Origin of the sequence: Pseudodesulfovibrio pelocollis, from assembly GCF_030282845.1 — a bacterium.
Taxonomy (GTDB): Bacteria; Desulfobacterota; Desulfovibrionia; order Desulfovibrionales; family Desulfovibrionaceae; genus Pseudodesulfovibrio; species Pseudodesulfovibrio pelocollis.
The window spans coordinates 1-54,040 of sequence record NZ_JASTWE010000016.1 but is presented as its reverse complement, the minus strand read 5'-3'; the positions used below and the strand labels follow the sequence as shown (position 1 = coordinate 54,040).

Sequence of the window (54,040 nt, the reverse complement as noted above, 5' to 3'; positions counted from 1 at the left end):
CGAGATCGGCGTAGGTGAGTGAACCTTCGGTCAGCGAACTGTCGATGTAGACCCTGTATGTTGCAGCGGGGTCGAGGGCCTGGACCTTGGAGTATTCCAAGCAAAATCCCCAGCGCTCCGCATAATAGGAGGTGACGTAGGGGATGGCGTCGGGCATCTCCTCCAGGGTGTGGAGATGCTCCATCAGCGTGTCGTAAGAAACCACTTCGTCAATCGGGCACGAGTATCCCATGACATGAAGATTGTTGTCCTTGAAGCTTAAGATGCGTTTCCCTGTTTCCGTTTCGACATAGGCGTCGCGGATGTTCCATTCCCTGGGCACTGTCCAGTCGAAGGCCGGGGTGCCGGTGGGCACCTCGTGTACGTCAAGGGGGACGAGTTCACCAAGAATGCCGAGCGTTTTTCGCACGCCGTCGCCAGTGAGGCTCCGGCATATCGGAAAAAGCCGCGTGGCGAGTTCGTCCATGCGTCGCGGGATGTCGTGGCTGTCCTGCATGAAAATCCTAGCTATCTGTTGCGTGAGTGGAAACCCATCGATCTCGGGTCAGTCCGAGGAGAATGACGTCGGTGCGTTCGCCTTCGGAGACGCGGTGGCTCTTCAGGGTTCCTTCCACGAGGAATCCGCATTTTTCGAAGGCCCGCCGTGACCCTTGATTGTGTTCATAGCAGCCCGCTTCCAGTTTGTGGAGTCCCTTGTCCATGAACCCGAAGCGCGTGACAAGGGCGATGGCCTCCTGGGCATACCCCTTCCCCCAGGCGGTCTTGTTGCCGATGAAGAGGCTTATGGGGGCTGTGGCGTGGTGAACATTGACCGGGCCGAGCTTGATGTTGCCGATGTGCCTTTGGCCGTGATCAAGGAACATGCCGAAGAGATGGTCTGTCGGGCTGTCCATCTTGTCCCGCACGAACCTGGCGACAGTTGCCGCATCGTGCCTTTCGAAGCGGGTTTCGAGAAAGCGGTTCACTTCCGGATCGTTGAGCCACGCGATGTACTGGTCCGTGACATCGGCCTCGGTCAGGGGCCTGAGTATGAGACGTTTGCCTTGGAGCATCTGCACTTTCCCGGAATCAGGCATCCCGCACGGGGATTTTTCGGCCGGTCAGGTAGGCCTTGATTCTGACGATGTCGTAGTCGCGCAGCACGAGCATCTTGCCCAGGGCGCAGGCCGAGCAGTCGGACTGGCGGAACAGATCCACCATGTCGTCGTAGGAGCCGATGCCGCCCGAGGCGATGAGCGGCACCGGGAGCTTGGCGGTCAGGGATGCGTACACCTCGAGATCCGGGCCGGAAAGGGTGCCTTCGCGGTCTATGGAGGTCAGGATGATCTCGCCCGCCCCGGCCTCGACGAGTTCCTGGAGCAGGGGGGCGAGGTCGCGGTCGAGCCGCGTCGTGCCCGAGTTGGTGTAGGGGACCAGGGCCTCGCCGTGGCGCCTGAAATCGACCGAGGCCACGATGGATTGCGCGCCGAATTCGCGGGCGAGTTGGCGGACAAATTCCGGGTTGGCGACTGCGCCGGTGTTGACGATTATCTTGTCGGCACCCGCTGCGAAGCAGGCGTTGGCCTGGGCCAGGGTGGAGATGCCGCCGCCCGCGCTGATGGGCAGCCTGCACTTGCGGATCATGGCGTTGATGACGCCAGCGTCGATGCAGCGCCCCTGGCTGGTGGCCTCGATGTCCACCATGGCGATTTCCTCGGCACCCTGGGCGTCGTAGATCATGGCCTGGGACAGGGGGTCGCCCACATCCACGAAGGGGCCGGAGAACTGGGTGCCCTTGACCAGCCGCCCGCCCTTGAGCAGGAAGAGGGGAATGATCCTTTTGGCGATCATGCGATGCTCTCCAGGAGGTTTTTGAGGAAGCGCAGACCGTCCCCCTGACTCTTTTCCGGGTGGAACTGGACGCCGTAGACATTGTCCCTTTTGACTGCGGCCACGAGCTTTGTGTCGTCGTAGGTCACGGTGGCGATGACATCTTCCGGGTTGGCGGCCAGGAAGTGATAGCTGTGCATGAAGTAGAAGGTGCTGTTCTCAATGCCCTCGAAAAGCTCGGGCCGCACGGGGTTGACCGTGTTCCAGCCCATGTGCGGAATCTTGGCCCGGGTCGAGCTGATCTTTTCCACCGTGCCCGGCAGCCAGCCGAATCCCTTGGTGACGCCGTCCTCGAAGCCCTGGTCGGCAAAGAGCTGCATGCCAAGGCAGATGCCGAGCAGGGGGGTGCCCGCCTTCACCAGCCTGTCAAGCTCGGCGGCAAAGCCGAGGGTCGTCAGCTTGCCCATGGCCGTGCTGTAGTTGCCGACCCCGGCCAGGGCCAGCAGGTCGCAACCCTCAAGCATGGTCGGGTCGCTCACGGCTACCGCATCGTGGCGGAGAAATCGGAACGCCTCCAGCACGGACCCCACGTTGCCTATGGATATGTTCACAACGCCGATTTTCATTTCTTCTCCCTGAACCACTGGTCCTGGTCCCAGAGCTTTTCGCCGTAGGGAATGTCGGCGGGATCGATGACCGGGGCGGGCTTTATCAGGTGTCTGGCCACGATCTCGTGAAATTCCGGCTCGCTGAGGTCGAGGTATTCCAGGAAAACTTCCAGGCTTCTCGGCTTGCGCCATTCGTGTTCACGGATGTGCTTCATGGCCTCGTCCCTGCCCACGCGACCGTGGCGGATGTCCAGCGTCATCAGGTGCGTCATGCGCGAGAAACCGCGCTTGAGGAACTTGACGTAATCGCGCATTCCCTCGAACTGGCATTCGATCTTCTCATAGGTCGGCTCGTGGAAGGCGGACTCCATGAAGTCCTTTTTCCAGCCCAGTTCCTTTTCGATGATGGCCACGTTCTCCTGGACGTTCCAAGGGGTGAAATTTCCCAGGGGGAGGCTTTTCACGCCCACCCGCTCCAGCTCGGATTTTTCCGGGTAGATGAAGGGGCCGAGTTCTTCCAGGTCAACGCCGATGAACCCAGCCATGTCTTCCGCCCGCATGCCCATGATGATGCGGCGGTTGTATTTCCATTCGTCCGTCTCCTCAAGCTGCTGGAAGCGGAAATACGCCTCGTATTCCCCGCCGCCTTCGCCCCAGATGACCAGGGGCACGTTCTGACGCACCGCCTCCTGCATGGGGTAGACGAACACCCCGGCGTGGCAGTGCCAGCAGAAATCCCCCTTGCGGATCAGGGATTCGAGCATCAGTTTCTTGGTCACATGCCAGTTGGGCGTGAAGCTTAGGACATCGACGCCGAGGGTCCGAAAGGTGCGCTGCCTGTTCTCCAGGGTCCGGGGGCGGTAGAAACCGTGGTCAAAGGAGACCACCAGCGGCCGCAGCCCAAGTTCCTTGACGACGTAATACAGGGTGTAGGTCGAGTCCTTGCCGCCGGAGAAGGGGAGGATGCAGTCATACTTGTTGCCCCTGGCCTTGGCCTCGTCCCGGGCCTCCCGGCAGACGAGGTCAAGATCCCTGCGCCGCTGCGTCCAGTCCACGTCGTGGTATTTCTCTTCCCAGTTGCGGCAGATGTTGCACACGCCCTGGTCGTCGAAATGGACGGTCTCCCAGGTGATGGGCAGGACGCATCGGCAGCATCGCTCCACTTCGGGGAATTTCTTGTTGTCGCTCATGGTCTTGATTCCGGTGTGCTGGTCAGTTGATGAGTTCCCAGGACAGGGGCGTGCCCTTCCTGATGGCCGCTTTGGCCGTTTGGCCGATGATGTCGTCGAAATGTTTGGGGTGCAGGCCGTGGCCGGGGCGGACGGACCGGACGTTGTCCGGGGTCAGCGTCTCGCCTGCCTTGATGTCCTGCGCCGCAAAGAGGGAGCGGCGGAACACGGCACTCGCCTTCTGCTTTTCGGTCAGTTCGAAGCAGACGGTGCCAAGTCCTTTTTCCACGTTGCGCACGCTGCGGACCATGGCCGCGAACTCTTCGGGCTCAAGGGAAAAAGCGGCGTCCGGCCCGCCGAGATCGCGGGAGAGGCACAGGTGCTTTTCGATTACCCGGGCGCCCAGGGCCACGGCGGCGATGGGCATGTCGATGCCCAGGGTGTGATCGGACAGCCCGGCCACCACGCCAAAGCGCTCGGCCAGATAGGGGATGGTCCTCAGGTTCATTTCCTCGGGCGGGGCGGGGTAGGCCGAGGTGCATTTGAGCAGAACCAGTTCGGAACCGCCCGCGCCCCTGAAGGCGGTCACCGCCTCCTCGATCTCCGCCTCGCTGGCCATGCCCGTGGACATGATCACCGGTTTGCCCGTGGCCGCCACCTTTCTTATGAGGGGCAGGTCCACGATCTCGAAGGAAGCGATCTTGTGGCAGGGCACATCCATGGTTTCCAGAAAGTCCACGGCCGTGAAGTCAAAGGGGGTGGAGAAGAGCATGATCCCCAGCGAGTCGGCCACGGCCTTGAGCTTCGGTTGCCACTCCCACGGGGTGTGGGCCTCGCCGTAGAGGTCATGCAGGGTACGCCCATCCCAGATTGTGCCCTTGATGCGGAAATATTCGTTGTCGCAGTCCAGAGTGATGGTGTCCGGCGTGTAGGTCTGGAGCTTGACCGCGTCTGCCCCGGCGGCGTGGGCCGCGTGGATTAACCGTATGGCACTATTTAAATCTTGGTTGTGGTTGCCAGACAACTCCGCAACAATAAAACATAGATTGGGATTAATCCCAAGTGAATGGAAAAACATCGTATTGCCTTCTATTGTTGTTTTTCCCAGACCCATATTTTGTTCTGAGCACAAGTTCCCATGGGAGGGAGTTGTGCAGCCAGTTGGTTTATGGGGGCGTTGTAATCAGGTGGTATCCCATCATTTTTTGCAAGCCAAGCGTTTACAACTCTGCTTAGGAAGTAATAGGTTGCAGAAAAATGATCGACTTGTTTTAATATGACTCCTGGGATTACCAGTTGTTCGACCTTGGCGTCGTCAATATAGAGATTGTGCCACGGGGGATTGATCTCAGAGAGACCCAAACCTATTCGCATTGCGTTAATTTCTTGTAATCCCTTTGTGCTCGCCTCGCACATCAAATAACGTCCACCGGGTTTAAGCTTTGCCGTTATGACCCGGATTATCTTTTCCTGGTCTTCCCAACTGGATAAGTTGATCAACATTCGTTCCGTTATAGCAATGTCATAAAGCGTATCGTCAAAAAGCTCGGTCGTGATGTCTTTTTTTTGGAAAATAATCTTGCCCAATAATCTGTCAGAGCATTCATTTTGTCGTTTGACTGCATCTGTGATCATGCTTGATGCATAGTCAAATGCATGAATAGTTACTTTAAACTTCGTGGCCAATTCGATTGCCGTAAGGCCGTTGCCACAGCCAGTCTCAAGAATAGTCATGCCATCATTAATATATTGAGATATGGCTTTCATCTCAATTTTTTTTGCCAATACATCTTGACTGCCTGCACTGTCGCCAAGACTGCCTCTCTGCTCCCAAAATTGTTGAATATTATCCGGTTTCATTCGAAATCCTCATTATTTAAAAGAAAATTAACTACTCTTTCCGGACCATTGCTGTCAACTAAGGTTTGCGCCACATTTGACGAGTAATTGCGGACGGTTTTGTCGTGTATCAATCTATGGAGAGTTATTTCAAGGTTGTTTTGATGGATTTTGTTGATGGCGTCTAATGAGATTGCCACGCCGGATTCATTTAATCTAGCTCCCACATCCATTTGGTTGGCGGCCGTCTGCAGGGCGAGCATGGGCACCCCCATGCGGCAGAGTTCCCAGCAGGTGGAGCCTGCGGCGGTCACGGCCAGGTCGGCCCAGGCCATCAGGCCTGGCATGTCCCGGACATCGGTCAGCAGTTCCGCCGGGCAGGGGAGGTCGGTCATGTCATCTCGGAGCCGGTCCAGGTGCGGGTTTGCGGCACCGGCCACGACCTTCACCCGGAGCGAATCGTCTTTGAGGGAGGCGATGGCGGCAAGCACGGCGCTGGTGACGTTGTCCGGGTCGGCCCCGCCCAGGGTGACGAGGATGTTTCCGGCCTTTGCCGGGGTGGAGTCCTTGCGGGGTTCGGCGGTGCGGAACTCCCGCCGCAGGAGCGTGAAGCGCGTGCCCAGGAGCAGGGCGGCGTCCTCGTTGATTTGATATTGGTATGCGTCCGCCCCGTGGTTCTGGTTGAGCAAGACGGTTGCAAAGTATTGATTTCGCTCGCAGATGTCGTCCATGACCAGGGTGCGGAACCCGGCGTCAAGGAGCGCCTTCTGGTAGGCGGAGTCGAAGTGGTAGCCGTCGATGGCCAGCCAGTCGCCTTTTCGCATGTGGGCAGTGACCAGGGCGAGGTCTTCGGAGTCGGGATGGGGGGCGTTCAGGGCGATGAAGTCGAATCCCTCGGCGCGGATGCGGTCCTCAAGTGCGCCGACAGAGCCCATGAGGCGGACCCGGCCGCCGCGATCCTGCCACGCCTGCCCCAGGGCGATCATGCGCATGACGTGGCCGGTGCCCATGGTCGGCGAGCTGTCGGCGCGGATGGTCAGCAGCCCGATGCTCATGAGGTGGCGTCCTCCTGGCGCAGGGACTTGATCAGCCCCTCGTTGCGGACGATGTCGCTGTTGAGGGCGCGGATCTCCGGGTGCGCGTCGAGAAAGTCCCGGACGTGGGAAAAGGTGAACGCCAGCCCGTGCAGCGGGACAAGGGCTTCGAGGATCGCCGTGACCACGGTCAGGTCTTCGGGCTCGTCCACGGTGACGCGGTAGCCGCTGTCATCGGAATCATGCGGCGTTTCAAGGCATCTGAAGCGATCCGGGCGGTTGCGGATGAAGAGGGTCACATGCTCGCGCTCCGAGGGGCGTCGGGCTTCGGTCCACGCGGTTTCCAGGGCGGCGCGGGTGAAGACTTCGCAGTCCAGCCCCTCGGCCACCCGGGGCGGGGTGGTGATGTAATCCGCTTCCGCGTCGAAGAAGCTGGCGACGGTGCGGTCGCAGATGGCCGGTTCGATGAGGGGGCAGTCGCCGGTGACGCGCATGACGTTCCGGGCATCAAAGGCCCTGGCCGCCTGCGTGTAGCGGTCCAGCACGTCCGACTCGCTGCCCCGGAATATATGGACGCCGAGTTCGGCCCCGAGGGCGGCCACGGAATCGTCCCCGGGCTGGTCGGAAGTGGCGAGCACGATTTCCCTCAGGCTCGTGCACCGTTTGAGCCGCTCGATCTCGTGGGCGAGCAGCGGGCGGCCCAGCACGGGCTTGAGGATCTTGCCCGGCAGCCGCGACGAGCCCATGCGCGCCTGCACGATGGCCGTGACCTGCTCGCTCATGCCAGCCGACCAAACCCCGTGGCGCTGGGCGCGCCCTTGAGCTTCGAGGGAACGTCCCGCTCTGCGGCGATGACGGAGAACGCCTTGTCGCAGGCGGCGAGGTAGGTGGCCACGTGCTCGTCCGTGTGGGCCAGCATGGCGTACATGAGGTTGCTGGCCAGGATGCCCTGCCCAAGCATCAATTGGATGAAATAGGCTTTCTTTTCCTGCGGATGCTCGCCGTCAAAGGCGAAATGGCTCATGGGCTTGATGCCGCCCACATGGATGTCCAGCCCGTGCCGTGCGGCAAGTTCGGCCCAGCCTTGCTGCACCAGGGTGCCGATTCTGACCAGATGCTTGCCCGCTTCGGTCCGCTGGTGTTTTTCCAGGGTGGCCAGGGCGGCCACTGGGCCGATGCGGTCGGTCCAGTTGGTGGAACTGATGAAGGTGGAGCGGGCCGCCTCCATGACGGATCGACGGCCGATGACAGCGGAGACGGGGTAGCCGTTGCCAAGCGCCTTGGCAAAGACGGCCATGTCTGGGCGCTGATCGAAAAGGACCATGTGCGCCCCTCCGGTGTTGAAGCGCAGGCCAGCAGAGATTTCGTCCACGATGAGCACGGCCCCTGTCGAATCGGCCAGAGCCCTGACCGAGGTGAAGAAGCCCGGCGCCGGTTCCTCGTTGCGGATCGGTTCCATGACAATGGCGGCCAGCTCCGAGCCGTGGGCCGCGATGATCGCCTCAAGCTCGTCGATGCGGTTGTAGCGGAAGGGGAAGGCCGTCCCGGCCAGCCCCTTGGGCACGCCTGTGGGCTTGAGGCCCGCGATGAGGTGTTCGCCCAGGGCGTTTTCCGTGCCGATGTTGGCGGCGAGATACCAGTCGTGCCAGCCGTGATAGCCGCAGAATGCCACCTTGTCGCGGCCCGTGGCGGCCCGGGCGATGCGCACGGCCATGGCCATGGTCTCGCCCCCGCCCCGGCCGAAGCGGACCTGATCCGCCCAGGGATGCAGCTCGCAGAGCTGGTCGGCCAGTTCCACTTCCTCGGCGCAGTTGAGGGAGGAGGCCACGCCCGCGTCGATGGCCCGCCTGACGGCCTGATCCACGTCGGGGTCGGCGTAACCCAGCACGGTGGCGCCGATGCCGCCGATGGACATGTCGAGAAACTTGTTGCCATCCAGGTCCCATACATGCGCGCCGCTGGCCTTGCTGAAATACCCCGGCCACACGCCAAGGGTGAAGCGGTCAGGATGCTTGGACAGCAGCTGGGTCATTCCTGGAATGCGTTTTTCTGCGCGCTGTTGCATCGTCAGCGAACGGTTCATCATCTTCCCCACAGTGACGGGTTGAGAATTTTTTCTGGAAGATCGGCGAACACCTTCCGGGCCTCGTCGATCAGCATATCCGGAACGTCTCTGCGCCATGCCTTGAGATTGTCGTGGACCTGCGCAGCCTTTTCGGCCCCGAAAAGGACGGTGCTGTCGGGCCACGCCTTGCGGACATAGCCCAAGGCCGCCTCAAGGGGGGCGAGCCCCATCCGGGATGAAAGTGCCTGGACATCGCGGACCACCGATTGCGCGAAGTCCATGTCCGCAGGCAGTGTCTGCGGTGTCATGAAAATCAGCCCTTGCAGATAGATGCTGCGAATCTGGAGGTGCTTACCCTGCTCATCGGCCAGTTCGCGGATGCCCGCGATCTCGAAGCGCCTGTCCAGGAGGTTCGAGGGAATCTGAACGACGTCAAGCCCGTCCAGAAGCAGGGCGTCCCGGGCGGCCCCGGGGGTGTAGACGGACACGCCGATGCGTTGGACCCGGCCGCTGTCCACAAGGCGGGCGAGGCCAGGGGCCATGCGCGGCCATGCGCCAAGCAGCGACTCCCTGTGCAGGATGAGCGTGTGCAGCCGGTCAACGCCCAGGCGCGACAGGCTCGTGTCCAGATCGCGGTCCAGGGCGCCCATGTCCGTGCCGTCCCAGTGCGCGTCCGGCTTGCTGTTGACCAGTGCGCGGTCGGCTATGCCGAGATCGTGCAGGATGCGGCCGAGAACGGCCTCGCTCTCGCCGTAGCTGCTGGCGGTGTCGAATTCGCGGACGCCGCCTTCCCAGGCGGTGCGGACGATGTCCATGGCCGCGGCATGGTCGGGCTGCCCGCCATCGTTGGCAACGCCGTATCGCATGCCCAGCTGGGCCGTGCCGAGGATCAGGCGCGCGTCAGCCATGGACTGTCTCCAGCAGGGTCGAGACCACGTATCGCATGTCGTCCCGCTCCAGGGAGGGGAACATGGGAATCGAGAGAATGTGCCGGTACGCCTCTTCCGCCACCGGGCACAGCCCTTCGCCCGTGCCCAGGGTGTTCCGGTAGTAGGGGTGCAGATGGACCGGGATGTAGTGCACCTGCGCGCCGATGCCCGCCGCGCGAAGCTCGTTGAAGACCCGGTCGCGATCAGGCACGCGGACGACATAGAGATGGTAGGCGTGTTCCACGTCCTCGCGCACGGCCAGGGGGCGGACCGGGGTTCCGGCGAAGCGCTCGTCGTAGAAGGCCGCGATCTCGCGCCTGCGCTTGAGGAAGTCTGGCAGCCTTCGCATCTGGCTGGTGCCTAGCGCCGCCTGGATGTCGGTCAGGCGGTAGTTGTAGCCAAGCTCGGTCATTTCATAGAACCACTGGCCCGTCTCCTCGCGGGAGCGGGCGTCGGTGGTGATGCCGTGGTTTCGGAAGAGCCGCAGGCGCTGGTCGAGGTCGTCACGGTCGGTCATGATCATGCCGCCCTCGCCGGTGGCCACATGCTTGACCGGGTGAAAGGAGAAAACGGTCATGTCGGCCAGGGTTCCGACTCCGGCACCCCGGTAGGTGCCGCCAAGGGCGTGGCAGCCGTCCGCCACCAGGGAGAGCCCGTGTTTGTCCGCCAATGCGCGCAGGGTGTTCCAGTCGCAGGGCTGCCCCGCATAGTCCACGGCGATGATCGCCCTGGTCCTGTCCGTGACCCGTTTCCGGACCTTGTCGGGATCAATGAGCAGGGTGTCCGGGCAGACGTCGGCAAAGACCGGCGTGGCTCCCATGTAGAGGACACAGTTGGCCGTGGCCGCGAAGGTCATGGGCGGGACGATGACTTCGTCGCCGGGGCCGATGTTCAGGGCGAACATGGCGGCGTGCAGGGCGGCCGTGCCGTTGGCCACGGCAACACCGTGCCCCGCGCCGCAGCATGCGGCCACGCTCGACTCGAATTCGGCCACCTGGGGGCCTGTCGTCAGGTAGTCGGACTTGAGGGCCTCGGCCACGGCGCGGATGTCGTCCTCGCTGATGTGCTGCCTGCCGTATGGAATCTTGCGCATGGCGGCCTAAAGCGTGAAGCCTTGTTGAGCGAGTATGGTCCGCAGTTCCTCGACGCTTATCCACTTGTCGTTGGTATCGGAACTGTATGCGAAACCTTCGGGCACACGCCGCAGGACGGATGCGTCTCCCTTGTAGTTGAACACCCCGGTCTCCGGCAGGATGATGTAGCCGGTCTCGGTGATGACCACGTTGCGGGAGTCCTCGGCCGGGATCATGCACTCGTGCAGTTTTTCGCCCGGGCGGATGCCCACGATCTCGGTCCTGCAGCCCGGGGCAATGGCCTCGGCCAGGTCGGTGATCTTCATGCTCGGGATGCGCGGGACGAAGATTTCGCCGCCCGCCGCATGCTCAATGGCGTTGAGCACCATCTGGATGCCCTCGTCCAGGGTGATCCAGAACCGGGTCATGCGCGGATCGGTGATGGGCAGGACGCCTTCCTCGCGCTTTTTCAGAAAGAAGGGAACGACGCTGCCCCGGCTGCCCAGGACGTTGCCGTAGCGGACCACCGAGTATGTCGGCCCCACGGCAAAGCCGTTGGCGGCCACGAAGAGCTTGTCCGAGGCGAGCTTGGTGGCGCCGTAGAGATTGCACGGGGCCACGGCCTTGTCCGTGGAAAGGGCCACGACCTTTTCCACGCCGAGGTCGGCGGCCACGTTGATGAGGTTCTGCGCCCCGTTGATGTTGGTCTTGATGGCCTCGGTGGGGTTGTACTCCGAGGCCGGAACATGCTTCATGGCTGCGGCGTGGACAATGACGTCAACCCCGCGGCAGGCGCGGTAGAGGCGCTCCTTGTCCCGCACATCGCCGATGAAGAAGCGCAGCGCGTCGAACTTGTCGGGCGGGTAGTCCTGGGCCATTTCGAACTGCTTCAACTCATCACGGCTGAAGACGATGAGTTTCTTTGGCTTGTACCGTTCCAGGACGATTTGCACGAAGCGCTTTCCGAAGGAGCCGGTGCCTCCGGTGATCAGAATGGTTTTCCCGTCGAGCATTGAATTTCCTGTGATGTAAAAATGTTATGGGATAAATCGGCGGCCGGTCAAAGCCGCGTGGATGGGATGTTCAGACGAATGGGGTGATTGTATTCGATGTCAGGGCAGTGTCAAGCCGCACGGGCTGACAGGGCGTTTGATATGTGCCGCATGGTGCTTTCATTGGCAATTGCTGGTGACGGATGCCCTGGTTGTCATCCTATTGCGGCAGGGCCTCGGCCCGGTGCAGCTTGCGGCCGTACACGATTTCCGCTGCCGGGGGCTGATCCGGATTCGCTCCGGGCGGGATGAAAAGATAGGTGGTGTAGTCCACGATCCTGAGGTTGCCGGGGTCGCGGTAGGCATCGGCTTGCGAGACGTTCGGCAGGAACAGGGCGATCATGCGCGCGTGGTTGCGGTGGATGGCGGCCAGAACATGGTCTTCGCGCGGGGGGCGGGTGTCGCGCTTGCCGGTGACGGCCGCGATGACCCGCTCCTCGATGAAGTCCGGCTGCCAGTGCTCGTAGCGCATGAGCACCGGCTTGCGTTCGGCCAGGATGGGAGCCAGCAGGGCGTAGTCGCGGTTGATCTGGATAAGGGAGTTGGTGGGCGGAATCTTCTTGGCCGTGAAGCCCAGGAAGGCCGCGAAGACGACGGCAATGAGCGTCGTGGCCGTCTTTGGACGAATGCTCTTGAGGTCGAAGAGGGCGCGAAACAGGAGCAGCAGCCCAAAGGGGGCGACGGTGCCCCAGAACCGGGTACCCACGGGCATGGCCAGCTTCAGCGGCGAGACCCCGGAGATCATGTAGAGCAGCAGGAAGCAGTGGATGACATAGAGCAGGGCCAGGGCGCGCCAGCGGCTGTCGCCCCGGACGATGACCCAGGCCGCGCCGCCCAGGCAGGCGATCCAGACGCCGAGCAGCCCCTTGAGCTTGGACAGGTTCAGGATGTTCAGCAGGTATTCCCTGAGGCTGATATCGAGCCCGGCCGTCTGGAGATGGGTGCCGGTGATGATGCCGATGCGGCCCAAGGGGTTGCCCGTCATGAGCCAGAAAACCACCCATTCGAGGGCCAGGAGCGCGCCCGCCACGGCCGCGAAGCCGAACAGGGCCTTGGAGTTCCTGCCGGGCAGCCAGATGAGCAGGGCCAGCCCCGGGGCGGCGTAGATCATGGTCACCCGGCTTCCCCAGCCGAGGACGAAGACCAGTGCGGCCAGGGCCAGCACCGTCCTGGAGCGCGTGTCGAGCCAGACGAGGATGAGCCAGACGCACGCCGAAAGGAACCCCAGTTCGAAGACGCCCGGCCAGAGCTGGCTGCCGGTCTGGGCCATCTGCGGGAAGACGATGGTGGCCAGGGCTGCGGTCAGGCCGAGGGCGCTGCTGTGCAGCCGTTGCCCGATGAGGAAGATGAACACCGCTGCCGCCGATGCGAAAACGATGGGCTGGATGTAGGCCAGGATCGGATTCAGTCCGAAGACCTTCATGATCCCCGCCAGGGGAAGCATGATCGCCCAGCGCACGGTCTGCTGATACCAGACGGAATAGCCCAGCCCCTCGATGAGCCGGTGCGCTTGTCGCCATTTCTCGGAGTTGTCGCCGCCGATGTCGATGTATTCGGCGGTGAGTATGCGCACGACCACGCTGAGCAGGAAGATACCCAGGATGATCAGCAGCGTCTTGCGGCGGTCGTCGGCGTGCCGGGTGAGCATGGGGGATTCCGTTCGGTTCGCCTAGAGGTTGAGCCTGGATTTCTCCGGAAAGACAAGGGTCCTGCGCGCCAGGAAGTTCAGGACGAACCCGATGAGGGTGGCTGTGAGCTTGGCCGCAAGGGGCGAAAGCCCGAGGCCCACCAGGGCCAGGGTGATGCCCACGTCCAGGGCGCAGAGCGCGGCCACGGAGGCACCGTACACGGCCAACTCCCCGGGGGCGCTCCAGCGGCTTTTGTGGCGGAAGAGAATCTTGATGCACAGCCAGTAGTTGGCCCCGGCCGCCACGATATAGGCCAGGGCGGCCGAGAGGCCGGTGGACATGATCGGCAGCAGGGCGAGGAAAAAGACGGTGTTGACCAGGGCGGCCGCCACGCCGATGAAGAAATAGATGAGCAGTTGCAGGGGCAGCGGGGCGCGGTGGGCATTGTAGTGAAAGAGGCAGTACAGGGCGCGCACGCCGTCGCGCCAGCCGATCTTCTTGCCTTCCTCGTAGGTGCGGCCCGAGTAGGAGATGCCGCGTTCATAGACGCGGGCGCCCGAGTGGGCCAGGTGCGAGACCATCTCGGGCTCGATGCCGAACCGCTTCTCCTTGAGGTCGAAGGACTGGATCAATTCGCGCCGGTAGAGCTTGTAGCAGGTCTCCATGTCCGTCAGGTCGAGATCGGTGAAGAGGTTGGAGAGCAGGGTCAGCCCCTTGTTGATCATGGTATGGTAGAAATACAGGACGCGGCGGGTTCCGGTGGCGTTGAGATAACGCGAGCCGAGCACGGCGTCGGCCCGGCCGTCCACCAGGGGCACCAGGAGGTGGCGCAGGTCCATGGGGTCGTACTCCAGGTCCGCGTCGTGGACGCCGACAAACTCGCCCGTGGCCCTGGCGAAACCGGTCTGGAGAGCACCGCCCTTGCCCTGGTTCACCTCATGGGCCAGGACCACGATCTCGGGGTGTTCCTTCGCCATTTCCCTGGCGATCTCAAGGCTGTTGTCGCGCGAGCAGTCGTCCACCACGATCACTTCGAGGGTGAGCATGTCGTCCTGGATGGCGAGCAGCCGCCCGACGCTTTCGCGCAGGGTCTCCTTCTCGTTGTAGCAGGGGACGACAACGCTGAACCGGACCGGGCGGGGGAAGGTGACGTCGTTCATGGCGGGAATGTGGCTGCCTGTGGTGACGGGTTTGGTGGCGGGATTGCCGTTTCGCTCCACGCGGTGGTCGCTGCTTCCGGAGGCCGGGCAGATTCTCGCGCGCCGTGGTGCGCACCTCCTAACATACACGCCCTGGCGCGGCAACACCCGCAATCCGGGCGCGGCACATTGGTCCGAAGAAAAGACGATCAGCAGCCCGGGGCCGTTGATCGTCCACTGTCTCAACCGGTCGGGCAGGCCTACAATATCTGACTCAAGAACAGCTTGGTCCGGTCGTGGGTCGGGTTGGTGAAGAAATGCTCGGGGGGGCCGACCTCGACGATCTTGCCTTCGTCCATGAAGACGACGTGGTCAGCCACCTCGCGGGCGAATCCCATCTCGTGGGTGACGACGACCATGGTCATGCCTTCGCGGGCCAGGGTCTTCATGACTTCGAGCACCTCGCCGACCATCTCGGGGTCCAGGGCGCTGGTGGGCTCGTCAAAGAGCATGACCTTGGGGTCCATGGCCAGGGCGCGGGCGATGGCCACGCGCTGCTGCTGGCCGCCCGAGAGCTGGGACGGATAATTGCCCGCCTTCTCGTGGATGCCCACCTTGTTGAGCAGGGTCATGGCGTTCTCGATGGACTCGTGCTTGCCGCGCTTGCGCACCGAGGTCTGGCCCACGGTGACGTTCTCGAGCACGGTCAGGTGCGGGAAGAGGTTGAAGGACTGGAAGACCATGCCCACTTCCATGCGCACCTTGTTGATGTCGGTCCTGGGGTCGAGCACATCGGTGCCGTCGATCATGATCTGCCCCCGTTCGGCCCGCTCCAGCCTGTTCAGACAGCGCAGGAAGGTGGATTTGCCCGATCCGGAGGGACCGATGACCACGACCACTTCGCCCGAGTTGACATGATACGAGACGTTGTGCAGGGCCTGCACCTCGTGGGGGACGAAAAAGGTCTTGAATACGTTTTTGACGTCTATCATCTTACTCCACCGACCTTTTTTCAAGATACTGAACGAACATGGACAGGGCGAAGGTGACCACAAGATACATCAGGCCGCACACGAAGTAGAGTTCATAAGGCATGAGGCTTGTGGTGACGGCCTCGCGGGTGGCCTTGGTCAGTTCGCGGATGGCGATGACGCCCAGCAGCGAGGAGTCCTTGATCAGGCTGATGAATTGGCCGGCCAGCGGCGGCAGGATGCGCCGGAAGGCCTGGGGCAGGATGATCTTGCGCATGGCCATGGACTTGGTCATGCCCAGGGACCTGGCGGCCTCGGACTGTCCCTTGTGGATGGACTGGATGCCCGCTCGCACGATCTCGGCCACATAGGCCCCGGCAAAGATGGAAAGCGAGGCGATGCCGAACCACATCTCAGGTATTTGCGGCAGGCCGGAGGTGACGAGCAGGTTGTTCACCAGCGTGCCGATGACATAGTACCAGATGAGAATCTGGACAAGCAGGGGCGACCCCCTGATGATTTCTATGTATGTAATGGCCGTCCACTTGAAGCATGGGTTGGTCGATATTCGCGCAAGGCCCGTGAACAGACCGAGTACAATGCCGAAAATAATGGCGATGATGCTGATCTCGATGGTGATGAGCATGCCCTGGGCCATGAGTCCGAGGCTGCCCTTGTCATACGTGCCGATGACGTCGCCCATGTACAGGGTTTCGTTCTCTCCCACTCTCAGGTTGGCTCCCGGAACGGTGTAGAACTCGGAAGCGCCGTCGCCTTCGACGATGACCACCGCGTCGCCGCTTTTGTGGGTTATGCTGGCGACCTTGCCAGCTATCTCGGTACGGACCTTGATGGTGTCGGTGTAGTAGAAATATCGGGGAATCCGGTTCCAGTGCCAGATGTAGTTGGCCTGCTGGGTGGCTACGTAGAAGCCGTAGGCCAGGGCGAACAGTCCGGCGAAGAACACGAGCATCCAGAGGGTGTTCCGGCTCGGAAGGACCCTGGCAAGGGTTTGTGTGATGTCGTTCATGAAAAAAACTCTATGGAGTTGAGTGCATAGAAAAAAAGGCCGGGGATCGTTGACACGATCCCCGGCAGGGAATGTATGAGGCTATTGAACGTCCTGGAGCCAGTCGTTGCTGCCGAACCACTTGGTGTAGATGGCTTCGTAGCGGCCGTCGTTCTTGGTCTGGCGCAGGAAGTTGTTGAGCCAGTTCAGGAAGTCCGGGTCGCCCTTGTTGATGGCCCAGCCCAGCGGCTCGTAGGTGAAGGGCTCGTCAAGGAACTTCATGCCCGCAGCCTTGCCGCGCTCGGCGTAGAAGATGGCGAGCATGGGCAGGTCATAGACAGAGGCGGTCGCCTTGCCGTTGAGGACCTCAAGCATGGCCTCGGATTCGGTCTCGAAGGACTTGTAGGTGGCCTTGGGCATCATGCGCCGAACGGCCTGCTCGCCGGTGGTGCCGAGCTTGGAGGTGACGGTGATTCCTTCGGCGTTGAGGTCTTTCCAGGAGTTGATGCGGTCGGCATCGGCGGCGTTGACCAGCACGGTCTGGCCGACGATGATGTACGGGTCGGCGAAGTTGATCTTCAGGTTGCGCTCCTGGTTGACGGTCATGCCCGAGGCGATGATGTCGAACTTGTCGGAGAGCAGGGCCGGGATGATGCCGTCCCAGGCGGTGTTGACCAGCTCCAGCTTCACGCCCATGGCCTTGGCCATTTCGGTGACCATGTCCACGTCGAAGCCGACGATGTTGCCCCTCTTGTCGGTCATCTCAAAGGGCATGTAGCCCGCTTCGAGGCCAACGCGCAGGGTGCCGCGCTGCATGATGCGCTCAAGGGTCGAGCCCTTGCTGAGTTCCAGGCGGACGTTGATGTCCTGCTTGGGGGCCGGCGATCCATCCTGGTTGGCGGGCTGCTGGCCGCAGGCGACGAGAAAAACGAGGGTGGCGAGCATCGCCAAGAGACCGAGTACGCGTTTCATCCTTTCCTCCAGTGAAACTAAAGTTGAGTGGTATCCCTTGGCCCAGAGCCGTCGTCCGGGTTGATACGGCGGCACGGGGTCTTTGGTTCCATCGCGATCGTCGCCCTGCGCGGGTTTGTTCGCAGCGCGACATTTCCCCTTAGCCGCAAATGTCGGAAAAAACAAGATGCGTGTCAGGAGCGGTTGGCTGGGTGTCAGGGCGTTTTCGGCGGTTGTGCGCTGTGGAAAACGACCCTGCAAACAATGTGCGGCCACCAAGGGCTGTGAGTGGGTCGATTCCGACAAAAATTCGCTTGCGGCCCGTTGCGATTTGTTTTCACGCTGCGGGGGGCAGCCGTAGCGCTACGAGGGGAGCGCCCCGTTCCGGGCGTCCTTGCGCGGGTTGCTGTTGACACCGGGGCGGCAATCATACAATCCACTCTGAGGATCAGGACCAGGACGAAGAAAATGGCGAAAACCCGGAGCGTATCATGAGCGATCGGAACGGATCAGTGCCCCTGCTGGATGGTGGCATCTACAAGGTGTTTCTCATCCTGCTGCTGCTGTTCGCCTTGTACCTGGGTTTTTCCATCGTCGAACCCTTCCTGCACACCCTGATCTTCTCCACGGTGTTGGCCGTGCTTTTCTCCCCGGTTTTCGTCTGGGTTCTCAAGGTGGTACGGGGGCGTCGCGCTCTGGCTTCGCTGCTCACGGTGTGCATCATCGTCTTCTGCCTGCTCCTGCCCATGACCTTTCTGGTGATGGCCCTCATCAGCCAGGGAGTGGAGTCCCTGGTGGCCCTCAACGCCTGGGTGACAGGCGGCGGGCTCGACACCCTGACCAGCGGCGAGCGGCTTGAGGGATACCTGGAGTGGCTGCGGCGCGAGTTGCCGTACCTGCGCATCGAGCAACTGGATATTCAGGAAAGCATCGTCAAGTATTCAAGGGAATTCGCCCAGTTCATGCTGGGAATGGGCACCGCGTTGGTCCGGGACGCGACCAAGGGCGTGCTCCATTTCCTGCTCATGGTCTTCATCCTCTTCTATTTCCTGCGCGACGGGGCCAAGATGGTGGCCTATCTCAAGCTGCTTTCGCCGCTTCGGCCCCGGCAGGAGGACTTCATCATCGACAGCCTGCGGCGCGTGGCCCGCGGGGTGCTCATGGGCTGCCTGCTGGTGGCCGTGCTTCAGGGCGTGGCCGGTGGCATCGGGCTCGCCGTGGTGGGCATCCCGGCCTTTTTCTGGGGGGCCATGATGGCCCTGGCATCGCTCATTCCCGTGCTCGGCACCGGGCTGGTCTGGGTGCCCGCCGTGGGCTTCCTCGTGTTGGCTGGCCAATGGAAGGCGGCCATCATGCTCGCCCTCTGGTGCGGCATCGTCGTGGTCGGCATCGACACCATCCTGCGGCCCATCTTCATGCGCGAGGCGTCGCGCGTGTCTACTTTCTACATCCTCCTGGCCATTCTTGGCGGCATCTATACCTTCGGGATGCTCGGCATTTTTTACGGGCCCCTCATCCTGAGTCTGGTCATGGTCATGCTGCAACTCTACGTCGAGGAGTATGCCGAGGATCTCAAGGATGGCTGCGAATGACCCTGATCCGTTCGATTCTCGTTCTCGTGGTGCTGGCGGTCTGCCTTGCGGGGTGTGCCAAGGATGCGCCGCTGCCTGAGCCCGCCCCTGTTCCCGCCCCCGAACCGGCCCCGGAGCCGGACCCGACCCCGGCCTATGCGGCGGTGAGCCGCGACGAGGCCCGCATGCTGGCCGCGTCGCTGTCCAAGGGGAATCAGCGCATCGGCTCCTGGACCGAGCTTCGTTCCCCCCTGGAGGACAGCCTGCGCTATATCCTGCGGCGGCCGCAAGGGGCGGTTGCCGTGAGTCGGCCAGGGCTGACCCTGACCTGGGCCCAGCTTGGCGATAGCGTGGCCGAGTTCATCGGGATGCTCTCGGCCCTGGACATCGACCCCACCCTTGCGGCCGACCGGTTCGTCTGGCTCAAGGTCATGCCCGGCACCCTGCTGACCGGCTATTACGAGCCCTGGATCGAGGCGTCGTTGACCCGTCAGGGCGACTTTCGCCATCCCATCTATGCCAAGCCCGACGACCTGAGGACCGTTGACCTGGGCGTGTTTCATCCGCGTTGGCAGGGGCAGTCATTGGTCTATCGCGTGGACGAGGGCGGCATCAAGCCGTACCATGACCGCAAGGCCATCGACGGCAAGGGAGCCTTGACGGGTAAAGGGCATGAGATCGCCTGGGTCAAGGACCCGGTGGACATCTTCTTCTTGCAGATTCAGGGGTCGGGGCGGCTGGTGCTGCCCGACGGCACAGTCAGGCATGTGCTCTACGGGGGGCGCAACGGGCATGAGTATGTTTCGCTGGGCAGGGTGCTCATCAACCGGGGGCATGTGCCCCGGGAGGAGATGAGCATGCAGCGCATCCGGGAGTTCCTGGCGGCCAATCCGGACAAGGCCGACGCGCTCATGTTCGAGAATCCGAGCTACGTCTTCTTCCACCTCTCGGACGAGGGGCCCTTCGGGGCCATGAACTCTATCCTCATGCCCAGGGTGAGCGTGGCCGTGGACAGGAGCATGACCCCGCTCGGCTCGGTGCTGGCGCTCAAGACCTCCCTCATGGACCATGCCCGGGGTGTGGCCGAGCCGTTCATGGGCATCGTCCTGGCCCAGGACACGGGCGGAGCCATCCAGGGGACTCGCATGGACCTCTTCTGTGGCTCGGGCGACGAGGCCGAGATGCTGGCCGGGCATCTTCAGGAGCGTTCCGAAGTGTACATGCTCGTCAGCCGCCGGGTGCTCGGCGCGGTCGCGGGCGCGGATCAGGCTCCGGCTGTCCGGTAGGGAGCAGGGGCGCGTCCCGGCTCGGCGGGGCGGCGCTGGGCCTCGGGCCGCCAGGATTCCATCCGGGCGCGGCCCGCAAAGGCCCGCAGATCGCAGCAGCGCTCCCAGCTTTTGGTGTGCCCCTGGCAATTGGCGTCCTTGCAGTAGTACAGATACATGGCGACCTCCCGTGGTTGGCTGGACCTGACGTCTTGTCGGTCCATGCCCCCTGATACGATAGGGGTCGGCCGGGCGAAAGGCGCATTTGGCCGACGGCCGGTCCGGGCCGGTGAGCGGTGGACCGAGGAAAGGGGAGTTCTGGTCTGTCGGTGAGCGGTGGATTTTCGCCGGGGAGCGCCGAGGCTAGTCCATGCCGCCGGGCAGATCGCCGGAGAGCAGGTCGGCCAGGGTGATGGCGTCCAGCTCGCGTTCCATGGCCCTGGAGGCGCGCTCCCAGGCCGTGCGGGTCAGACAGTCGTCCGAGCGCTCGCAGGCGGTGTCGCAGTCGAGACAGGTGGCGATGTTGGCCGAGCCTTCCATGGTGCGCACGATCTCGCCCAGAGTGATGTCGGAGGGCGGCCTGTCCAGCATGTGCCCGCCGGACGCGCCGCGCACCGACGCGACCATGCCCGCCTGCTTGAGCGGGCGGATGATCTGCTCAATGAAGGGCGCGGTGATGCCGGTGCCCTTGGCCAGATCGGCCGTGCACACGGGCGTGTCGCCTTCGCGGACAGCGAGTTCGAGCAGGAGCCTTGCGGCGTAGCGTGATCGTGCGGAGAGTTTCATGCAGTGTGTTCCCGGTGTCGGGGGTGCGGCAGTCGCAAGGGTTGACCCGGCCGGAACCGTCGCCCGGGCTTCATTCATGAGTAAGACAATCGGGTATGTCCGTCAAGGCGCGTCGTCGCCCGGGCAGCGCCCCACAGCCCGGGCCAAGGCCCGGCTTGAGCGGAGAATCCATGCAGTACGTGGCCCTTCTTGAGCAGGAAAAACGCGGCTATTCCGTGACCTTTCCCGATTTTTCCGAGTGCACGACCTTTGGCGCGGACATGGACGAGGCCGTGGATCAGGCCCACGAGGCCCTGGCCCTGTATGTGGAATTTTTCCTGGAGCAGGGCGGCACGCTGCCCGAGCCCATGACCAAGAAGGCGGTGGCGGCCCTTCCCGCAAGCGCGGGCAGGAAGGCCATCAATGTCACCGTGCTGGCCGAGGGCGGCGATTTCGCAGAGCTTGAGGTGGTCATGCACGTCCACCTGCTTGGCCGCATCGAGAAATATTGCCGGGACAGCGGCATCTCTCCGGCCGATTTCCTCTCCGTGGCCGCCCGTCACGCCCTGCGGGCCGACATTCTGGCCGAATAGCTCATCCCGGCCAAGTCGTACCACGGCAATATGAGTTCCCCAGACAGTGGGGAACTGTCTCCCTGTTGCTAAAAACGTCAATTTTGCCCCTTGCGACCGGGTTGCAGGCTTTTTCGTTTTGGTCTACGTTCCGCTCCCGGGGCAGAGGGCCTGGCGCGGGTCTGGGGTGTGTTTCGCAATGCGAGGCGTTGCAAAAATGTGAATTTCCAGATTTTCAGGCCATGACGAGTCTTTCCCGGATTCACCGGCCGTGGCGGATTCCTGTCGGGTGTTCGAAGACATTTCTAACTGCGGAGTGACTTGAGATCATGTGCCGTTTATTTGCGCTCACGAGCCGCGATCCGGTGTCGCCCATGCGGGCCATCGACGCCCTCAACGTGATGAAGGAGGGGCACGACGGCTCCGGCGTGGGGCTCTACCTTGGCGGACTCGGCGGGCCCTTCGAGGATTTGAAGGACCACCCCATCCTGTCAGGCATATTCACCGAGGCCGGATTGCGTCGCCTGGACGAATACATGGCGGGACAGGGGTTTGAAATCAGGCATGCCGTGCGTTTCGCGCCAAGGTCCGATCCGCCTGCCGGGACGCCCCGGCGCGGCACCTACGCGGCCATCGCCTACGAGTGTCCGGCCGCGTGGGACGAACTGGCCGATGACGAGCGCGGCCGCCGTCTGGTGCGCACCCGGCTCGCGTTGCGCGCCGAGGGCGAGCAGACCGGAGACATGATGGTCTTCTCCTTCTGGCCCGACACCATCATGATCAAGGAGGTGGGCGATCCCCTTGAGATGGGCGCCTACCTGGAACTGGGCCGCGAGGAGCTGCACGCCCGGCGCATCCTGGCCCAGGGCAGGCAGAACACCAACTACGCCATCAATCTCTATGCCTGCCATCCCTTCTTCATCGAGGGCGTGGCCACCATGACCAACGGCGAGAACACCGCCTTCGTGCCCATCCGCGAGTACCTCATGTCGCGCGGGGTGGAGGGCTACTCGGGCTATCAGTCCGATTCCGAGGTCTTCACCCACATCGCCCATTTCTCCACCCGCAGGCTGGGGCTCGACATCCGCGCCTACAAGCACGTCATCACCCCCTTGAGCGACGACGAGATGCGCCAGCACCCTGACAGGGAGTTTCTGCAAAGCCTCAAGCGCTCGTGCCGCAAGCTGATCATCGACGGTCCCAACTGCGTCATCGGCTGCCTGCCCGACGGGACCATGTTCATGGTCCAGGACCGCAAGAAGCTGCGCCCCGGCGTGGTGGGCGGCGACCCCGCAAGCGGCGTCTTCGCCTTCTCCTCCGAGATATGCGGGCTCAACGCCGCCATCCCGGACCGCGACAAAAGCAAAGATTTCCAACCCATGCATCTCGACACCGCAATCGTCGGACCCGATTGCCGGGAGGTTGTCCAATGCTCACAGAACGACCCGTTACCCCTGCAACGCTAGGCGTCAAGGATCTTCCCTGGCAGATCAAATGGGATATCGCCACCTGCACCAACTGCGGCCGGTGCACCGCCGTCTGTCCGGTAAGCGCCATCGAGTTTGGTGTGTTTCGCAAGCGGGAGATCATCGCGCCCATGGGGCTCCAGGCCAGGCCGTCCAACACCTTTTCCGTGTACCACGGCATCCGCCAGCGCACTGACCCGGCCTATGCCTGCATCGGCTGCGCCATGTGCAACATGGTCTGCCCCAACAACGCCATCGAGCCGGTCCGCCAGTACGATTCCACCACCCTGGAGTTCCACAACAACCGGGGCGGCCAGCCGCGCACCCGGGGCGGCCGCAGGAACAGCGGCGAGAGCCTGCTCGACCAGATCAAGTTCATCCGCATCTCCATGCTCACGGACCCCGCCCTTGACGCGGGCCGCCACGAGTTCGACATGCGCACCCTGCTCGGCCGCGTGCTCTCCCCCGAGGACGAGCTGCGCTGCCAGCGCGAGAACGGATGGAAGCCGCCCGTGCGCGAGATTTATCCCCTGGTCATCGGCGGCATGTCCTTTGGCGCGCTCTCGCCCAACATGTGGGAGGGCTTGCAGATGGGCGTGGCCTACCTCAACGAGGAACTGGGCATGCCGGTGCGCATGTGCACGGGCGAGGGCGGCTGCCCGCCGCGTCTGCTGCGCTCGCGCTTCCTGAAATACGTCATCCTCCAGATCGCGTCCGGCTACTTTGGCTGGGACGAGATCATCCACGCCATCCCGGAGATGAAGGAAGACCCCTGCGCCATAGAGATCAAGTACGGCCAGGGGGCCAAGCCCGGCGACGGCGGCCTGCTCATGTGGTACAAGGTCAACAAGCTCATCGCGGCCATCCGCGGCGTGCCCGTGGGCGTCAGCCTGCCCAGCCCGCCCACCCACCAGACCCAGTACTCCATCGAGGAGTCCGTGGCCAAGATGATCCAGTCCATGTCCATGGCCTGGGGCTTTCGCGTGCCGGTCTATCCCAAGATATCCGCCTCTTCCACCTCCCTGGCCGTGCTCAACAATCTGGTGCGCAACCCCTACGCGGCCGGGCTGGCCATCGACGGCGAGGACGGCGGCACGGGCGCGGCCTACAACGTGTCCATGAACCACATGGGCCACCCCATCGCCTCCAACCTGCGTGACTGCTACAAGGCCCTGTGCGTTGCCGGCGCGCAAAACGAGATACCGCTCATCGCGGGCGGCGGCATCGGCAAGCACGGCAACCTGGCGGCCAACGCCGCAGCGCTCATCATGCTGGGCGCGAGCATGGTCCAGATCGGCAAGTACGTCATGCAGGCGGGCGCTGGCTGCGTGGGCAGCGAAAAGGACCGCTGCAACGTCTGCAACATCGGCGTCTGCCCCAAGGGCATCACCTCGCAGGACCCGCGCATCTACCGCCGCCTGGACCCCGAGCAGGTGGCCGAGCGGGTGGTGGATTTCTACCTCGCCTTCGACACCGAGCTGCGCAAGGTCTTTGCGCCCCTTGGCCGGTCCACCTCGCTGCCCATCGGCATGTCCGACGGCCTGGGCATCGGCGACAGGGACGTGGCCGAGCGGCTCGACATCAAATACGTGATCTAGGCTCCGGCGAGCACGGGAGTTCAAATAATGGCACAGAGAATACATCGCATCAGTGGGCACGACCACGGGGTCCGCGTCGATTCGCGCATCCTTGAGGAGCGCATCCAGCGCGCCGTGCGCCAGGGCGCGCGCAGGCTGGAGGTGGAGGCCGTGGGCCAGCACGGCATCGGCGGCAGGCTCTGGATATCCAGAGAGGAGCCCATCCACGTCACCATCACCGGCTCGGCGGGCCAGCGCATCGGCTCCAAGGGCTTTCCCGGCACCACCATCGAGGTCATGGGGCCCATCTCTGACGACGTGGGCTGGCTCAACGCGGGCGCGGAGATCATTGTCCACGGCCACGCCAGCAACGGCGCGTGCAACGCCATGGCTCAGGGCAAGGTGCTTGTGGCGGGCAACCTCGGCGCGCGCGGCATGACCATGACCAAGACCAACCCCCGTTTCGATCCGCCCGAACTCTGGGTCCTCGGCTCGGTGGGCGACTATTTCGCCGAGTTCATGGCGGGCGGCACGGCGGTCATCTGTGGGCACGAGCCCCAGAGTCCGGCCAACGTCCTGGGTTATCGCCCCTGCGTGGGCATGGTGGGCGGGCGTATCTTCGTGCGCGGCCCAATCGACGGTTTCTCCCAGGCCGATGCCGTGATGGAGCCCATCGACGATGCCTCCTGGGAATGGCTGACCGCCAACCTCGCCGAGTTTCTGGGCAAGATCAAACGGACGCGGCTGCTCAAGCGGCTGACCCGGCGCGAGGAGTGGCAGCTCATCCGGGCCAGGACACCTTTTGAGAAAAAGGGCAAGGCGCGCCGTTCCATGGCCGAGTTCCGGGCCGGAGTGTGGGACGCCGAACTGGGCCGGGGCGGCCTCATCGGCGACCTGACCCGCCTCGACCGCTCGCCCATCCCGCTCATCGTTCATGGCGACCTGCGGCGCAGGGTGCCGGTGTGGGAGCACCGCAAATATCTGGCCCCGTGCCAGTCCAGCTGCCCCACGGGCATGCCCGTGCAGGAGCGGTGGCGGCTGGTGCGCGACGGGTTGGTGGACGAGGCCATGGACCTCGCCCTGGCCTATACCCCGTTTCCGGCCACGGTCTGCGGCTATCTCTGCCCCAACCTGTGCATGCAGGGGTGCACCCGCAAGACCGGCGACATGGCCTCGGTGGACATCACCAAGCTCGGCCGCCAGGGATACAAGAGCGCGGCTCCCAAGCTGCCCCCCCTGTCCGGCGGGCGCGTGGCCGTCATCGGCGGCGGCCCGGCGGGCATCTCTGTGGCGTGGCAGATTCGCATGAAGGGGCACGAGGCCGTGGTCTACGACATGGCCGAGACCCTGGGCGGCAAGATCGCCTCTGCCATCCCGGACAGCCGGGTGCCCAAGGAGGTGGTGGAGGCGGAGATCAAACGCGCCGCCGAGGTGCTGCCCCATGTCCACCTGCGCCAGGAACTCAAGGCCGAGGATTTCACCCGGCTGCGCGAGGAGTTCGACTACGTGATCCTGGCCGTGGGCGCGCAGAAGCCGCGCGTCATCCCGGTGCCGGGCCATGAGCGCATCGTGCCCGCCCTGACCTTCCTCAAGCAGGCCAAGCGGGGCGAGGCCCGGCCCGGCAGGCGGGTGGTCATCATCGGCGCGGGCAACGTGGGCTGCGATGTGGCCACCGTGGCCGCCGGACTCGGGGCCGAAGACATCACCCTCATCGACATTCAGGAGCCCGCGTCCTTTGGCAAGGAGCGCAAGGAGGCCGAGGAGGTCGGCGCGCGCTTCAAGTGGCCCTGTTTCACCAAGGAGATCACCGAGCAGGGCGTACTGCTCCAGTCCGGCGAGCTGCTGGAGGCGGATACGGTCATCATGTCCATCGGCGATCAGCCGGACGTGGCCTTTCTGCCCGAGTCCATCGCCCTTGATCGCGGCCACGTGGTGGTCAACAACGATTTCCAGACCACGGATTCCAGGGTGTTCGCCATCGGCGATCTGGTGCGGCCCGGCCTGCTGACCCACGCCATCGGCCATGGCCGTCGCGCCGCCGAGGTCCTCGACGACCTCATGAACAACCGCCGCCCGTGCTCCGACACCCGCCGGATGATCGACTACTCGCGCATGACGCTTGAGTATTTTGACCCGCGCGTGGTGGAATTCAGCGACATGAAACAGTGCGCGGCCGAGTGCTCGTCGTGCGGCGCCTGCCGCGACTGCTACCTGTGCGAGACAGTCTGCCCCCAGTCGGCCATCCGGCGGGTGGAGCTTGCGGGCGGCGGCTTCGAGCGCGTGGTGGACCCGGACAAGTGCATTGCCTGCGGTTTCTGCGCCAACTGCTGCCCCTGCGGCGTTTGGGACATGAAGGAGGCCGCGCCCCTCGAATAGAGGGACCGCCTATTGGTCAAAATGCCAGCAAGGACGTCGGGAGCTTTTTCCGGCGTCCTTTTTGCGTGCTACTGTCCGGTGTAAGCCTGCTGATTCCGGCCGTGGTCGGTCAGGGCGTCATAGGCCCGCTGGCGCGCCTCCAGGGTCTTGAGGGCGGCGTCGCCCAGGGCCTTGACCACGTCGCGGACCGTGGAGCAGTGGAGATCGGTCAGGGAGTTGAGGGTTTCGTCCAGCTCGCGGGCTGTCCGCAGGGCTATCTCGCCGTGGACCAGTTCGTGTTCGGTGAGCCGGTCCAGGTGGTCCTGCCACCAGCGCAGGGTTTCGGCGTCGGGCGAGTCCGCCAGCCGGGGATACTTGTAGACGATGTGCAGGAAGACGGTGGCCTGGTTCATGGTGCAGCTGTCGTTGCGCCGCGTCCAGGAGAATTCGTAGCGGATGGTGGAGTGGGTGTGGGCCTGGAAGGTGCGGCCGTCCTGCTCGATGGGCGACTGGAGCATGAGGTTTTCCGCGATTTCCATGGGCGTGAGGCCGTCCACCGGGTAGAATTCGGTGGCGGTGGTGACCACCACCTCGGCCCGGGCGTGGGCCGCGCAGAGCGTCAGGTTGGCCAGCGTCAGGGCGGCCAGGACCAGGGCGCAAGTGCCCAGTGTTCTTCTCGTCGTGGTCGGCGTCATCATGGGGCCTCGATCAGGTGGACGTGTCCGCGCATATGATCATATCGGCGCGGTCTCGGCAAGGCAGATCGGCAGGTATGGCGCGGCGCGACAGAGGTGTCGGAAGCGAGGCGTGACGCAACAGCCAATCGGCTGTTCACGAGGCTGGTCGCGCCGGAAGCGTGGCCGGGCCGGGTGAACAGCCGTCGGGAATGGCTTGTCTTCCGGTGCCGAGGCAGGACCGGTCAGGCGAAGACCGTGGCGGGCATGTAGGGATGCGCGCCTTCGATGACTTCGATGCCCGCCTTGGCGTGAATCTTGGTGACCAGGTCGTCGTAATAGGGACAGTGGTCCACCAGACATGGGCCGACATGAATCCTGGTGGGCTGCTCGTGCAGGGGCAGGTTCCACAGTTTCACCTGGACCAGCCGCTGGACGATGCTCGTGCCAGGGCAGCCGCCGCAGTTGAGGATGCCGATGATCTCGGCGTCCATGCCCTTGTAGCGATCGAAATACCCCTCGCGGCGGTTGAAGGCGACCATGCACCGCGAGCAGCCGATGCACACGTCGTCCATGGTGTTTCGACAGCCGATGATCAGAATCTTCTCCATCGTGTCCTCCGTGCGCGATCCGGCGGGGGAGGCTTCCGGCTCCCCGCTTCGCGCTGGCTAGATGAATCGCGAAAATATCCCGGCGATTCGCTTTCCGTCGTCCGCGCCCGGGGCGGGCGGGATGGCGGCCAGGATGCCGAGGCCCTCGCTGGCCTCGTGGAATTCCTCTTCGGAGAGCGGGCTGACCACGGCCGTGTTGACCATGGCATTGACCATCATGATGTCGGTCACCAGCTTGAGCGGCTCGGCGTCGGGCAGTCCCTGGTCGATGATGACAAAGGAGGGCGCGCCCGCCCGCACGATCTCCAGGGCGGCCGAGCCGGTGGGCGCGAAGACAAGCTCGCACCCCTTGAGTTGTTTGAGCGGAGCCAGGAACGGTCCCAGTTCCTGGCCGCGCGGGGATGCTATGACGATGAGCATGGTTGTTTCTCCGATGTGTGGCGGATGGGTGATGAGGGGTATGGCGGCACGGCGTTTATCCCGAGTTCCGGCCGCAGCAGGAGCCGGGTCCGGCGCAGCCCGAGTGGCCGGGCGCTGAGCCGCAGCAGCCGGTGTCGCCCGGGCCGGGCCCATGGCCTGGCATGGACGGGGCGCTCTTGCCGGTCAGGGAACTAGTGGCGGACATGGCTCTCTGGGTTTTCTGGCTGCCGCACTGGGGGCACAGCACCGGGGCCGCGCTGTGCAGCACGATGGTCTCGCCGTCATAGCCGCACTCCGGGCAGCGGACGTCGTAGATGGGCATGGCGTTCCTCCCTGGGGTGTCGGCGCCGGGACGGCCCTGTGGCGGGCCGTCCCGGGCGCGTGAACCGCTATTGGCCGCCGCCGCAGGTGTATTCCTGCGAGAAGCGGGGCAGCGAGCCATCGATGAAGGCCCGGATGGCTGCCGAGACCGTGGCCGTGCCGTTACCATGGTAGACGTCGATGCCCACCTGGTGGAAGCCCATGAGCGGGCGCATGCCCATGCCGCCCGCGATGAGCACCTTGACGTTGTTCTGGGCCAGATGGTTGACCGGAGCCATGCAGCCGCCCTGCTGGTGCGGGACATTGGGCAGGGTGCGCACATCCTTGACCTTGCCGTCCTCGATCTCCACGACCGTGTACAGGTCGCAGTGGCCGAAGTGGGCGTCGATGGAGGCGTCCATGCCGCCGGGGGCGACGGTGGGAAGGGCTACGAGGGTATTCATATTCGAGTCTCCTTGGCAGGTTTTTTTGTGTGTTGAATAGAAAAGTTCCGGACGAGCCGCGTCCGGGACCAAAAATTGTCGTTAGGTCGCCTTGTCCGCGTCGAGCAAGGCCAGGGTGTCTGTCCAGGCTGCCTTGAGTGTGGCGGAAAGATCGCCATGTTCGTATTCGGTCACCACCTGCCGGTTGACCATGGCGTCGGTCACGGCCCGGTCGTGGGGAATGCGGCTGATCACCGTGTATCCCTTGCCGGTGCTGTACGACTCGATGGCGTTCGTTTGTTCCGGGTTGATGTCCCACTTGTTGATGATCACCCCGACCTTGACCTTGAATCCGTCGCACAGCTCGGCCACGCGCATCAGGTCGTGGATGCCCGATGGCGTGGGCTCGGTGACGAGCACGGCCAGATTGGTCCCGGCCAGGGAGCTGATCACCGGGCAGCCGATGCCGGGCGCGCCGTCCGAGAGAACCAGCTCAAGGCCGCGTTCCTCGGCGATGGCCCTGGCCTGCCGCTTGAGCAGGGTGACAAGGCGCCCGGAGTTCTCCTCGCCCGGAAAAAGCTGGGCGTGGACCATGGTCCCGAAGCGGGTGTCCGAGACATACCACTCGCCGCAGTGCCGTTCGGGAAAGGCGATGGCCTGTGCCGGGCACAGCTCCACGCAGACCTTGCACCCCTCGCAACGAAAGGGCAGGACGCGATAGGCGGTGTCGGTTTCGTTTTCAGGTCCGGTGATGGCGTGAAACCGGCACAATTCTGCGCACTGGCCGCAGCCGGTGCATGCCTCGGGATTAATGACCGCCTCGTGGCCGGACATGAATTGGTGCTCTGCCAGATGGCGCGGGGTGAGGAGCAGGTGCAGGTCCGGGGCATCCACGTCCAGGTCGCAGAAGATCGCGTCCTCGGCCAGATGGGCAAAGGCCCCGGCGATGGACGTCTTGCCCGCGCCGCCTTTGCCGCTGATGACCACTATCTCGCGCATGCCGCCTCCCTGGCCATGGCGGCCTCGCGCATGTTCCGGCGCAGTTGGCGGAATGTCCCCCTGAGGGGAGCCACGGCCCGGGCCACCACCTCGCCGCGCGAATAGGCCTCGGCCACGGCGCGGTCAAAGGGGATCTCCGCCCAGATGGGGATGCCCTTGTCCGCGCAGAACCGTTGGACCGAGTCGTCGCCGATACCGGCCCGGTTGATGACCGCGCCCATGGGGATGCCAAAGGGCGAGAAGGCCTCCCAGGCGAGCTTGAAATCGTGCAGGCCAAAGGGCGTGGGCTCGGTGACGAGGACCACGCAGTCCGCATCGATCACCGCGCTCACGGCCGGGCAGCTGACCCCGGGCGGGGCGTCCACTATGATGTCGGCCTTGTCGTCTTCGGCAACCATGTCCGCGAACAGGGCCTTGACCTGGCGCATGAGCGGCGGGCTCATGGCCTCGCCCACGCGCAGGCGGCCCATGATGAATCGGACGTTGCCCGCGCGGCCGTGGCAGATCTCGCCGAGCTGTCGTCTGCCGGGCGTCAGCGCGCCTTCCGGGCAGACCGTGAGGCAGCCGCCGCACCCGTGGCACATCTCCGGGAAGATGAGCAGGGTCTGGCCCATGACCGTGATGGCCTTGAACTGGCACAGGGTCGAGCAGGCGCGGCACAGGGTGCATTTGGACTCGTCCGCCTCGGGTATCTCGATGTATGCGGGGTCGGTCCGGTGGATTTCCGGCTTGAGGAAGAGATGCAGGTTCGGCTCTTCCACGTCGAGGTCCACGGCCGTGACCGGGCCGTCCCACAGGGAGACGAGCGACGAGGCCACGGTGGTCTTGCCCGTGCCGCCCTTGCCGCTGGCAATGGCGTAGATCACTTGTTGGCCCCTGCCGGTTTGTTGGGGGCATCGGCAAAGGAGACCGCGCCGGTGGTGTAAAGCCTGACCGCCTCGGCCACGCTGACGTTTTCCACGTCTTGCCCGATGCGGATGCCCGCAGCCGTCAGGGCGGTGAAGGCCTTGGGGCCGACATAGCCGGTGAGCACGGCCTGGACGCCCGCGTTGGCCAGGGTTTCGGCGGCCTGGATGCCCGCCCCCTGGGCCAGGACCTGTGACGCGCCGTTGTCCACATAGGTGGTTTCCATGGTCTCAAGGTCCACCACCACGAATCCGGCTGCGCGCCCGAAGCGCGGATCGACCCGGTCGGTCATGGCCGGGCCTTCGCTGGTGACGGCCAATTTGCGGATGCCGGTATCGGTTGCGGCGCGTTGCCGCGCCTGACCGGCCTGGGCAGTTCCGGAAACGGCGTCAGGCTGCGCGGTCATGCCGCGATTACCGCCACCCATTCCACGACCGCCGCCGCCCATGCCGCGACCTCCTCCCGCTCCACCGACGCCTGCTCCACCTCCGCCGCCCATTCCGCGGCCTCGGCCGCCTGCGCACCTCGGGGTGCCCGACAGTCCCTTGTTCTGTGGCATGATCATTCTCCCGTGTTGCCGTCTTCAGTTGGTGAAGGCGTGGTTTCTTTGTCTGGCGTTTCGCCGGGTGCGGATGGCATCTGGCAGCGGCGTCTGCGCCTGCGTTTGCAGCAGGTTTCGGAAGCGAGCAGGTAGTCGCCGCCGTCCACGCGGATGGCCTTGCCCCCGGATAGGGCCATGGCCACGGTGGTCCGGGCCTCGGTCAGGATGCGGCTCAAGGTCGGGCGCGATACGCCCATCCGCCCCGCCGCCTCCACCTGCTGCATCCGCTCGCCGTCCACGAGCCGGAGGGCTTCAAGCCCTTCCACGGAGAGCACCAGGCTCTCCAGTTCGCGCATGGGAATCCCCTGCGGCTTGTAGAACACCGCGCAGGGCTCCGCCTCGACCATCCGCATTTTTTTCCGCCTGCCCAAACCTTCCCCCTTGTGTGAGCGTGTGTTCATGTGATGATACGACCATGCTTCCGATTGTCAAGCACAAAAATGGGCATATGTTCAAAATAAAACAACCCCTGGTCGGGGTTGAAGATGTACCGTCGGCTCCTGCGATGAGCCGTGAAGCGGGATGAAACGTATGGAGATAAAGAGAGTTGCGGCTTTGCAGCGCGCCTTGAGGCGGGTCGAAACTCCTCCGGCCCGACATGGCGGTCCGTCATGGCGGCCCGGAGGAGTGATGCCCTGGTACCTGGGGCGGGAATCGAACCCGCACAATCCGAGGATTACGAGATTTTAAGTCTCGGGTGTCTACCAATTCCACCACCCAGGCGTGGTCGCGCGGGTGGGCTGGCCTTGCGGTGCCCTGTCCGGCGAGGGTTTCCCCATTATCCCGCAACGCGGAGCGGCGTCAATGGTTTTGCCCGATGGGGCGGGGCGAGGGCTGAGCGGAGAGGGCGGGAAGACGCTGTGATCAGGCAAAAAGAGAGGGCATCCCCGGGGAGGTGGGAATGCCCTCGGAACAATGAGCACAGGGGATGGATGCCTCCTGAGGAGAATGGTGGTCCGCGGAGGTCGCAGTGCTCATTGAACTATGGTCGTGAAATAAGATTCCTATTTTCTCGACTGTATACAATCATCGTTGACCTGACAATTCAATCCTACGCCATGTTGTGCGCGGAGACTATCAACATACCGCAATTGCTGTCCGATTCATGAAAAATTCAGGATTCGGACAATCAATTGAACAGGGCCAGGTAGTTGGCGAAGAGCCGGGGGCTGACGCGAGAGTACTGGTCGAAATCCGAAATGAACTCCAGGCCGGGTATCAGGGCGCGGACCACCGGGATTCCGAGGTCCTTGCGGGTCAGGTCCACATAGGCCGGGCGCAGGCCGTTGGCCGCCAGGGTGGCCTCAAGAACCATCAGGTCGCCCTCGGCGCTGCCGGTGGAAAGGTCGGGCAGGTCCTCGAGTCGTCGCACGTGCAGCCCCTCCGGGGCCGGGCCGCTGGCCGGGCCGGGGTGGGGATACGGCGTTTCGGTCATGGCCGAGAGCAGGGCGGCGCGGCCATTGAGTGAACAGCCCGAGCCCTTGTTGACATCGCCCCTGGGCCCGAGGACCACGGACTTGTAGCAGGGCACGCCAAGCTTGGTGGTCACGTCCATGAACCAGAGGTGGATGCCGTCCGCCTCGTAGGCGGCCAGCAGCCGGGCGATCTCCGGGTCGTCGCTGGTGACGCGGAAGCAGCGGGCCGGGTCGAAAAGCGTGGTGGCGTCGCTGTCGCGCTCCATGGCCTCGGTCAGGGCGGCCACCTTGGCCTCGGCCAGGGTGTTGCCCGAGGCCAGGCCCGTGGACCCGAGGGCCGAGAACAGGGACTGCTCGTCAAGATTGCAGAAGAGGAACACCAACTGGGCGGGCACGAGCAGCGGTGCCGTGCCGCCCTGGCCGTCCGGGGCGTGGCCAGTGAGCCAGTGGAGCTTCTGGCCCGCATAGGGCACTTCAAGGCGCATGGCGCGCAGGTCCAGGGTCTCGGCCTCAAGATCGTCCAACGCGGCGTGGACCAGGGGGTAGTCCGTGGCATAGCCCAGAACCCCCTTGGGGCCGAAGCTGGCGTAGGACGAAAAGCGCTCGGCCATTTCCATGGCATAGGACGCCTCGGCCCGCTCCGGGGTCAGGCCCCGGCCATAGCAGGTCTGGATGCCTTCGAGGCTGTTGTTCATGCGGCCGTTCACGCAGCGGGTCTTGGGCATCCAGTGGCGCAGCCGGGCCACGGGGGAGAGGGACGCCTTGTGCTGCATGGCCGGGCCGAGGAAGGCGTCCGCCTTTTCCAGAGCATTCAGGGCGCGCTCGATGGTCTGGGCCAGGGGGCAGCGGGGATTCTCCGGCGGCAGTCGGTCTGCCAGGGCGCGGCGGGCGTCTGCGGCCGGGACCGGCGCAGGTCGGTCGAGGTCGGCCCGCGAATAGAGGAGAGGCAGCCCGGCCACGTCCGGTGCGGGCAGGGGTGCGAGGTTGAAGATGTTGTCGCAGAACAGCTCGATCCACTGCCGGTGCAGGGGCTGGTCCTCAAGCAGGGCGGAGCGGATGTGGATGGCCGGGGTGTGCGGCAGCAGCCCGGCCGGGTCCAGCCCGTCGAACAGTTGCAGCAGATGGGCCAGCCGGTCGTGACACAGGCAGGCTTCAAACATGATGGCTGTCATGACCGGGTCGGACGCGCCCTTGTCGCGCATGATCTCCCTGATCTGCTTTTCGAGCTTTTTGGGCCGGAATTCCTTGAATCCCTGGAGCACGAACTCGTGCATGAAGTCGTCGTAGGGGAACTTGCGCAGATGGGCGACCATTTCATTGAAGCTCAGGTTCGGTTCGGGCAGGGCGGCGAAGGTTCCCACCCCGTAGTCGGTGTTCATCATTTGCAGTTTGTAGCGCATGGTGGTCCTTCGGTTGATTCCCCTTTCAATTTGCTGGCGATTCGCCGTACATGGAGGCAGCGGCGGCCGGACAGAGAAATCCCGAGTGGTAGGCTATTGTATTGAGGCGACGAGTTCAAGGCGCAAAAGCGCAAAAAGAGGTATCGCGTGATGGACGGGCGCAAAGGTGGCGCATGGCGCGTGGTCGTGATCGGGGCTGCCCTGGCCGCGCTGGGGGCGGCCTCGTGGGCCATGGAACACTGGGGCGGCGGGGCCATGACCCGGGTATTGGCCTTTGTTTCGGACCAGGGCGCGTTCGCCGGGCTGGTTTTCCTGACGATCAACGCCCTGGCCATCGTGTTGCTGGTGCCCCAGTCGCTCTTCACCGTGGCCGCCGGAGCCCTGTTCGGCTGGAAATTCGGAACCCTCTGGGCGAGCCTGGGCATGACCCTGGGGGCCACGGCCGCGTTCCTGGCCGCTCGTCACGGCCTGCGGGGCGTGGTGGCCGCGCGCTACGGCCAGCATCCGGTGTTTCTCGCCATGGAGCGGCTGAGCCGGACCCATCCCCTGCGCGTGGTGGCCCTGAGCCGACTGATTCCCGTGGTGCCGTTCCCCCTGGCCAGCTATTTGCTGGGCATGACCGGGGTCCGGCCGCTGCCGTACGTCTTTTTGACCTGGCTGTGCATGCTGCCCGAGACCATGCTCCTGGCATCGGGCGGCCACTTGATCCACTCGGGTATCACCGGCCGGGCCTCGGCCGAGGCGGCGGTGGTCGTGGTGGTGGCGGGTGTCGGCCTTGCGGTGGTGGCGCACCGGGTTTCCCGGCGTGTGCGCGAGGTCGGGGAGAGAAATTAGCCTTCGACAGACCGGGCCAGCCGCTCCACCCGGGGCAGCATGGCGCGGGCCATGGCCTCCACGCCTGCGGCCGAGGGGTGCAGCCCGTCGAGCAGGGTCAGGTCGGAGTTGCCGAAGTAGGGGGCCAGGATGTCCGGGAACAGGTCGAGCCCGTATTGCTCGGCCAGGGAGGGAAAGATGGTCTCGAAGGCGTCCCGATACTCGTCGTCCTGGGCCAGGGTGGCGGAGATGCCCGCGAGCAGCACCGGGATGGCCCGGGCGCGCAAGGTCTCGATGATGGCGGCCAGGGTCGCCCGCACCGTTTCCACCGGCTCGCCCATGAAGCAATCGTTGGCCCCGAAGGCCACCACGGCCGCGTCGGGCCGGGCGGCGAGCACCTGACGGATGCGGGCAAGCCCGTCCCCGGCGGTGTCGCCTGACACGCCGAAGTTGAGGCAGCGGGCGGGCACGCCACCTTCGCCGAGCAGTCGTTCAAGCACGGCCGGGAGTGCCTCGTCGGAATGCAGGCCGTAGCCTTCGGTCAGGCTGTCGCCGAAGCAGGCAATGCGGACCGGGCCTGCCACGGGGAGCCTATCCGTTGATCCAGCGGCCGACCCTGGCCGTCTCCTCGGCCCAGTCGCGGCTCATGCGCAGGGCGAGGAACTGGGTGAAGACCACGTCGAACATCTCCAGGCACCGTTCAAGCAGGAACATTTTCTCCAGAAACTTGGCGTCCGGGTCGTCGCCCTCGTCGTCCTTGGCGGATATTTTCGGCGGTTTGAGGCCCGAGAGGCCGAAGTCGGCGGCGCTGACCTGGACCAGCCACTGGTCCTGGTCCATGGTGAAGAGCAGTTGGGCCTTGTTCACCTTCTTGCCGGTGCGCAGCCCGGTCTTGGCCTCGGTCAGTTCGCCGCGCGGGCTGGAGACGGTGGCCGTCTCGATCCCCTCGCCCTCGCCGCCCTGGACCGAGACGCGCTGCTCCATGTGCACGGTGAAGGTGCGCTTGTCGGCCAGGGAGAAGAGGACCGTGTCGTTGTCGGTCTTGAACCACAGCCAGGTCAGGAAATCCTGGCCCAGCAGGACGTTTTCGCGTTCGACGAGTGAGAGATCCATGGCGCTTCCTTATGCGAAGATGGTGGGTTCGAGGTGTTCAAGTTTTGGGGCCGCTTCTTCGCCGAGGATGTCCATGGCCATGAAGAACGGGGTCAGCGGCTCAAGGTGCAGGTCGAAGGTGAGGGTGAAGTAGTCCTCGAACAGGGCGCGAACCTTGGCGTTGGTCGTGGCCAGCAGGATGCGGTTTGCGGTCGGGTTCCAGATGGCGTCGAAGACCGCCGGGATGGGAAAGGTGCGGGCGCGCAGGCGCAGGGTGACCTGCTCCTTGATCTCGCGCTTGCGGTCGCGGGAGACGAAATTCTTGCCCTGCTCCTTGTTCTGCGCAAGTTCCTTGTTCAGGGCGATGGTGGTGTGCTTTTTGAGCACTGCGGGCGGAATGCGGCGGGTGTCGAGCCGCAGGGCAAAGGCGAAGTAGTCCGCCTTTTCCGGGGGCGACTGGGTCCAGTTGAGGTCCAGCATGTCGTCGATGCTGGTCCAGCCGAAGGAGCGCTCCTCCGCCGTGGCGTCGATGTCCACGAAGCTGAACTGGCGCAGTTTCTCCGGCACCTGCCGCAGCAGGTCCGAGGGCACGTCCTCCATGACCCGGTAGCGTGTCAGCCCGAGGCTGGCGGATAGGATGCTCACGTATATTTCCTCCCGAGATGGCCGTTTTTTCCGAGCCCTTGAGGTATGATCAATCGGGGTCGATGTAAAGGGAATTTCGGGTCGGCGCGCCCGACTTGCCGGGGGCCTCTTGTCTTCTCGTGCCGACACGGCTACAGTTGGTCCAAACAGGAGACATCATGCAAAAACAAGCCGTTGAGGACCTGATAGCCTTTCTTGAGGAAAGGGCCGCCCGGGTGCGGGAGCTGGAGCGCCAGGGCGAGGCCGTCCTGGCCGCCGAGGGGCAGCGCGCCTTTCAGGCCAAGGCCGAGGCCAAGGCCGAACTGCTCGCCGCCTTGAGCGCAGACGCCTGGAAATACACCGAGCGGCTGGACGGGGACAAGGGCACCGAGGTGGCCCGGCGGCTGGAGCAGTTCTCCACCAGCGCGAGCACGGCCCTGCGCATCGGCAGCGTCTTTTTCATGACCGCGCTGCTGTATCCCGAGGACCACAAGCCGGGCGAGCTCAACGACCTCGAAGCGCTCATCGCGGGATTGAAGCGAAAGATATAGCCGGGAAGGCGGCTCTCAGGCCGGGACCTTGAAATCGCGGTCCCTCTGGGCGGTCTTTCTGGCTGCCTGCTCCTTCTGGCCGCGCAGGACGATGGCGTGGACAGCGTCGTCCTGGGCGCGGTCGAGGTCCACGAAGGCGCAGCCCACCGAGCCCCGGTCGTGGCGTCTGACCTTGCACTGCACGTCCTTGGCCATCACCTTGCCATCGAGGATGATGGTCATGACCAGATCGACCCCGGCCTTGATGCGCGGTTTCTCAAAGGCGAAGCCGAGGCCGGTGGCGCTGATGTCGGTGACAGGGTATCGTTTGTTGAGACGGGAGACGTGAACAAAGAGGTTGTCCACCCGGATGCGCAGGGCCTCGCGTTTCTTGGACTGGGCATCCTCGGTCTTGAGGGAGATGCTGAAGCCCAGCGCCTTCTCGTCGATGGGAGCCGCCGAGATCTTTTCCGCTTTTTTCCGTTTCTTCTCAGCGGTCTTGGCGACATTGAAACCAATGGCCTCCTCGCCGCCCTTTCTGGGGGCTGTCGATTTCGCCGCCGGTTTGGACGATTGTTTCGCCTTGCTCGCGGGCTTTTTCCCGCCCCTGGCCTTGGGCTTGGCCCGGCGGGAGAAGAGGGAGGTGAAGAAGTCGAAGAAACCCATGGTTCACCGTCGTGTTGTCGTGAAGCGCAATCGCCGTCAGACCCTATGCAAAAGAGGGGGCTTTGGCAAGGCCCGGGTCAGATTCAGGCGGCCGGGCAAGGCGTATTTTTCCCCGGAAGGGGTTGACATTTCTTGCCTGAAGAGACAAAGAAAAGACAGCATTTCAAGCCACAGACGGGTTGACCGAGGAGGAATAACATGATTGGCGAGCTGCTTTCCGGGATGGCGCACAGCACGGGTGCCGGTTTTGTCGGTGTGTCCCTGATTTTTATCTATCTCGCATGGATTCTGGCCATTGGCGTCATCCGCGTCAAGGAAGCCATGGACGAGGATCACCACCACTAGGCATGATCGGGCGGCTTCGCGCCGGCCTGCGTTTTTCGAAAAAGGGCCGCATCCCGGATGGGATGCGGCCCTTTTCTGGCGTGTTCAAGGCTCAGCGGCTAGGTCTGGCAGGCGGTGGCCCGGCCTTCGAGCACCATGTCGAGCAGGTATTGGCCATAGCTGTTTTTGCTCATGGCGCAGGCCAGCCGCTGCAGTTGGTCCGCGTCGATGAAGCCCATGCGGTAGGCGATTTCCTCCGGGCTTGAGATGATGTAGCCTTGGCGCTCCTGCACCGCGCGCACGAAGCTGGCCGCGCCGTGGAGCGATTCATGGGTGCCCATGTCGAGCCATGCGTAGCCGCGGCCAAGGGTCTGGACCTCTAGGTCGCCGCGCGCGAGGTAGGCCTTGTTGACGTCCGTGATCTCCAGCTCGCCGCGCGCCGAGGGTTTGAGCGCCCTGGCGATGGGGATGACGTCGTTGTCGTAGAAGTAGAGGCCGGTGACTGCGTACTTGGACTTGGGTTTGACAGGTTTTTCCTCGATGGACAGGGCGCGGTAGGCGGCGTCGAACTCCACCACGCCGTAGCGCTCGGGGTCCTTGACCAGATAGGCGAAGACGATGCCTCCCCGGGTCAGGGCGCCAGCCTCCTTGAGGATCGAGCCCAGGCCGTGGCCGTAAAAGATGTTGTCGCCGAGCACGAGGCAGACGGTGTCGTTGCCGATGAAATCCTCGCCGATGAGAAATGCCTGGGCCAGGCCGTCCGGGCTCGGCTGCTCGCGGTATTCGAGGGTGATGCCGAGCTGGGAGCCGTCGCCCAGCAGCTCGCGGAAGCTGGGCAGGTCGTGCGGGGTGGAGATGACGAGGATTTCCCTGATTCCGGCCAGCATGAGGGTGGACAGGGGATAATAGATCATGGGCTTGTCGTAGACCGGGAGCAACTGCTTACTGACCACCCGGGTCAGGGGGTGCAGCCGGGTGCCGGAGCCGCCGGCCAGGATGATGCCTTTCATGGGAGCCTCGCTGGTCCTTTGATTTACTTCGCGCGGGAGTTGGGGTAATCCCCAGTGCACGGACGCCTGCACTATAGGTCCGGGAGAGTTCAAAAATCAACCCGTGACCCGAGCGTCCGGACCAATCATCATCATGAATACGCCATATTTTCAGTTTTCCGGCGGCATCCTTGGAGCCCTGCTCTTCCTGGCCGCGCTGTTCTTCCTCCTGGTCTTCCTGCCCATGAGCATCGTGGCCGAGGCGTTCTCGCGCCTCGGGTTGACCACCTTTCAGGGGGTGCTCATGTTCCTGGCCATCGTGGTGGGCCGGAGCGTGAATATCCCGGTCTACACCAGCCAGCGGCTGGTCATGGTGCGTCGACCCAGAATAGTGACCTGCACCATGGACCGGGCCGGACACGCCTCCTGCCTGGACGAGGAACCCGCCAACGAGTTGAAGAAGCAGGTCTTTGCCGTCAATGTGGGCGGCTTTGTCCTGCCGCTGCTTCTCAGCCTGACCTTTGTGCTGGGCACGGCCCAGGGCGCGGCCGCCGAGGGCTGGGGCTGGATCGGATTCGCCCTGGTCGTGGTGGCGGCCGGTTGCTACGCCATTACCCGGCCCCATCCCCTGACCGGGCTGCGCGTGCCCCTTTTCATGCCCGCGCTGATGACCTTTCTCTCCGTCTATTTCTTCGTGCCCGAGCCCATCCGCCCGCTGGCCGCCTACGTGGCCGGAACCATGGGCACCATCCTGGGCGGCAACCTGGCCCCCCTGCTCACCCCGCGCATCCGAAACCGCATCGCCACGCCGCTGGTTTCCATCGGTGGGGCTGGCACCTTTGGCGGCGTGTTGGTGGCCGGGGTGCTCGCCGTTCTGCTGGCCTGATCCTGCAAGGAGTCGTCATGTCCGAACGATCCGTCACCCTGCGTCTCGCGGTCCCGCTCGCTGCGGGCGAGTGCGTCCACCTCAGCCCGGCCGGGGAGGGTGCGCCGACAGGATGGGCTGTCGCCTCGACCCCGCTGACCGGCCTGCGCGCCGGGGATCGGCTCCGGGGCGGCGATGCGGTCTTGCGGGTGCTTTCGGTGGGCTGGCTGCCGGTCGGTGTATCGGGCGCGTCGCGTCCGCTGCTTCTGCTGCGGGCCGAGGCCGACGCGCCTGCGGGCGAGATGTCCCTGTCTGTCGAAAGGGACGGCTACGCCCTGGCCTGGATCACCCTGAGCGACAAGGGCGCGGCGGGCAAGCGCACCGACGAGTCCGGCCCGCTGGTGGGGACCATGGTGGCGCAGCGGCTTGATCTGGCCCTGGTCCAGGGGTTTGTCATCCCGGACGAGGCAGGGCTGCTCAAGGGGCTCATGGCCGATCTGGCCCTGGTCCAGGGGTTCGACCTGATCCTGACCACCGGAGGGACCGGGGTCGGCCCCCGCGATGTCACGCCCGAAGCCACCATGGCCGTGATCGAGAAAAGATTGCCCGGATTCGAGCGGGCCATGACCTCGGCCAGTCTGGCCAAGACGCCGCACGGGGCCATCTCGCGCGCCGTGGCCGGGACGCTGGGGCAGGCGCTCATCGTCAACATGCCCGGCAGTCCCAAGGCCGTGGCCGAGTGCCTGGAGCCGCTCCTGCCGACCCTGCGTCACGCCCTGGAAAAACTCCAGGGCGACCCCTCGGATTGCGCGGCTTTGCACAAGTAAATCCATTGTTTTTGTGGTTGCAGACCCCGGGAAGACTTGATAACTATGTCGGAATGGATTGTTGCTGGTGCAACAGAAACACCAAATCATAGCAGGAATGTCACTATGCTCCTTATCCGGTCATTGATCATGACCCTGGCCCTGGCGGCCCTGACGGCCCTGGGCACTCCGGCGATGGCTGTGGATGCGGACCCCGAACCCGGGGCGGAATCCCAGGCCGCGGCCGAGAATTATTCCGGGTCCTTCGACCTTGAGCGCTCCGTCAAGCGAGCCCTGGCCCTCAACCCGAACATGACCGCCATCCGGGCGCAGCTCAAGGGCTCGCAGTTTGGCACCCGCTCGTCCTTTGGCAAGTTTCTGCCCTCGGTCGGCGCTGGCTACGGTTACACCTACTACGACCGCAGGCAGGTCACTTCGGGCAAGCATGACGACTGGGTCGCCAACGTCAATGTCAACCAGCCGGTCTTCAAGGGATTCAACCTGCTTGCCACCTGGCAGAAGTCCAAACTGACCGAGGAGTCCAATGCGGCGTCGCTGGACAATGTGGAGCTTTCCCTCATAGCCAGCGTCCAGTCCAACTTCCTTTCGCTGCTCAAGGCGCGCATGGACGTGAAGAGCGGCGAGGATTCCGTGGCCCGTCTCGAATCCCAGCTCAGGGTCATCGACGCCTTTTACGAGGTGGGCCTCAAGCCCAGGTCCGAGGTGCTCGACGCCGAGGTCGATCTGGCCACCGCCCGGCAGGACCTCCTGATCGCTCGCAACAATGTCCTCACCCAGCAGGCGCAGCTCAACACCCTCCTGAACATTCCCCTTGAGGTGGATGTGGATTACGTGGGCGAGCTTGAGCACATTCCCTTTGACCTGACGTTGCAGGAGAGCCTGAACCGTGCCTACAAGAATCGGCCTGATCTGGTCATCGGCCAGAAGAGCGTCGAGATCGCCGAGAAGGACTCCACCATTGCGGCCAGCAGCTTCTACCCCCAGGTGGAGGCCGACTGGAACTACTACAACAAGGGCGTTGACGCGGGCTTGAACCGCGGCAATTCCTATCCCTACACCTCCAAGGAGTATTGGACCGTGGGCGTTGGTGCCACCATGTCCATCTTCGAGTGGGGTGCCGACTACTACGATTACAAGCAGTCCGAGGAGACCATCAAGCAGGTGCAGGCCCAGCTTGAGGATACCCGGCTCAACGCGGGCTTCGAGGTCAAGCAGGCGCTGCTCAACATCAATGAGGCGGCAGACCGCATCTCCGTGGCCCAGAAATCGGTGGAGGCGGCCGAGGAGGCCTACCGCATGGCCGTGGCCCGGTATCAGGCCCAGGTGGGCACCAACACCGACGTGCTCAACGCCCAGGCCCGGCTGACCACCAGCGAGGCGCAGCTCTCACAGGCCCTGGCCGACTACGGCACGGCCATCTCAACCCTCTATGTCGCCATGGGCGAGAAGAATCCCGGCCTGGACACCGGGCGGTAGCCGTGATGTTCGCCCGCCGCACCAGAACGTGGCAGGCGCGGGGCATGGTCTGCGAAAAGTGTGGACTGGAGCTTGCGGCCCACAGGGGTTGTCGTGAGGTGATCCTCCGCTGCCCCTCCTGCGGCGCGGTGTACACCCTCGATCAATACGCGCCCGCGATGGACGACGACTTTGAGGAGGAGATGGGATTTGTCCCCATGGACCGGATTTGATTTCAGCCTGAAAAGGTGCCTGCAACGTGCGGCCAGCGTCATTTCGTTGGCCGCCGTTTTCATTTGCGCGCTCTGGATCGGGCCGCTGCTGGCGGGCGACCCCTCCTGGGAGCCCCTCAAGGAGCGGCTGGTGGCCGACGGCCTTGACCGCGCCCGGGTCGAGGCGCTCTTTGCGGGCGACGATCTGACGTTTTCGTCGGAGATCATGGCCAGGAAGATGAGCGCCCTGCTGGAGACGCGTCTGGCTGGACGCAAGCCCGGCCCGGCCCCCAAGCCCCAGGTCATGGAGCGCTATCTCAATCCCATCCTGCTGGCCGGGGCCTATGCCTTCCACCGCGAGCAGGACGAGTTGTACAGGACCATCGAGGCGCGCTACGGCGTGCCCGGAGAGGTGCTGACCGCGCTGATGCTCGTGGAAACCCGGCTGGGCACGCAGGTGGGCAAGTACAAGGCCATGACCATCCTGGCCAACATGGCCCTAGCCCGCGACCTCGCACTGATCCGCTCCCATATCGGTCGTGACGATCTTTCGCCGGAGAACGAGGCGTGGCTGGCCGGGCGCACGGAACAGAAGGGCAACTGGGCGTATGTGGAGCTGAAATCCCTCATCACCTATGCCGACCGCAACGGACTCGACCCGCTGACCATGCCAAGCTCCATGTACGGGGCCATCGGCCTGTGCCAGTTCATTCCGTCCAGCGCCGTGGCCTATGGACGCGACGGCAATGGCGACGGCCGGGTTGATCTCTTCGACATGACCGACGCCCTGCACAGCATGGCCTACTTCATCCAGCGCCACGGCTGGCGGGAGGGGCTCGATCGCGAGGCCGAGCTCAAGGTCATCTACCGCTACAACCACTCCGAGAGCTACGCCCTGACCATCATGGCCGTGGCCGACAAGCTGCGGAAGACCGCCGAGTTCTTCGGCAACTAGTCGCCGTCGATGAGGCTGTTGTAGAGGTTCAGGCTGCGTTTGAGGAATTCGTCGAAGGTGAGTTGTGACATGGTCCTTTTCTGCGCCTCAAGCACCGCGTCGCGCAGGGACGTGTCTCTGATCAGGCTGGCCAGGGTGTCGGCCATGCCCACGGGGTCGCCCGGCTCCACAAGCATGGCCGGGGCGGTCAGGTCCGGCATGACACCGACGTTGGTGGAGACCAGGGGCCGCTCGGCGGCCATGATTTCGAGTCCTGCCCGGGCGATGGTTTCGGACCACAGCGAGGCCACCACCCCGATGTCCAGCGCCGAGATGCAGGCGGGCACGTCCTGGCGCTCGCCGCTGATGCGGGTGATGTCGCCCAGGTTGTGCGCATCGATGGTGGCCCGGATCTGGTCGCTGGTCATGGCCGTGTCGAATCCGACGAGGAAGAGGCGGACATCGGCGTGTCCGGCGTCGCGCAGTCTCGATACTGCCTCGATGATCTCTTTGTGGCCCTTGACCCGGTCGAAGCGGCCCACAAGGCCGACGACCACATGGTGGGGCGCAAAGCCGAACTCGGCCCGGACCCGCTCGCGCCCGGCCGCATCAAAGGCGAAGCGGGCGGTATCCACGCCACCGTGGATGAGCCAGAGCCCGTGGGCCGGGGTGCGCATGGTGTGCAGGAAGAAATCGGCCATGCGTCGGTTGGTGACCACCACGGCGTCGGCCACGTCGGCGTGAATGAACCGGTTGAGGAAATCGCTGCGCGGCGGCCGCTGGTCGCCCCGGGTGCGTACGAGCCTGAACCCGAAACCCAGCAGCTTGAGCGCGCCCCACAGGAAGAACCCTTCGCCCCGGTGACAGTTGACGATGTCCGGGCGGTGCGTTCTGAGCAGGCGGATGATGTGTCGTGTGGCGGCGGCGAAGCGCAGGGGATTGTTGGTGTTCAGGTCCACGGCCACGGTGTTCAGGCCCATGCTTCTGGCCATTTCATCGGGCTTGGTGTTGCCCTGAGTCAGCACGGTCACCTCGTGCCCGGCATCGGCCAGCAGGCGGCTTAAGATCAGGGCGTACCATGCGGTGGCGTTGTGCCAGCGCACGTTGATGACTTGAAATATTTTCATTGATTCCACCGGTCGAGAGTTATCGATTGCAACCATGACAGGTCGCGACCGCGAAAGCAAGGGTCAATCCCCATGACGGACACGCTGGTTTCCATCATCCTCCCCACTTACAACAGGGCCGGGTTTATCGGCGCGGCCCTGGATTCGGTCTTCGCCCAGAGTTGGCAGCGCTGGGAGCTGGTGGTCATCGACGACGGCTCCACGGACGAGACCGGGGCCGTGCTCGATCGCTACGACGACCCGCGCGTGGTCCGGCTGCGCCAGGAGAACCGGGGGGTTTCGGCCGCGCGCAACGCCGGCATCAAGGCCGCTTCGGGCCGGATGCTGGCGCTGCTTGATTCCGATGACCAGTGGCTGCCGCACAAGCTTATGCGCCAACTGGCCTACATGGACAGGCACGGCTACGACATATGCCAGACCGACGAGATATGGATGCGCAACGGACGCCGGGTCAACCAGAAGGCCAAGTACGCCAAGCCCGAGGGGTGGTTCTTCGAGCAGTCGCTGCACATGTGTCTTATCAGCCCGTCATGCACCATGTTCACCCGGCGCGCCTGGGCGGACATCGGCCCCTTTGACGAAACCATGCCTTCCTGCGAGGATTACGACATGTGGTTGCGCGCCTGCCTGCACTATCCGGTGGGGCTGGTGGCCGAGCCATTGACCATCAAGCACGGCGGCAGGCCGGACCAGCTCTCAAACGCTGTCCCCTGCGCCGACTGGCATCGCATCCGGGCGCTATTCAAGATTCTGCAAGGCGGAAAACTTGACACCCGCCAGCGCGAGGCAGCCCTGGCAGAGTTGGGGCGCAAGGCCTCCATTTATGTGCAAGGGTGCGAAAAACGTGGAAGAAAAGACGAGGCAGAGCGGGTTTGGACCCTGTTTTGCATGGTCCGTGAAGGGAAAGAAGTTCCCCTGAACCCGTGATCCGGCCGTCCGTCTGGCCCTGGCCAATACGGTGCGGACAAAGAGGGAGACAGTGCCGTCCATTGCCAAGCTCATAGATGACCTGCCGGAGATCAGCCAGTCGCGTCTGGTCGCCTCCGGGGTTGGCGTGTGGGTGGCCTGGAAGGGCACGCTGCACAACGCGGTGGAGAACACCTTCCGCGAGTACGGCGCGCTGGTTGTGGCCCGGGAGAGCGACCAGGCCCTGTGGTTCTGCAATACCAACGAGATTTTCCGCGCCCTGGCCCGGCTCCAGATCTGGGCCAGGGTCAATCCGGTCCCGGTCTTCCTGCAAGTGGTGCCGCTGACGCTCCTGATGGGCTACGACATGGAGTATTCCGTGTCCCTGTCCGTGGAGCTGGACAGGCAGGAGTGCCGCGTGCCCGACGACCTGGAGGTGCTCATTCACCCCAAGCTCAAGGAGCGGGTGAGCTCGGTGCCCGGCCTGACCACCGCGGTGGCCGGGATGGCCGACGGGCTGGCCCCGGTGGACTGGCTCGGTCTGCACGCCGACCAGGGGCTCGACTACGAGACCGTGCGCAAATGGTTCTTTGTCATCAAGCCGCTGGGACGGATGTCGGACAAGGACAGCATCCTCGGCTGGCGCGATTTTTCCACCGAAATCGTCGAGCTGCTCAAGCGGCTCGGGCTGCGTTACATTCTGGATGTCAAGGATGGGTTCATCTTCTTTCCCCTCGACAATTTCCGGCTGCTGCGCTCCTTTTGCAGCGAGATCCTGACCCTGATCAAGTCGGTCAAGGATGACCCGGACAAGCAGTACTGGCCCGTGGTCATGGCCGCCGTGTCCCAGGGCGCCCTTCAGTTCACCGGCGATCTGCCCAAGAAGATCGGGCTCGACTGGAACCGGCTGGCTCCCGACTTTCCCCATGTTCGTTTCATGGACGGCTTCCTGCTCTCCGAGTGGTTCCGCATGAACGAGGCCCGTTACGGCACCGACGCGGTCTCTCTTGACTCCTGGTGCACCATCGCCCTGCGCGAGGGTGGCGAGAAGTTCGGGCACGGCACCATGCAGGTGGCCCTGCCCGTGGCCTTCACCGGGGCCGACGGAGGCGAATGCTTCTATTGCGGCCAGAAGAACCACACGCCAGACCTGTGCCCGACCAAACATCTGGCCACGCCCCAGCCCCAGGTATGGCACCTGCTTGCCAAGACCGATGTCAAGGAATTCTCCAAGGGATTCGCCGGGATTGATTCCATGGTGCAGGGCAAGGATTTTGTCCAGGCCATGCACGACGTGGTGCATGCCAAGAACACCCTGGAAAGCCTGTTGGCCCGGGCCGTGTACGAGATCAATTGCCCGGGGCAGATCAGGACGCTCAAGCTGGTCTGGCGCACCCGGGGCAAGGATTGGGGCGAGGGCCTCAAGCAACTGGCCCCCCAGGAGGGGGAGTTTGTCTGGGACGCCATGCAGGGGTTGGTGGACAACGAACGCGCCCAAACCGAGGAGTTGATCAAGCAGGCGCAGATCAAGTATCCGCGCAGCTACCAGCCGCATTCGCTGCTCGGGTTCTGGAACGTGGAGGGGGGCGACCTGGATCAGGCCCTCTTCCATTGGCAGGAGGCGGAGCGGATGAGCTATACCCCGCTCCAGCAGGGCTATTTCGCATACCTCCAGGCCCGGTTGATGGAGGTGCAGGGCAACCTCAAGGATGCCATCAACGGCTATCGACACGCCAATACCTTTTCTCCCACCTGGATAGATCCGGTCTATCGGCAGGCCGTGTGCATGGTCAAGATGGGCTTTACCGGTCAGGCCATGGACATGTTCTGGGACCTGATCGGCCGCGACCCGTTTGTATTCAACCGCATTCTGGTGGACCCCGAACTGGACCGGGGCCGCGTCCAGCTCATGAGTTCCCTGTGGGAGTGGTGGAGCGAGGTGGAGAAGGAGGCCTTGGAGACGCGCGAAATCGTCACCCGGCTGACCGAGGACATCGGCAAGCGGTTCGACGAGAGCCATGCCTATTTCGAGACGGCCAACGAGGAACTGGAGCGGCTGCGCAAGCTCGGTGCCACCACCAACTTCGTGGCCTACCGGCTCCTGATCCGGGGCGCGGAAAAATTCTCGGCCAGCCTGGACGAAGAGGTCAGGCGCGAGGTCAAGCGCATCACTGCCAATATCGAATACCAGGCCGACCGCGTCAGGACCATCCAGAAGGAGGCAGCCTGGTTCCCCTTTCCCAAGCTGCTGCTGGAGTTCAACAAGGACTTCAACTTCTGTGTGGACAAGATCAACTGGATCAAGACCCAGCCCCTCAAGGATGCCGACAATTTTCGCAAGTCTCTCCGGTTTCTCGAAGAGATAGAGGAGCGCATCGACGCCCTGCAGGGGCGGCTGGTGACGCTGCGCATCATTCGGGACGGCACCCTCTTCGTGCTCATGCTCGGCCGCAATTTCATCTGGTTCGAGCTTGTCGGACTCGGGCTTGCCCTGATCGCCATTCCGAGTCTGCTCTATTTTGCCCGCGATGTGCAGGGCAACTGGATTCTCGAAGTGATCCGAAACCAGCGGTGGGAGTTCACCAAGGGGCTGGTCATCATCCTGAGCATCCTGTGTCTGGCCCTGGCCGCCGTCAAGAGCGCCTTCACCTTCGAGAAACGCAAGCGCGAACTCTTCGAGCAACTTGACGAGGAAATGCGCCAGAGTGCGCCGCGTCGCTACTGATTCTTCATCCACACTCCTTCCATTTGCCGCCATTTGCGGGTAACAATGAAAGCATGCCATGTTTTTTCAGCAAGCGGAGGCGGCATGCACAAACTCGTTCTGGTCCGGCATGGGCAAAGCGAATGGAATCTCGAAAACCGGTTCACCGGCTGGACCGACGTGGACCTCACGGCCCAGGGGGTGCGCGAGGCCGTGGAGGGTGCCCGCCTGCTGCGCGAGGGCGGCTTTGATTTCGATCTGGCACATACCTCGGTGCTGCGCCGGGCCATCCGCACCCTGTGGCTGCTCCAGGAGGAAATGGACCTGATGTGGCTGCCAGTGTTCAAGACCTGGCGGCTCAACGAGCGGCATTACGGCGCGCTCCAGGGGCTGAACAAGGCCGAGACCGCCGCCCGTTACGGCGACGAGCAGGTCTTTGTCTGGCGGCGCAGCTTCGATACCCCTCCGCCGCCCCTTGATCCGGACGACGAGCGCCATCCCGGCCGTGACCGGCGCTACGCCTCCCTTGCGCCGGGCGAGCTGCCGCTCTGCGAGAGCCTCAAGGAAACCATCGCCAGGACCATGCCCTATTGGTTCGAAACCGTGGCCCCGCAGATTCGGGCGGGCAGGCGGGTGCTCATCGTGGCCCATGGCAACTCCCTGCGCGGGCTGGTCAAATACCTCGACGGCATGGACGAGGAGGCCATCACCAAGCTGAACATCCCCACCGGCCTGCCCCTGGTCTACGAGCTGGACGACGATCTCAAGGCCACCAATCGCTACTATCTGGGTGATCCCGAGGAGGCGGCCAGGGCCGCGGAAGCGGTTGCCAATCAGGCCCGGGGCGGGTAGACCTTGCCCGTCATGGACGGGAAACTCTTCACAACCCACCTGCTCGACTGGTACCACGCCAACGGCCGCGACCTGCCCTGGCGGCGTGATCCGTCGCCCTATGCCGTCTGGATCTCCGAGATCATGGCCCAGCAGACGCAGATTGACCGTGTGGTGGGCTATTTCGAGCGCTGGATGGACCGATTTCCCGATCTCGTCACCTTGGCCCAGGCCAGGGAAGAGGACGTGCTCAAGGCCTGGGAAGGCCTGGGCTACTACTCCCGCGCCCGTAATATCCTGCATGGAGCCGTGATACTGGCCCGCGAGCACGGGGGCGTGTTTCCGTCCGATCCTGCCGCCATACGCGCCTTGCCCGGGGTAGGAGCGTATACTGCTGGGGCCGTGGCCAGCATCGCCTTCGGTCTGCCCGAACCGGCCGTGGACGCCAACGTGCTGCGCGTCTTTGCCCGGCTGCTCGACCTGGATTCGCCGGTGAGTCAGGCCCCTGTCCGCCGGACCGTGGAGCAGGCCGTGCGCTCGCTCATCCCGGATGACAGTCCGGGCGATTTCAATCAGGCCCTCATGGAGCTTGGCGCCCTGATCTGCGCCAGGCGGCCGGGGTGCAGGCTATGCCCGGTGGCGTCTCACTGCCTGGCTCGGGCTGCCGGGGTGGCCGAGGCGCGTCCGGTACTCAGGCCGCCCAGGCCGGTCATGCGCATCGAGATGGCCACCGGCGTCCTCGTCCACCAGGGGCGGGTGCTCATCCAGAAGCGGCGGCCCGGCGATGTCTGGCCCGGCCTGTGGGAGTTCCCGGGCGGCTGCCTCGAAGCGGGCGAGACCCCGCGACAGGCCCTGGTGCGCGAGTATCACGAGGAGGTGGAGCTGGCCGTGGAGCCCTTGGACAAGCTCACTGTGGTGGCCTATGCCTACACCCGATACCGCGTGACCATGCACTGCTACCTGTGCCGGTATGTCGGTCCTGGCGAGCCGCGCCCGGTGTTCAACGAGGCGGTGGAGGGCGGGTTTGTCCTCCCGGCCCGGCTGCACGACCACGCCTTTCCGGCCGGGCACCGTCGGCTCATTGAGTTTCTGGAGCGTGACCGCCGTCTGCCTTGACCCCTCTCTGTCGATCCAAAATCCCGAATCTTCACCTCTTTCCTGCTCATTGCCCGAAGAGGCACACTCCTTGCTTTGTCCCTGGCGGAGGCGTGGATTCATGCCAAAATTTTGACCTCGGGAGAATTGCCATGACCATGGGCACCAGTGCGGAGTATGACGCCCTCGCTCATTTGCTGACCAGTGGGCAGGCCAACCAGTCGATGGCCGAAGGCGCGGGCCGCAACGGTCGGCGCGACGGAGCCATGCAGGCCGCCTTTGAGACGCAGATGCGCATGGCGCGGACCCTGTTCGGCGAGAAGGGGAGCTACGGATCGGAACCCGGCGGCATCGGGCTGGACGTTTCCATTGTCAACGACGCCCTGATGTTCGAGGCCCTGTCCACCATCAACCGGCTCATGCGCGACGAGGCCGGACTGTCGTCGAGGTCGGGGGCGATTCGCCCTTCCGGGCAGGATGGCGGTGAAACCGGGCAGGCGGACAAGCAGCCCGTGGCCCGTTCTGGTGCGGACACCGGGGAGGTGGGCGCGCTATCGGCCCGTTTCGAGTCCGGCGGGGCCGGGGTGGCGGCCATCGGGTACGACCGGGTGGGCGGCACCTCTTACGGCATCTATCAGATTGCGTCCAAGCCAGGGACCATGGACAGATTGTTGACCTATCTCGACGAGCGCGCTCCGGCCTGGGCCGAGCGGCTGCGCGGGGCGGGCGAGGCGGATACCGGGTCCACCCGGGGGGCCATGCCCGAGGCGTGGAAGGCCATTGCGGCCGAGGACCCGGAGCGCTTCGGCCGCTTGCAGCACGACTTCATCACCCATCAGAGTTACGCGCCCGCCCGGGCCATGATTCTCGACCAGACCGGGCTCGATTTCGACAACGCGCCATCGGCCCTGCGCGAGGTGCTGTGGAGCACGGCCGTGCAGCACGGGCCAACCGGCGCGGCCAGGATTTTCGGCAAGGTCATCGACCGGTTCGTCACCTCGGCTGGCGAAGGGGAATTCAACGAGAAACTCATCGAGGGCGTGTACGACACCCGCAAGGGGCAGTTCGGCTCGTCCACGGACCGGGTCCGCCGCAGCGTGGTCAGCCGTCTCAACGAGGAAAAGCAGCTGGCCCTGAACCTGCTGGACCATACCCCGCTGAGCCGCATGGTGTAGGTTGCATCGGGAAATGTCGGAAGCAGGGCGATTTTCTGGCGCCGCGGGATATTGACAGAGTCACTCGGGCCTTTCTCGGCAACCTGAGGCGCGGGAAACCGCGCCTTTTTTTATCGCGAAAGGGCTGTCTCGATGTCCGGGTCGAGGTCTACGCGCAGGGTGCCCAGCCGCTTGTCCACCAGCACCTGGCCGTGGGACAGTCCCTTGACCTTGCGCACGTCCTTGATCAGGGCGTACATGACCTCGGCCTTGCCGTCGCTGCGGCTGTGGCTCTTGATGGCGCAGAGCCGTGCGGCCTCGATCAGGGTCTGCTCGGGCACCTCCTGGGCCGGGTGGTCGCGCTTGAGGATGACATGGGAACTGGGCCCGTCCGCCAGATGAAACCAGTAGTCAAAGGGGCTGGCCGCCCGGCCGAGCATGTCGTGGTTGGCGCGTTTGTTCTTGCCGCGCACCAGGGTGAAGCCATCGCTTGAGCGGAAGACCGATACCGCCAGCCCCCGGTAGCGCTTCGGCAGCGGAGCCGGGCCGCCGGGCAGAGGGATGTCGGGGTGGTCGCTTCCGGGCGCGGGGCGCAGTTCGCCGCGCTCCAGCCGGTCGAGCTGGTCCAGCAGTTCGGCGCGCCGCCTGCGCACATGGGGAAACCCCCGTTCGGCCTTGGCCGCCCGCTTGAAATAGAGGGCCATGTTCTCCGTGGGCGAGAGGTGGGGGTTGAGGGGGACGGTGATCGGCCCGTGCTCGGGATGGGTCGTGGGGACCTCGTCCAGGGACCGGGCGTCCTTGAACCGGTACAGTTCGGCCTGGAGCGCCTCTGCCAGGATTTTTTCGCTGGCCAGGGCGTGCAGGCGCGTCTCTTCCTCGTCCAGCCGGGCGAGATTCCTTTTGATCTTCTTGCGTTCGCGCTTGAGCTGCACCTGCTCCGGCCGCTCGGCCTCCATCTCCAGCAGCGGAAAAAGCGTGCGCTGGCCATGGGCGTTGGCCGCCTCCAGGGCCGAGTCGAAGCGCTCGTCGTCCGGGCCGGAAGGCCAGACAAGGGGCGGCGCGTCCGGCCCGGCCGGAAGGTGGAAGCAAGGCGTCGCGCCCGAGGCCGTATCCAGGTAGAGCCGGTGGGCCTCGTCACCCGGCAGGTCGGCCAGCGCCCTGCGCAGGAGCGGCGATATCTGCGGCGCGTCGCGCCAGATGTCGGGATCGTCGAGCACATCGCTGATGGCGGGCCATTCGGGTTCGGCACCGAAGCCGGGCTCCAGTTCGTCTGCCAGGCGCATGCCCTCGCGCAGGTCGAGGACCAGATGGGTGCCGCCGGGCGGATCATGGCGCGGGGTCAGCGTGAGGGCCAGCCGCAGGGTGGGCCAGTCCGCTGTCCAGCCGATGATCTTGCGGTTGCGCAGCCGCTTGCGAAACCACATGGCCTGGGCAGGGGCATCCTGCGGATTGGGCGGCTTGATGGGGGAAAGGAAAAGAAGACCGGCCGATCTGGCCGGTCTGAAAAGCAGATGGAGCGGTTCGCCCGTGTTCTGGATGGTCAGGGTCCAGACGCCCGGAGCCGGGGCAAAGACCTTGTCGATGCGGCGGCCATGGAGCAACTGGCCAAGTTCGGCTGCAAGGAAGCGGAAGAAATTGGCTTCCATGGTTTCACCGGGTGTTGGCGGACTCTGGCGGGCGCGACCAGAGGCCTGTTAGTCGCCCCGGACGGCTTCGTCCTCTTCCTGTTTGCTCTTGCAGTTGATGCACAGCGTGGTCATGGGCCGGGCCTTGAGGCGGGCGATGGAGATGTCATCGCCGCAATCGACGCAGATGCCGAAGTCGCCATCCTCGATGCGGGTGATGGCTTTCTGGATCTTCTTGATCAATTTGCGCTCGCGGTCGCGCAGGCGCAGGGTGAAGGCCCTGTCAGATTCTGCTGTGGCGCGGTCGGCCGGATCGGCGTAGACTTCGCCCGACTCGGTCATGTCCTCGAGGGTTGCCTCGCTCTTGCGCAGGATGTCGTCGAGCATGCCATTGAGGGTATCCTTGAAGTATTGAAGGTCTTTCGCGTCCATACATCTCCCCTGACTGGGCAACGGGTCGGTTGAGGGGTTTCATTGATCCGAAATCAACGAATTAAAGCGCGTAGGTATACCAAAACCGACCTAAAAGTAAAGCCTTTCCATTAGTCGAAAAATTCCAGGGTGTTCATGTGCTCCATATTTGCGGGAGAAATGGAAAAATGGGCTTGACACCTCAAGGGGTCGTGGGTAAACAGGGTTTCGCTTTTACGA

Annotated in this window: 57 protein-coding genes and 1 tRNA gene (1 of these 58 cut by a window edge); 19 read left to right on the top strand and 39 right to left on the bottom strand. The window is 64.0% G+C overall.

Annotation, left to right across the window (positions count from 1 at the left end):
- From QQS14_RS07635 to QQS14_RS07550, 18 genes are all read right to left on the bottom strand, one after another.
- Window positions 1–496, bottom strand: the start of a protein-coding gene (locus QQS14_RS07635) for a DUF4910 domain-containing protein (protein ID WP_285906381.1). It extends 800 nt beyond the left edge of the window; only the first 496 of its 1,296 coding nucleotides appear in the window; its start codon is at window positions 494–496; its stop codon lies off the left edge, out of view.
- A 7-nt stretch (window positions 497–503) separates the two neighbouring features.
- A complete protein-coding gene (locus QQS14_RS07630; protein WP_285906380.1) occupies window positions 504–1,052 on the bottom strand; it encodes a GNAT family N-acetyltransferase in 549 nt (182 codons plus the stop codon).
- 16 nt (window positions 1,053–1,068) lie between these two features.
- Window positions 1,069–1,830, bottom strand: coding sequence for an imidazole glycerol phosphate synthase subunit HisF (hisF, locus tag QQS14_RS07625; protein WP_285906379.1), 762 nt, complete (start codon window positions 1,828–1,830; stop codon window positions 1,069–1,071).
- Window positions 1,827–2,435 (bottom strand): imidazole glycerol phosphate synthase subunit HisH, encoded by a 609-nt coding sequence (hisH, locus tag QQS14_RS07620; RefSeq protein ID WP_285906378.1) that lies wholly within the window; start codon window positions 2,433–2,435, stop codon window positions 1,827–1,829. The genes hisF and hisH overlap by 4 nt, the downstream gene beginning before the upstream one ends.
- On the bottom strand, window positions 2,432–3,607 hold the full coding sequence (locus QQS14_RS07615) for an N-acetyl sugar amidotransferase (RefSeq protein ID WP_285906377.1): 1,176 nt from the start codon (window positions 3,605–3,607) through the stop codon (window positions 2,432–2,434). Before QQS14_RS07615 ends, hisH begins: the two co-directional genes overlap by 4 nt.
- 22 nt (window positions 3,608–3,629) lie before the next feature.
- Window positions 3,630–4,664, bottom strand: coding sequence for a pseudaminic acid synthase (pseI, locus tag QQS14_RS07610; protein WP_285906376.1), 1,035 nt, complete (start codon window positions 4,662–4,664; stop codon window positions 3,630–3,632).
- A gap of 11 nt (window positions 4,665–4,675) precedes the next feature.
- Window positions 4,676–5,446: a class I SAM-dependent methyltransferase gene (locus QQS14_RS07605; protein WP_285906375.1), complete on the bottom strand. Its 771-nt coding sequence runs from the start codon at window positions 5,444–5,446 to the stop codon at window positions 4,676–4,678.
- Window positions 5,443–6,480, bottom strand: coding sequence for a UDP-2,4-diacetamido-2,4,6-trideoxy-beta-L-altropyranose hydrolase (gene pseG, locus QQS14_RS07600; protein WP_285906374.1), 1,038 nt, complete (start codon window positions 6,478–6,480; stop codon window positions 5,443–5,445). Before pseG ends, QQS14_RS07605 begins: the two co-directional genes overlap by 4 nt.
- A complete protein-coding gene (locus QQS14_RS07595; protein ID WP_285906373.1) occupies window positions 6,477–7,241 on the bottom strand; it encodes a cytidylyltransferase domain-containing protein in 765 nt (254 codons plus the stop codon). Before QQS14_RS07595 ends, pseG begins: the two co-directional genes overlap by 4 nt.
- Window positions 7,238–8,491, bottom strand: coding sequence for an aminotransferase class III-fold pyridoxal phosphate-dependent enzyme (locus tag QQS14_RS07590; RefSeq protein WP_285906372.1), 1,254 nt, complete (start codon window positions 8,489–8,491; stop codon window positions 7,238–7,240). Before QQS14_RS07590 ends, QQS14_RS07595 begins: the two co-directional genes overlap by 4 nt.
- Window positions 8,492–8,541: 50 nt before the next feature.
- The gene (locus QQS14_RS07585) at window positions 8,542–9,432 is read right to left on the bottom strand and encodes an aldo/keto reductase (protein ID WP_285906371.1); all 891 of its coding nucleotides are present in this window, start codon (window positions 9,430–9,432) and stop codon (window positions 8,542–8,544) included.
- Entirely contained in the window at window positions 9,425–10,546 is a 1,122-nt protein-coding gene (gene pseC / locus QQS14_RS07580) for a UDP-4-amino-4,6-dideoxy-N-acetyl-beta-L-altrosamine transaminase (RefSeq protein WP_285906370.1), read from the bottom strand. Before pseC ends, QQS14_RS07585 begins: the two co-directional genes overlap by 8 nt.
- A 6-nt stretch (window positions 10,547–10,552) precedes the next feature.
- On the bottom strand, window positions 10,553–11,539 hold the full coding sequence (pseB, locus tag QQS14_RS07575) for a UDP-N-acetylglucosamine 4,6-dehydratase (inverting) (protein WP_285906369.1): 987 nt from the start codon (window positions 11,537–11,539) through the stop codon (window positions 10,553–10,555).
- Between the two features lie 199 nt (window positions 11,540–11,738).
- The gene (locus QQS14_RS07570) at window positions 11,739–13,226 is read right to left on the bottom strand and encodes an ArnT family glycosyltransferase (protein ID WP_285906368.1); all 1,488 of its coding nucleotides are present in this window, start codon (window positions 13,224–13,226) and stop codon (window positions 11,739–11,741) included.
- Window positions 13,227–13,247: 21 nt separating this feature from the next.
- Entirely contained in the window at window positions 13,248–14,426 is a 1,179-nt protein-coding gene (locus tag QQS14_RS07565) for a bifunctional glycosyltransferase family 2/GtrA family protein (RefSeq protein WP_285906367.1), read from the bottom strand.
- Window positions 14,427–14,605: 179 nt separating this feature from the next.
- Window positions 14,606–15,337 (bottom strand): amino acid ABC transporter ATP-binding protein, encoded by a 732-nt coding sequence (locus tag QQS14_RS07560; RefSeq protein ID WP_285906366.1) that lies wholly within the window; start codon window positions 15,335–15,337, stop codon window positions 14,606–14,608.
- Window position 15,338: 1 nt separating this feature from the next.
- Complete coding sequence (locus QQS14_RS07555) at window positions 15,339–16,346, bottom strand: amino acid ABC transporter permease (RefSeq protein ID WP_285906365.1); 1,008 nt, start codon at window positions 16,344–16,346, stop codon at window positions 15,339–15,341.
- Window positions 16,347–16,427: 81 nt separating this feature from the next.
- The gene (locus QQS14_RS07550) at window positions 16,428–17,297 is read right to left on the bottom strand and encodes a transporter substrate-binding domain-containing protein (RefSeq protein WP_285906364.1); all 870 of its coding nucleotides are present in this window, start codon (window positions 17,295–17,297) and stop codon (window positions 16,428–16,430) included.
- Window positions 17,298–17,767: 470 nt separating this feature from the next.
- Here QQS14_RS07550 and QQS14_RS07545 point away from each other — a divergent pair, with 470 nt between their 5' ends.
- Both QQS14_RS07545 and mltA read left to right on the top strand, forming a co-directional pair.
- Window positions 17,768–18,868: an AI-2E family transporter gene (locus tag QQS14_RS07545; protein WP_285906363.1), complete on the top strand. Its 1,101-nt coding sequence runs from the start codon at window positions 17,768–17,770 to the stop codon at window positions 18,866–18,868.
- On the top strand, window positions 18,865–20,133 hold the full coding sequence (gene mltA, locus QQS14_RS07540) for a murein transglycosylase A (RefSeq protein WP_285906362.1): 1,269 nt from the start codon (window positions 18,865–18,867) through the stop codon (window positions 20,131–20,133). The genes QQS14_RS07545 and mltA overlap by 4 nt, the downstream gene beginning before the upstream one ends.
- On the opposite strand, the gene QQS14_RS07535 is transcribed toward mltA, so the two are convergent.
- Entirely contained in the window at window positions 20,112–20,291 is a 180-nt protein-coding gene (locus tag QQS14_RS07535; RefSeq protein WP_285906361.1) for a hypothetical protein, read from the bottom strand. The two genes, mltA and QQS14_RS07535, sit on opposite strands and share 22 nt — an antisense overlap.
- 184 nt (window positions 20,292–20,475) lie before the next feature.
- Window positions 20,476–20,898, bottom strand: a complete 423-nt coding sequence (locus QQS14_RS07530; RefSeq protein WP_285906360.1) for an RrF2 family transcriptional regulator — start codon at window positions 20,896–20,898, stop codon at window positions 20,476–20,478.
- A gap of 170 nt (window positions 20,899–21,068) precedes the next feature.
- Between QQS14_RS07530 and QQS14_RS07525 the strand changes: the two genes are divergently transcribed.
- The 4 genes from QQS14_RS07525 to QQS14_RS07510 all read left to right on the top strand — a co-directional run bounded on the left by QQS14_RS07525 (window position 21,069) and on the right by QQS14_RS07510 (window position 26,868).
- Window positions 21,069–21,470 (top strand): type II toxin-antitoxin system HicB family antitoxin, encoded by a 402-nt coding sequence (locus tag QQS14_RS07525; protein WP_285906359.1) that lies wholly within the window; start codon window positions 21,069–21,071, stop codon window positions 21,468–21,470.
- 308 nt (window positions 21,471–21,778) lie between these two features.
- Window positions 21,779–22,915 carry a class II glutamine amidotransferase domain-containing protein gene (locus QQS14_RS07520; protein WP_285906358.1) on the top strand — a complete coding sequence of 379 codons (1,137 nt, stop codon included), beginning with the start codon at window positions 21,779–21,781 and terminating at the stop codon, window positions 22,913–22,915.
- The gene (locus QQS14_RS07515; protein WP_285906357.1) at window positions 22,879–24,513 is read left to right on the top strand and encodes a glutamate synthase-related protein; all 1,635 of its coding nucleotides are present in this window, start codon (window positions 22,879–22,881) and stop codon (window positions 24,511–24,513) included. The genes QQS14_RS07520 and QQS14_RS07515 overlap by 37 nt, the downstream gene beginning before the upstream one ends.
- Window positions 24,514–24,540: 27 nt before the next feature.
- A complete protein-coding gene (locus tag QQS14_RS07510) occupies window positions 24,541–26,868 on the top strand; it encodes an FAD-dependent oxidoreductase (protein WP_285906356.1) in 2,328 nt (775 codons plus the stop codon).
- Window positions 26,869–26,936: 68 nt separating this feature from the next.
- On the opposite strand, the gene QQS14_RS07505 is transcribed toward QQS14_RS07510, so the two are convergent.
- The 11 genes from QQS14_RS07505 to QQS14_RS07455 form a co-directional block, all read right to left on the bottom strand.
- Window positions 26,937–27,545, bottom strand: a complete 609-nt coding sequence (locus tag QQS14_RS07505; protein ID WP_285906355.1) for a DUF922 domain-containing protein — start codon at window positions 27,543–27,545, stop codon at window positions 26,937–26,939.
- Between the two features lie 221 nt (window positions 27,546–27,766).
- Complete coding sequence (locus QQS14_RS07500) at window positions 27,767–28,132, bottom strand: CGGC domain-containing protein (protein WP_285906354.1); 366 nt, start codon at window positions 28,130–28,132, stop codon at window positions 27,767–27,769.
- Window positions 28,133–28,189: 57 nt separating this feature from the next.
- Window positions 28,190–28,552, bottom strand: coding sequence for a response regulator (locus QQS14_RS07495; protein ID WP_285906353.1), 363 nt, complete (start codon window positions 28,550–28,552; stop codon window positions 28,190–28,192).
- 55 nt (window positions 28,553–28,607) lie between these two features.
- Window positions 28,608–28,874 carry an FmdB family zinc ribbon protein gene (locus QQS14_RS07490; RefSeq protein ID WP_285906351.1) on the bottom strand — a complete coding sequence of 89 codons (267 nt, stop codon included), beginning with the start codon at window positions 28,872–28,874 and terminating at the stop codon, window positions 28,608–28,610.
- A 67-nt stretch (window positions 28,875–28,941) separates the two neighbouring features.
- Entirely contained in the window at window positions 28,942–29,316 is a 375-nt protein-coding gene (locus QQS14_RS07485) for a NifB/NifX family molybdenum-iron cluster-binding protein (protein WP_285906350.1), read from the bottom strand.
- An 81-nt stretch (window positions 29,317–29,397) separates the two neighbouring features.
- Window positions 29,398–30,294, bottom strand: a complete 897-nt coding sequence (locus QQS14_RS07480) for an ATP-binding protein (protein ID WP_285906349.1) — start codon at window positions 30,292–30,294, stop codon at window positions 29,398–29,400.
- Complete coding sequence (locus QQS14_RS07475; RefSeq protein WP_285906348.1) at window positions 30,282–31,160, bottom strand: ATP-binding protein; 879 nt, start codon at window positions 31,158–31,160, stop codon at window positions 30,282–30,284. The genes QQS14_RS07480 and QQS14_RS07475 overlap by 13 nt, the downstream gene beginning before the upstream one ends.
- The gene (locus QQS14_RS07470; protein ID WP_285906347.1) at window positions 31,157–31,606 is read right to left on the bottom strand and encodes a NifB/NifX family molybdenum-iron cluster-binding protein; all 450 of its coding nucleotides are present in this window, start codon (window positions 31,604–31,606) and stop codon (window positions 31,157–31,159) included. Before QQS14_RS07470 ends, QQS14_RS07475 begins: the two co-directional genes overlap by 4 nt.
- A 155-nt stretch (window positions 31,607–31,761) precedes the next feature.
- On the bottom strand, window positions 31,762–32,202 hold the full coding sequence (locus QQS14_RS07465; protein ID WP_285906346.1) for a DUF134 domain-containing protein: 441 nt from the start codon (window positions 32,200–32,202) through the stop codon (window positions 31,762–31,764).
- A 235-nt stretch (window positions 32,203–32,437) separates the two neighbouring features.
- Window positions 32,438–32,524: transfer RNA gene (locus QQS14_RS07460), tRNA-Leu, on the bottom strand.
- A 406-nt stretch (window positions 32,525–32,930) separates the two neighbouring features.
- Entirely contained in the window at window positions 32,931–34,616 is a 1,686-nt protein-coding gene (locus QQS14_RS07455; protein ID WP_285906345.1) for a YcaO-like family protein, read from the bottom strand.
- Between the two features lie 150 nt (window positions 34,617–34,766).
- On the opposite strand from QQS14_RS07455, the gene QQS14_RS07450 reads away from it, so the two are divergent.
- Complete coding sequence (locus QQS14_RS07450) at window positions 34,767–35,450, top strand: TVP38/TMEM64 family protein (protein ID WP_285906344.1); 684 nt, start codon at window positions 34,767–34,769, stop codon at window positions 35,448–35,450.
- Here QQS14_RS07450 and QQS14_RS07445 read toward each other — a convergent pair.
- From QQS14_RS07445 to rdgC, 3 genes are read right to left on the bottom strand one after another with little or no spacing between them, the layout of a single operon-like run.
- The gene (locus QQS14_RS07445; protein ID WP_285906343.1) at window positions 35,447–36,013 is read right to left on the bottom strand and encodes an arylesterase; all 567 of its coding nucleotides are present in this window, start codon (window positions 36,011–36,013) and stop codon (window positions 35,447–35,449) included. The two genes, QQS14_RS07450 and QQS14_RS07445, sit on opposite strands and share 4 nt — an antisense overlap.
- A gap of 7 nt (window positions 36,014–36,020) precedes the next feature.
- Window positions 36,021–36,542 carry a hypothetical protein gene (locus QQS14_RS07440; protein WP_285906342.1) on the bottom strand — a complete coding sequence of 174 codons (522 nt, stop codon included), beginning with the start codon at window positions 36,540–36,542 and terminating at the stop codon, window positions 36,021–36,023.
- A 9-nt stretch (window positions 36,543–36,551) separates the two neighbouring features.
- On the bottom strand, window positions 36,552–37,166 hold the full coding sequence (rdgC, locus tag QQS14_RS07435; RefSeq protein ID WP_285906341.1) for a recombination-associated protein RdgC: 615 nt from the start codon (window positions 37,164–37,166) through the stop codon (window positions 36,552–36,554).
- A 158-nt stretch (window positions 37,167–37,324) separates the two neighbouring features.
- Here rdgC and QQS14_RS07430 point away from each other — a divergent pair, with 158 nt between their 5' ends.
- Window positions 37,325–37,696, top strand: a complete 372-nt coding sequence (locus tag QQS14_RS07430; protein ID WP_285906340.1) for a hypothetical protein — start codon at window positions 37,325–37,327, stop codon at window positions 37,694–37,696.
- A gap of 15 nt (window positions 37,697–37,711) precedes the next feature.
- Here the strand turns inward: QQS14_RS07430 and QQS14_RS07425 are convergent, their stop codons facing one another.
- Entirely contained in the window at window positions 37,712–38,341 is a 630-nt protein-coding gene (locus QQS14_RS07425; protein ID WP_285906339.1) for a PilZ domain-containing protein, read from the bottom strand.
- 198 nt (window positions 38,342–38,539) lie between these two features.
- Here QQS14_RS07425 and QQS14_RS07420 point away from each other — a divergent pair, with 198 nt between their 5' ends.
- The gene (locus tag QQS14_RS07420; protein ID WP_285906338.1) at window positions 38,540–38,686 is read left to right on the top strand and encodes a hypothetical protein; all 147 of its coding nucleotides are present in this window, start codon (window positions 38,540–38,542) and stop codon (window positions 38,684–38,686) included.
- Between the two features lie 98 nt (window positions 38,687–38,784).
- Here QQS14_RS07420 and rfbA read toward each other — a convergent pair whose 3' ends face one another.
- Window positions 38,785–39,675: a glucose-1-phosphate thymidylyltransferase RfbA gene (gene rfbA, locus QQS14_RS07415; protein ID WP_285906337.1), complete on the bottom strand. Its 891-nt coding sequence runs from the start codon at window positions 39,673–39,675 to the stop codon at window positions 38,785–38,787.
- A gap of 133 nt (window positions 39,676–39,808) precedes the next feature.
- On the opposite strand from rfbA, the gene QQS14_RS07410 reads away from it, so the two are divergent.
- From QQS14_RS07410 to QQS14_RS07390, 5 genes are all read left to right on the top strand, one after another.
- The gene (locus tag QQS14_RS07410; protein WP_285906336.1) at window positions 39,809–40,540 is read left to right on the top strand and encodes a DUF1614 domain-containing protein; all 732 of its coding nucleotides are present in this window, start codon (window positions 39,809–39,811) and stop codon (window positions 40,538–40,540) included.
- A 17-nt stretch (window positions 40,541–40,557) separates the two neighbouring features.
- Window positions 40,558–41,346, top strand: a complete 789-nt coding sequence (locus QQS14_RS07405) for a MogA/MoaB family molybdenum cofactor biosynthesis protein (RefSeq protein ID WP_285906335.1) — start codon at window positions 40,558–40,560, stop codon at window positions 41,344–41,346.
- A gap of 105 nt (window positions 41,347–41,451) precedes the next feature.
- A complete protein-coding gene (locus tag QQS14_RS07400) occupies window positions 41,452–42,822 on the top strand; it encodes a TolC family protein (RefSeq protein WP_285906334.1) in 1,371 nt (456 codons plus the stop codon).
- A gap of 5 nt (window positions 42,823–42,827) precedes the next feature.
- Window positions 42,828–43,034: a dual CXXC motif small (seleno)protein gene (locus QQS14_RS07395; protein WP_285906394.1), complete on the top strand. Its 207-nt coding sequence runs from the start codon at window positions 42,828–42,830 to the stop codon at window positions 43,032–43,034.
- Window positions 43,012–43,968, top strand: a complete 957-nt coding sequence (locus tag QQS14_RS07390) for a lytic murein transglycosylase (protein WP_285906333.1) — start codon at window positions 43,012–43,014, stop codon at window positions 43,966–43,968. The genes QQS14_RS07395 and QQS14_RS07390 overlap by 23 nt, the downstream gene beginning before the upstream one ends.
- Here QQS14_RS07390 and QQS14_RS07385 read toward each other — a convergent pair.
- On the bottom strand, window positions 43,965–45,074 hold the full coding sequence (locus QQS14_RS07385; protein ID WP_285906332.1) for a glycosyltransferase family 4 protein: 1,110 nt from the start codon (window positions 45,072–45,074) through the stop codon (window positions 43,965–43,967). The genes QQS14_RS07390 and QQS14_RS07385 overlap by 4 nt on opposite strands.
- Before the next feature lie 72 nt (window positions 45,075–45,146).
- On the opposite strand from QQS14_RS07385, the gene QQS14_RS07380 reads away from it, so the two are divergent.
- The 5 genes from QQS14_RS07380 (at window position 45,147) to QQS14_RS07360 (ending at window position 51,785) form a co-directional block, all read left to right on the top strand.
- Window positions 45,147–46,001, top strand: coding sequence for a glycosyltransferase family 2 protein (locus QQS14_RS07380; RefSeq protein WP_285906331.1), 855 nt, complete (start codon window positions 45,147–45,149; stop codon window positions 45,999–46,001).
- Window positions 46,002–46,053: 52 nt separating this feature from the next.
- A complete protein-coding gene (locus QQS14_RS07375; RefSeq protein WP_285906330.1) occupies window positions 46,054–48,705 on the top strand; it encodes a tetratricopeptide repeat protein in 2,652 nt (883 codons plus the stop codon).
- A gap of 84 nt (window positions 48,706–48,789) precedes the next feature.
- Window positions 48,790–49,536, top strand: a complete 747-nt coding sequence (gene gpmA, locus QQS14_RS07370) for a 2,3-diphosphoglycerate-dependent phosphoglycerate mutase (RefSeq protein ID WP_285906329.1) — start codon at window positions 48,790–48,792, stop codon at window positions 49,534–49,536.
- A 12-nt stretch (window positions 49,537–49,548) separates the two neighbouring features.
- Window positions 49,549–50,631, top strand: coding sequence for an A/G-specific adenine glycosylase (mutY, locus tag QQS14_RS07365; protein WP_285906328.1), 1,083 nt, complete (start codon window positions 49,549–49,551; stop codon window positions 50,629–50,631).
- 131 nt (window positions 50,632–50,762) lie between these two features.
- Window positions 50,763–51,785, top strand: coding sequence for a VgrG-related protein (locus QQS14_RS07360; protein ID WP_285906327.1), 1,023 nt, complete (start codon window positions 50,763–50,765; stop codon window positions 51,783–51,785).
- A 110-nt stretch (window positions 51,786–51,895) separates the two neighbouring features.
- On the opposite strand, the gene QQS14_RS07355 is transcribed toward QQS14_RS07360, so the two are convergent.
- Together QQS14_RS07355 and dksA are read right to left on the bottom strand one after the other, a co-directional pair.
- Window positions 51,896–53,410: an NFACT RNA binding domain-containing protein gene (locus QQS14_RS07355; protein WP_285906326.1), complete on the bottom strand. Its 1,515-nt coding sequence runs from the start codon at window positions 53,408–53,410 to the stop codon at window positions 51,896–51,898.
- 48 nt (window positions 53,411–53,458) lie between these two features.
- Entirely contained in the window at window positions 53,459–53,821 is a 363-nt protein-coding gene (gene dksA, locus QQS14_RS07350) for an RNA polymerase-binding protein DksA (RefSeq protein WP_285906325.1), read from the bottom strand.
- Between the last annotated feature and the right edge of the window lie 219 nt (window positions 53,822–54,040).

What these genes read in the sequence shown, in the direction of transcription:
- QQS14_RS07630 (WP_285906380.1), bottom strand. Translation starts at nt 1,052, where the DNA reads ATGCTCCAAGGCAAACGTCTCATACTCAGGCCCCTGACCGAGGCCGAT.
- hisF (WP_285906379.1), bottom strand. Translation starts at nt 1,830, where the DNA reads ATGATCGCCAAAAGGATCATTCCCCTCTTCCTGCTCAAGGGCGGGCGG.
- hisH (WP_285906378.1), bottom strand. Translation starts at nt 2,435, where the DNA reads ATGAAAATCGGCGTTGTGAACATATCCATAGGCAACGTGGGGTCCGTG.
- QQS14_RS07615 (WP_285906377.1), bottom strand. Translation starts at nt 3,607, where the DNA reads ATGAGCGACAACAAGAAATTCCCCGAAGTGGAGCGATGCTGCCGATGC.
- pseI (WP_285906376.1), bottom strand. Translation starts at nt 4,664, where the DNA reads ATGTTTTTCCATTCACTTGGGATTAATCCCAATCTATGTTTTATTGTT.
- QQS14_RS07605 (WP_285906375.1), bottom strand. Translation starts at nt 5,446, where the DNA reads ATGAAACCGGATAATATTCAACAATTTTGGGAGCAGAGAGGCAGTCTT.
- pseG (WP_285906374.1), bottom strand. Translation starts at nt 6,480, where the DNA reads ATGAGCATCGGGCTGCTGACCATCCGCGCCGACAGCTCGCCGACCATG.
- QQS14_RS07595 (WP_285906373.1), bottom strand. Translation starts at nt 7,241, where the DNA reads ATGAGCGAGCAGGTCACGGCCATCGTGCAGGCGCGCATGGGCTCGTCG.
- QQS14_RS07590 (WP_285906372.1), bottom strand. Translation starts at nt 8,491, where the DNA reads ATGACCCAGCTGCTGTCCAAGCATCCTGACCGCTTCACCCTTGGCGTG.
- QQS14_RS07585 (WP_285906371.1), bottom strand. Translation starts at nt 9,432, where the DNA reads ATGGCTGACGCGCGCCTGATCCTCGGCACGGCCCAGCTGGGCATGCGA.
- pseC (WP_285906370.1), bottom strand. Translation starts at nt 10,546, where the DNA reads ATGCGCAAGATTCCATACGGCAGGCAGCACATCAGCGAGGACGACATC.
- pseB (WP_285906369.1), bottom strand. Translation starts at nt 11,539, where the DNA reads ATGCTCGACGGGAAAACCATTCTGATCACCGGAGGCACCGGCTCCTTC.
- QQS14_RS07570 (WP_285906368.1), bottom strand. Translation starts at nt 13,226, where the DNA reads ATGCTCACCCGGCACGCCGACGACCGCCGCAAGACGCTGCTGATCATC.
- QQS14_RS07560 (WP_285906366.1), bottom strand. Translation starts at nt 15,337, where the DNA reads ATGATAGACGTCAAAAACGTATTCAAGACCTTTTTCGTCCCCCACGAG.
- QQS14_RS07555 (WP_285906365.1), bottom strand. Translation starts at nt 16,346, where the DNA reads ATGAACGACATCACACAAACCCTTGCCAGGGTCCTTCCGAGCCGGAAC.
- QQS14_RS07550 (WP_285906364.1), bottom strand. Translation starts at nt 17,297, where the DNA reads ATGAAACGCGTACTCGGTCTCTTGGCGATGCTCGCCACCCTCGTTTTT.
- QQS14_RS07545 (WP_285906363.1), top strand. Translation starts at nt 17,768, where the DNA reads ATGAGCGATCGGAACGGATCAGTGCCCCTGCTGGATGGTGGCATCTAC.
- mltA (WP_285906362.1), top strand. Translation starts at nt 18,865, where the DNA reads ATGACCCTGATCCGTTCGATTCTCGTTCTCGTGGTGCTGGCGGTCTGC.
- QQS14_RS07535 (WP_285906361.1), bottom strand. Translation starts at nt 20,291, where the DNA reads ATGTATCTGTACTACTGCAAGGACGCCAATTGCCAGGGGCACACCAAA.
- QQS14_RS07530 (WP_285906360.1), bottom strand. Translation starts at nt 20,898, where the DNA reads ATGAAACTCTCCGCACGATCACGCTACGCCGCAAGGCTCCTGCTCGAA.
- QQS14_RS07525 (WP_285906359.1), top strand. Translation starts at nt 21,069, where the DNA reads ATGCAGTACGTGGCCCTTCTTGAGCAGGAAAAACGCGGCTATTCCGTG.
- QQS14_RS07520 (WP_285906358.1), top strand. Translation starts at nt 21,779, where the DNA reads ATGTGCCGTTTATTTGCGCTCACGAGCCGCGATCCGGTGTCGCCCATG.
- QQS14_RS07515 (WP_285906357.1), top strand. Translation starts at nt 22,879, where the DNA reads ATGCTCACAGAACGACCCGTTACCCCTGCAACGCTAGGCGTCAAGGAT.
- QQS14_RS07510 (WP_285906356.1), top strand. Translation starts at nt 24,541, where the DNA reads ATGGCACAGAGAATACATCGCATCAGTGGGCACGACCACGGGGTCCGC.
- QQS14_RS07505 (WP_285906355.1), bottom strand. Translation starts at nt 27,545, where the DNA reads ATGATGACGCCGACCACGACGAGAAGAACACTGGGCACTTGCGCCCTG.
- QQS14_RS07500 (WP_285906354.1), bottom strand. Translation starts at nt 28,132, where the DNA reads ATGGAGAAGATTCTGATCATCGGCTGTCGAAACACCATGGACGACGTG.
- QQS14_RS07495 (WP_285906353.1), bottom strand. Translation starts at nt 28,552, where the DNA reads ATGCTCATCGTCATAGCATCCCCGCGCGGCCAGGAACTGGGACCGTTC.
- QQS14_RS07490 (WP_285906351.1), bottom strand. Translation starts at nt 28,874, where the DNA reads ATGCCCATCTACGACGTCCGCTGCCCGGAGTGCGGCTATGACGGCGAG.
- QQS14_RS07485 (WP_285906350.1), bottom strand. Translation starts at nt 29,316, where the DNA reads ATGAATACCCTCGTAGCCCTTCCCACCGTCGCCCCCGGCGGCATGGAC.
- QQS14_RS07480 (WP_285906349.1), bottom strand. Translation starts at nt 30,294, where the DNA reads ATGCGCGAGATAGTGGTCATCAGCGGCAAAGGCGGCGCGGGCAAGACG.
- QQS14_RS07470 (WP_285906347.1), bottom strand. Translation starts at nt 31,606, where the DNA reads ATGACCGCGCAGCCTGACGCCGTTTCCGGAACTGCCCAGGCCGGTCAG.
- QQS14_RS07465 (WP_285906346.1), bottom strand. Translation starts at nt 32,202, where the DNA reads ATGAACACACGCTCACACAAGGGGGAAGGTTTGGGCAGGCGGAAAAAA.
- QQS14_RS07455 (WP_285906345.1), bottom strand. Translation starts at nt 34,616, where the DNA reads ATGCGCTACAAACTGCAAATGATGAACACCGACTACGGGGTGGGAACC.
- QQS14_RS07450 (WP_285906344.1), top strand. Translation starts at nt 34,767, where the DNA reads ATGGACGGGCGCAAAGGTGGCGCATGGCGCGTGGTCGTGATCGGGGCT.
- QQS14_RS07440 (WP_285906342.1), bottom strand. Translation starts at nt 36,542, where the DNA reads ATGGATCTCTCACTCGTCGAACGCGAAAACGTCCTGCTGGGCCAGGAT.
- QQS14_RS07430 (WP_285906340.1), top strand. Translation starts at nt 37,325, where the DNA reads ATGCAAAAACAAGCCGTTGAGGACCTGATAGCCTTTCTTGAGGAAAGG.
- QQS14_RS07425 (WP_285906339.1), bottom strand. Translation starts at nt 38,341, where the DNA reads ATGGGTTTCTTCGACTTCTTCACCTCCCTCTTCTCCCGCCGGGCCAAG.
- QQS14_RS07420 (WP_285906338.1), top strand. Translation starts at nt 38,540, where the DNA reads ATGATTGGCGAGCTGCTTTCCGGGATGGCGCACAGCACGGGTGCCGGT.
- rfbA (WP_285906337.1), bottom strand. Translation starts at nt 39,675, where the DNA reads ATGAAAGGCATCATCCTGGCCGGCGGCTCCGGCACCCGGCTGCACCCC.
- QQS14_RS07410 (WP_285906336.1), top strand. Translation starts at nt 39,809, where the DNA reads ATGAATACGCCATATTTTCAGTTTTCCGGCGGCATCCTTGGAGCCCTG.
- QQS14_RS07405 (WP_285906335.1), top strand. Translation starts at nt 40,558, where the DNA reads ATGTCCGAACGATCCGTCACCCTGCGTCTCGCGGTCCCGCTCGCTGCG.
- QQS14_RS07400 (WP_285906334.1), top strand. Translation starts at nt 41,452, where the DNA reads ATGCTCCTTATCCGGTCATTGATCATGACCCTGGCCCTGGCGGCCCTG.
- QQS14_RS07395 (WP_285906394.1), top strand. Translation starts at nt 42,828, where the DNA reads ATGTTCGCCCGCCGCACCAGAACGTGGCAGGCGCGGGGCATGGTCTGC.
- QQS14_RS07385 (WP_285906332.1), bottom strand. Translation starts at nt 45,074, where the DNA reads ATGAAAATATTTCAAGTCATCAACGTGCGCTGGCACAACGCCACCGCA.
- QQS14_RS07380 (WP_285906331.1), top strand. Translation starts at nt 45,147, where the DNA reads ATGACGGACACGCTGGTTTCCATCATCCTCCCCACTTACAACAGGGCC.
- gpmA (WP_285906329.1), top strand. Translation starts at nt 48,790, where the DNA reads ATGCACAAACTCGTTCTGGTCCGGCATGGGCAAAGCGAATGGAATCTC.
- mutY (WP_285906328.1), top strand. Translation starts at nt 49,549, where the DNA reads ATGGACGGGAAACTCTTCACAACCCACCTGCTCGACTGGTACCACGCC.
- QQS14_RS07360 (WP_285906327.1), top strand. Translation starts at nt 50,763, where the DNA reads ATGACCATGGGCACCAGTGCGGAGTATGACGCCCTCGCTCATTTGCTG.
- QQS14_RS07355 (WP_285906326.1), bottom strand. Translation starts at nt 53,410, where the DNA reads ATGGAAGCCAATTTCTTCCGCTTCCTTGCAGCCGAACTTGGCCAGTTG.
- dksA (WP_285906325.1), bottom strand. Translation starts at nt 53,821, where the DNA reads ATGGACGCGAAAGACCTTCAATACTTCAAGGATACCCTCAATGGCATG.